The organism is Nocardioides sp. URHA0032, assembly GCF_000620645.1.
Taxonomy (GTDB): Bacteria; Actinomycetota; Actinomycetes; order Propionibacteriales; family Nocardioidaceae; genus Nocardioides.
Genome location: NZ_JIAV01000021.1, coordinates 1 through 56997 on the forward strand (window position 1 = coordinate 1; position 56997 = coordinate 56997).

Annotated in this window: 57 protein-coding genes and 1 tRNA gene (1 of these 58 only partly in view); 43 read left to right on the top strand and 15 right to left on the bottom strand. The window is 71.5% G+C overall.

Annotated features, from left to right (window positions below; all coding sequences use genetic code 11):
• On the top strand, positions 1–258 hold a 258-nt coding region (locus N538_RS25110), incomplete at its 5' end, for a tyrosine-type recombinase/integrase (RefSeq protein WP_036570366.1).
• Positions 259–287: 29 nt separating this feature from the next.
• On the opposite strand, the gene sodN is transcribed toward N538_RS25110, so the two are convergent.
• Entirely contained in the window at positions 288–689 is a 402-nt protein-coding gene (gene sodN, locus N538_RS0112115) for a superoxide dismutase, Ni (protein ID WP_028637527.1), read from the bottom strand.
• Positions 690–742: 53 nt separating this feature from the next.
• On the opposite strand from sodN, the gene N538_RS0112120 reads away from it, so the two are divergent.
• The 4 genes from N538_RS0112120 (at position 743) to N538_RS0112135 (ending at position 4009) form a co-directional block, all read left to right on the top strand.
• Positions 743–1057 (top strand): S24/S26 family peptidase, encoded by a 315-nt coding sequence (locus N538_RS0112120; protein WP_028637528.1) that lies wholly within the window; start codon positions 743–745, stop codon positions 1055–1057.
• A gap of 121 nt (positions 1058–1178) precedes the next feature.
• Entirely contained in the window at positions 1179–2354 is a 1176-nt protein-coding gene (locus N538_RS0112125; RefSeq protein ID WP_028637529.1) for an NAD(P)-dependent malic enzyme, read from the top strand.
• Positions 2355–2378: 24 nt separating this feature from the next.
• Positions 2379–3347: a zinc-binding dehydrogenase gene (locus N538_RS0112130; protein WP_028637530.1), complete on the top strand. Its 969-nt coding sequence runs from the start codon at positions 2379–2381 to the stop codon at positions 3345–3347.
• Complete coding sequence (locus tag N538_RS0112135; RefSeq protein WP_028637531.1) at positions 3344–4009, top strand: SDR family oxidoreductase; 666 nt, start codon at positions 3344–3346, stop codon at positions 4007–4009. Before N538_RS0112130 ends, N538_RS0112135 begins: the two co-directional genes overlap by 4 nt.
• Positions 4010–4073: 64 nt before the next feature.
• Here the strand turns inward: N538_RS0112135 and N538_RS0112140 are convergent, their stop codons facing one another.
• Positions 4074–4700, bottom strand: a complete 627-nt coding sequence (locus N538_RS0112140; protein ID WP_028637532.1) for a TetR family transcriptional regulator — start codon at positions 4698–4700, stop codon at positions 4074–4076.
• Between the two features lie 142 nt (positions 4701–4842).
• Between N538_RS0112140 and N538_RS0112145 the strand changes: the two genes are divergently transcribed.
• Genes N538_RS0112145 through N538_RS0112155 form a run of 3 tightly spaced genes read left to right on the top strand, consistent with a single transcriptional unit; the run spans position 4843 to position 7242 of the window.
• Positions 4843–5910: a ferredoxin reductase gene (locus N538_RS0112145; protein WP_051549229.1), complete on the top strand. Its 1068-nt coding sequence runs from the start codon at positions 4843–4845 to the stop codon at positions 5908–5910.
• Between the two features lie 11 nt (positions 5911–5921).
• On the top strand, positions 5922–7010 hold the full coding sequence (locus N538_RS25115) for a fatty acid desaturase family protein (RefSeq protein WP_036570370.1): 1089 nt from the start codon (positions 5922–5924) through the stop codon (positions 7008–7010).
• A gap of 10 nt (positions 7011–7020) precedes the next feature.
• The gene (locus N538_RS0112155; RefSeq protein WP_028637534.1) at positions 7021–7242 is read left to right on the top strand and encodes a hypothetical protein; all 222 of its coding nucleotides are present in this window, start codon (positions 7021–7023) and stop codon (positions 7240–7242) included.
• Positions 7243–7246: 4 nt separating this feature from the next.
• On the opposite strand, the gene N538_RS28430 is transcribed toward N538_RS0112155, so the two are convergent.
• The 4 genes from N538_RS28430 to N538_RS27420 are packed head-to-tail and all read right to left on the bottom strand — an operon-like array spanning position 7247 to position 8715.
• Positions 7247–7387: a hypothetical protein gene (locus N538_RS28430; RefSeq protein WP_155992077.1), complete on the bottom strand. Its 141-nt coding sequence runs from the start codon at positions 7385–7387 to the stop codon at positions 7247–7249.
• Positions 7388–7396: 9 nt separating this feature from the next.
• On the bottom strand, positions 7397–7570 hold the full coding sequence (locus N538_RS28435) for a hypothetical protein (RefSeq protein ID WP_155992078.1): 174 nt from the start codon (positions 7568–7570) through the stop codon (positions 7397–7399).
• A 25-nt stretch (positions 7571–7595) separates the two neighbouring features.
• On the bottom strand, positions 7596–8066 hold the full coding sequence (locus tag N538_RS25120; RefSeq protein ID WP_197025328.1) for an MmcQ/YjbR family DNA-binding protein: 471 nt from the start codon (positions 8064–8066) through the stop codon (positions 7596–7598).
• A gap of 1 nt (position 8067) precedes the next feature.
• Entirely contained in the window at positions 8068–8715 is a 648-nt protein-coding gene (locus N538_RS27420; RefSeq protein WP_051549230.1) for an acetoacetate decarboxylase family protein, read from the bottom strand.
• Positions 8716–8777: 62 nt separating this feature from the next.
• Here N538_RS27420 and N538_RS25130 point away from each other — a divergent pair, with 62 nt between their 5' ends.
• Entirely contained in the window at positions 8778–11051 is a 2274-nt protein-coding gene (locus N538_RS25130) for an arylsulfatase (RefSeq protein ID WP_051549231.1), read from the top strand.
• Complete coding sequence (locus N538_RS25135) at positions 11044–11598, top strand: TetR family transcriptional regulator (protein WP_051549232.1); 555 nt, start codon at positions 11044–11046, stop codon at positions 11596–11598. Before N538_RS25130 ends, N538_RS25135 begins: the two co-directional genes overlap by 8 nt.
• Positions 11599–11830: 232 nt before the next feature.
• Here N538_RS25135 and N538_RS29005 read toward each other — a convergent pair whose 3' ends face one another.
• Together N538_RS29005 and N538_RS0112195 are read right to left on the bottom strand one after the other, a co-directional pair.
• On the bottom strand, positions 11831–12007 hold the full coding sequence (locus N538_RS29005; RefSeq protein ID WP_180936248.1) for a DUF6104 family protein: 177 nt from the start codon (positions 12005–12007) through the stop codon (positions 11831–11833).
• Positions 12008–12116: 109 nt separating this feature from the next.
• Positions 12117–15899 carry a multifunctional oxoglutarate decarboxylase/oxoglutarate dehydrogenase thiamine pyrophosphate-binding subunit/dihydrolipoyllysine-residue succinyltransferase subunit gene (locus N538_RS0112195; RefSeq protein ID WP_028637535.1) on the bottom strand — a complete coding sequence of 1261 codons (3783 nt, stop codon included), beginning with the start codon at positions 15897–15899 and terminating at the stop codon, positions 12117–12119.
• A gap of 185 nt (positions 15900–16084) precedes the next feature.
• On the opposite strand from N538_RS0112195, the gene N538_RS0112200 reads away from it, so the two are divergent.
• Positions 16085–16678, top strand: a complete 594-nt coding sequence (locus N538_RS0112200) for a hypothetical protein (RefSeq protein ID WP_155992079.1) — start codon at positions 16085–16087, stop codon at positions 16676–16678.
• Complete coding sequence (locus tag N538_RS0112205) at positions 16678–17583, top strand: LCP family protein (RefSeq protein WP_036570373.1); 906 nt, start codon at positions 16678–16680, stop codon at positions 17581–17583. The genes N538_RS0112200 and N538_RS0112205 overlap by 1 nt, the downstream gene beginning before the upstream one ends.
• Before the next feature lie 61 nt (positions 17584–17644).
• Here the strand turns inward: N538_RS0112205 and N538_RS0112210 are convergent, their stop codons facing one another.
• Both N538_RS0112210 and N538_RS0112215 read right to left on the bottom strand, forming a co-directional pair.
• The gene (locus N538_RS0112210; RefSeq protein ID WP_028637538.1) at positions 17645–19048 is read right to left on the bottom strand and encodes a choice-of-anchor P family protein; all 1404 of its coding nucleotides are present in this window, start codon (positions 19046–19048) and stop codon (positions 17645–17647) included.
• 242 nt (positions 19049–19290) lie between these two features.
• A tRNA-Arg gene (locus N538_RS0112215) sits at positions 19291–19363 on the bottom strand.
• A gap of 162 nt (positions 19364–19525) precedes the next feature.
• Between N538_RS0112215 and argS the strand changes: the two genes are divergently transcribed.
• The 24 genes from argS to N538_RS0112335 all read left to right on the top strand — a co-directional run bounded on the left by argS (position 19526) and on the right by N538_RS0112335 (position 43040).
• The gene (gene argS / locus N538_RS0112220) at positions 19526–21190 is read left to right on the top strand and encodes an arginine--tRNA ligase (protein ID WP_028637539.1); all 1665 of its coding nucleotides are present in this window, start codon (positions 19526–19528) and stop codon (positions 21188–21190) included.
• Positions 21191–21197: 7 nt separating this feature from the next.
• The gene (gene lysA / locus N538_RS0112225; RefSeq protein WP_028637540.1) at positions 21198–22604 is read left to right on the top strand and encodes a diaminopimelate decarboxylase; all 1407 of its coding nucleotides are present in this window, start codon (positions 21198–21200) and stop codon (positions 22602–22604) included.
• Positions 22601–23914, top strand: a complete 1314-nt coding sequence (locus tag N538_RS0112230; protein WP_028637541.1) for a homoserine dehydrogenase — start codon at positions 22601–22603, stop codon at positions 23912–23914. Before lysA ends, N538_RS0112230 begins: the two co-directional genes overlap by 4 nt.
• A complete protein-coding gene (gene thrC, locus N538_RS0112235) occupies positions 23905–24993 on the top strand; it encodes a threonine synthase (protein ID WP_231496214.1) in 1089 nt (362 codons plus the stop codon). The genes N538_RS0112230 and thrC overlap by 10 nt, the downstream gene beginning before the upstream one ends.
• A gap of 2 nt (positions 24994–24995) precedes the next feature.
• A complete protein-coding gene (gene thrB / locus N538_RS0112240) occupies positions 24996–25904 on the top strand; it encodes a homoserine kinase (protein WP_028637543.1) in 909 nt (302 codons plus the stop codon).
• Positions 25905–26099: 195 nt separating this feature from the next.
• Complete coding sequence (gene rho / locus N538_RS0112245; RefSeq protein ID WP_028637544.1) at positions 26100–28025, top strand: transcription termination factor Rho; 1926 nt, start codon at positions 26100–26102, stop codon at positions 28023–28025.
• Between the two features lie 101 nt (positions 28026–28126).
• Positions 28127–28498, top strand: coding sequence for a response regulator transcription factor (locus tag N538_RS0112250; protein ID WP_028637545.1), 372 nt, complete (start codon positions 28127–28129; stop codon positions 28496–28498).
• A gap of 70 nt (positions 28499–28568) precedes the next feature.
• Positions 28569–30194 carry a sensor histidine kinase gene (locus tag N538_RS27425; RefSeq protein WP_051549233.1) on the top strand — a complete coding sequence of 542 codons (1626 nt, stop codon included), beginning with the start codon at positions 28569–28571 and terminating at the stop codon, positions 30192–30194.
• A 307-nt stretch (positions 30195–30501) separates the two neighbouring features.
• The gene (rpmE, locus tag N538_RS0112260) at positions 30502–30726 is read left to right on the top strand and encodes a 50S ribosomal protein L31 (protein WP_028637546.1); all 225 of its coding nucleotides are present in this window, start codon (positions 30502–30504) and stop codon (positions 30724–30726) included.
• An 81-nt stretch (positions 30727–30807) separates the two neighbouring features.
• Positions 30808–31881 carry a peptide chain release factor 1 gene (gene prfA, locus N538_RS0112265; protein WP_028637547.1) on the top strand — a complete coding sequence of 358 codons (1074 nt, stop codon included), beginning with the start codon at positions 30808–30810 and terminating at the stop codon, positions 31879–31881.
• Entirely contained in the window at positions 31878–32714 is an 837-nt protein-coding gene (gene prmC, locus N538_RS0112270; RefSeq protein WP_028637548.1) for a peptide chain release factor N(5)-glutamine methyltransferase, read from the top strand. The genes prfA and prmC overlap by 4 nt, the downstream gene beginning before the upstream one ends.
• Positions 32711–33379 (top strand): L-threonylcarbamoyladenylate synthase, encoded by a 669-nt coding sequence (locus tag N538_RS25145; RefSeq protein ID WP_197025329.1) that lies wholly within the window; start codon positions 32711–32713, stop codon positions 33377–33379. Before prmC ends, N538_RS25145 begins: the two co-directional genes overlap by 4 nt.
• Positions 33380–33383: 4 nt before the next feature.
• Entirely contained in the window at positions 33384–34523 is a 1140-nt protein-coding gene (locus tag N538_RS0112280) for a glycosyltransferase family 4 protein (protein ID WP_028637549.1), read from the top strand.
• A 266-nt stretch (positions 34524–34789) separates the two neighbouring features.
• A complete protein-coding gene (locus tag N538_RS25150) occupies positions 34790–35008 on the top strand; it encodes an AtpZ/AtpI family protein (RefSeq protein ID WP_036570380.1) in 219 nt (72 codons plus the stop codon).
• A 6-nt stretch (positions 35009–35014) separates the two neighbouring features.
• On the top strand, positions 35015–35479 hold the full coding sequence (locus N538_RS0112290) for an ATP synthase subunit I (protein ID WP_028637550.1): 465 nt from the start codon (positions 35015–35017) through the stop codon (positions 35477–35479).
• Positions 35476–36294 (top strand): F0F1 ATP synthase subunit A, encoded by an 819-nt coding sequence (gene atpB, locus N538_RS25155; RefSeq protein ID WP_036570382.1) that lies wholly within the window; start codon positions 35476–35478, stop codon positions 36292–36294. Before N538_RS0112290 ends, atpB begins: the two co-directional genes overlap by 4 nt.
• Before the next feature lie 72 nt (positions 36295–36366).
• Positions 36367–36621, top strand: coding sequence for a F0F1 ATP synthase subunit C (locus N538_RS0112300; protein WP_028637551.1), 255 nt, complete (start codon positions 36367–36369; stop codon positions 36619–36621).
• A 72-nt stretch (positions 36622–36693) separates the two neighbouring features.
• Positions 36694–37194: a F0F1 ATP synthase subunit B gene (locus N538_RS0112305; RefSeq protein WP_231496207.1), complete on the top strand. Its 501-nt coding sequence runs from the start codon at positions 36694–36696 to the stop codon at positions 37192–37194.
• Positions 37194–38003, top strand: coding sequence for a F0F1 ATP synthase subunit delta (locus tag N538_RS0112310; protein ID WP_051549234.1), 810 nt, complete (start codon positions 37194–37196; stop codon positions 38001–38003). Before N538_RS0112305 ends, N538_RS0112310 begins: the two co-directional genes overlap by 1 nt.
• A gap of 65 nt (positions 38004–38068) precedes the next feature.
• Entirely contained in the window at positions 38069–39712 is a 1644-nt protein-coding gene (gene atpA, locus N538_RS0112315; RefSeq protein WP_028637554.1) for a F0F1 ATP synthase subunit alpha, read from the top strand.
• Positions 39713–39715: 3 nt separating this feature from the next.
• Positions 39716–40627 carry a F0F1 ATP synthase subunit gamma gene (locus tag N538_RS0112320; RefSeq protein ID WP_028637555.1) on the top strand — a complete coding sequence of 304 codons (912 nt, stop codon included), beginning with the start codon at positions 39716–39718 and terminating at the stop codon, positions 40625–40627.
• Positions 40628–40632: 5 nt separating this feature from the next.
• On the top strand, positions 40633–42087 hold the full coding sequence (atpD, locus tag N538_RS0112325) for a F0F1 ATP synthase subunit beta (protein ID WP_028637556.1): 1455 nt from the start codon (positions 40633–40635) through the stop codon (positions 42085–42087).
• The gene (locus tag N538_RS0112330) at positions 42087–42482 is read left to right on the top strand and encodes a F0F1 ATP synthase subunit epsilon (RefSeq protein WP_028637557.1); all 396 of its coding nucleotides are present in this window, start codon (positions 42087–42089) and stop codon (positions 42480–42482) included. Before atpD ends, N538_RS0112330 begins: the two co-directional genes overlap by 1 nt.
• A 108-nt stretch (positions 42483–42590) precedes the next feature.
• Entirely contained in the window at positions 42591–43040 is a 450-nt protein-coding gene (locus N538_RS0112335; protein WP_028637558.1) for a DUF2550 domain-containing protein, read from the top strand.
• A gap of 56 nt (positions 43041–43096) precedes the next feature.
• Here N538_RS0112335 and N538_RS0112340 read toward each other — a convergent pair whose 3' ends face one another.
• On the bottom strand, positions 43097–44518 hold the full coding sequence (locus N538_RS0112340; RefSeq protein ID WP_028637559.1) for an FAD-binding oxidoreductase: 1422 nt from the start codon (positions 44516–44518) through the stop codon (positions 43097–43099).
• A gap of 138 nt (positions 44519–44656) precedes the next feature.
• Between N538_RS0112340 and N538_RS0112345 the strand changes: the two genes are divergently transcribed.
• Positions 44657–47980 carry a BTAD domain-containing putative transcriptional regulator gene (locus N538_RS0112345; protein WP_028637560.1) on the top strand — a complete coding sequence of 1108 codons (3324 nt, stop codon included), beginning with the start codon at positions 44657–44659 and terminating at the stop codon, positions 47978–47980.
• 71 nt (positions 47981–48051) lie between these two features.
• Entirely contained in the window at positions 48052–49212 is a 1161-nt protein-coding gene (locus N538_RS0112350; RefSeq protein ID WP_028637561.1) for an MFS transporter, read from the top strand.
• A gap of 16 nt (positions 49213–49228) precedes the next feature.
• Here N538_RS0112350 and N538_RS0112355 read toward each other — a convergent pair whose 3' ends face one another.
• Complete coding sequence (locus N538_RS0112355) at positions 49229–49801, bottom strand: cob(I)yrinic acid a,c-diamide adenosyltransferase (protein ID WP_028637562.1); 573 nt, start codon at positions 49799–49801, stop codon at positions 49229–49231.
• 188 nt (positions 49802–49989) lie between these two features.
• Between N538_RS0112355 and N538_RS0112360 the strand changes: the two genes are divergently transcribed.
• The 4 genes from N538_RS0112360 (at position 49990) to N538_RS0112375 (ending at position 53302) form a co-directional block, all read left to right on the top strand.
• Positions 49990–50298 carry an STAS domain-containing protein gene (locus N538_RS0112360; protein ID WP_028637563.1) on the top strand — a complete coding sequence of 103 codons (309 nt, stop codon included), beginning with the start codon at positions 49990–49992 and terminating at the stop codon, positions 50296–50298.
• 81 nt (positions 50299–50379) lie between these two features.
• Positions 50380–52398: a protein meaA gene (locus N538_RS0112365; RefSeq protein ID WP_028637564.1), complete on the top strand. Its 2019-nt coding sequence runs from the start codon at positions 50380–50382 to the stop codon at positions 52396–52398.
• A gap of 161 nt (positions 52399–52559) precedes the next feature.
• The gene (locus N538_RS0112370; protein WP_028637565.1) at positions 52560–52757 is read left to right on the top strand and encodes a hypothetical protein; all 198 of its coding nucleotides are present in this window, start codon (positions 52560–52562) and stop codon (positions 52755–52757) included.
• A 20-nt stretch (positions 52758–52777) separates the two neighbouring features.
• The gene (locus N538_RS0112375; RefSeq protein WP_028637566.1) at positions 52778–53302 is read left to right on the top strand and encodes a ferritin; all 525 of its coding nucleotides are present in this window, start codon (positions 52778–52780) and stop codon (positions 53300–53302) included.
• A 46-nt stretch (positions 53303–53348) separates the two neighbouring features.
• Here the strand turns inward: N538_RS0112375 and N538_RS0112380 are convergent, their stop codons facing one another.
• The 3 genes from N538_RS0112380 to N538_RS0112390 are packed head-to-tail and all read right to left on the bottom strand — an operon-like array spanning position 53349 to position 56759.
• A complete protein-coding gene (locus tag N538_RS0112380; RefSeq protein WP_028637567.1) occupies positions 53349–53885 on the bottom strand; it encodes a hypothetical protein in 537 nt (178 codons plus the stop codon).
• The gene (locus tag N538_RS25160; protein WP_051549235.1) at positions 53875–55692 is read right to left on the bottom strand and encodes a right-handed parallel beta-helix repeat-containing protein; all 1818 of its coding nucleotides are present in this window, start codon (positions 55690–55692) and stop codon (positions 53875–53877) included. The genes N538_RS0112380 and N538_RS25160 overlap by 11 nt, the downstream gene beginning before the upstream one ends.
• Positions 55693–55727: 35 nt before the next feature.
• Positions 55728–56759, bottom strand: a complete 1032-nt coding sequence (locus tag N538_RS0112390; RefSeq protein WP_028637568.1) for an alpha/beta hydrolase — start codon at positions 56757–56759, stop codon at positions 55728–55730.
• 66 nt (positions 56760–56825) lie between these two features.
• On the opposite strand from N538_RS0112390, the gene N538_RS0112395 reads away from it, so the two are divergent.
• On the top strand, positions 56826–56997 hold the beginning of the coding sequence (locus N538_RS0112395) for an FAD-dependent oxidoreductase (protein ID WP_028637569.1). Its footprint extends 764 nt past the window's final position; the window shows 172 of its 936 coding nt (coding positions 1–172); the start codon lies at positions 56826–56828; the stop codon falls past the right edge of the window.

The window sequence follows — 56997 nt, forward strand, 5'->3', positions numbered from 1 at the left end:
GCGGCAGTGTCGGCCGGTGTTGACCTGACGTCGCACTCCTTCCGCCACTTCGCGGCGTCCGCGTTGATCTCGGGCGGCGCCTCGGTGAAGCAGGTACAGGCATTCCTCGGCCACGCCTCGGCGGTCATCACGCTGCGGACCTACTCGCACCTGTGGCCGGGCGACGAGGACCGAACCCGGAACGTGCTGGACGCCGCGCTCGATCCGTTCAGTGCCCGTGCGGACTCTGTGCGGACTGAGGCGGCGTCCAGTGAGTGAAAGCGCAGGCCAGCGGCCTGTGCGCGAGCTCAAGCCTTCTTGGTCTCCCAGAAGATCTCCGCGATCTCGTCGATCTTCGCGAGCAGCTCGTCGGCCTTGCCGGCGTCCAGCTCACCCTTGGTGCCGGCGGCACCCGCGAGCTTGGTGGCCTCGTTCACGAGGGTGTGCAGCTGGGGGTACTTCTCGAAGTGCGGCGGCTTGAAGTAGTCGGTCCACAGCACCCAGAGGTGGTGCTTGACCAGCTCGGAGCGCTGCTCCTTGATCAGGATGGCGCGGGTGCGGAAGTCCGGGTCGTCGTTGTCCGCGACCTTGGCGATGATGGCCTTGATCGACTCCGCCTCGATGCGGGCCTGCGCGGGGTCGTAGACACCGCAGGGAAGGTCGCAGTGGGCGGAAACCTCGAGGGTGGGGGCGAACAGTCGCGCAAACATGCGGGTCCTCTCGTCTTCGGTTGTCCTGGTCTAACGCTGCGACACTACTCCGCGTGTGGACGTGGGGCTTCGCGGTGGTCAGGGGCCGGTCGATGCTGCCGGCGCTCCGGCCCGGGGACCGGCTGCTGGTGTCCTACCGGCGCCCCGTCCACGCGGGCGACCTCGTCGTGGCCCGCCTCGCCGACGGGACGATCGCGGTCAAGCGCGCGGTCGGACGACGGGTCACCGCGTCGGGCGAGCCGGCCTGGTGGCTGCTGTCGGACAACCCCGCCGAAGGCGTCGACTCGCGACACCGGGGGCCGGTGCCCGACCCGGACGTGATCGCTGTCACCGTCGCCAGGATCTGGCCCCGGCCACGGCGGCTCTGACGCTGTGCCAGACTGCTGAGCGGGAGAACCCCGAGGTCCGACGGTTCCGCGCACCACCCCTCGCGCGTCGAGCCGCCACCTCCTCAGAGAGCGTCCGCACGTCCCGACGGAAAGCATCCCCATGTCTGCTCCGCACCCGCACGCCGGCGACCCGGTCTTCGACCTGCACGTCGGCGGCAAGATGGCGGTCCGCGCCACGGTCCCGCTCGAGGGTCGCGACGACCTGTCGCTGGCCTACACGCCCGGCGTCGCCCGCGTCTGCGAGGCGATCGCGGGCGACCCGTCGCTGACCCAGCACTACACCTGGGTGCCCAACACCGTCGCGGTCGTCACCGACGGCACCGCCGTGCTCGGTCTCGGCGACATCGGACCGGCCGCGGCCATGCCGGTGATGGAGGGCAAGGCGGTGCTGTTCAAGCAGTTCGGGAACGTCGACGGCGTACCGATCTGCCTGGACACCACGGATGTCGAGGAGATCATCGAGACGGTCGCGCGGCTGGCGCCGAGCTTCGGGGGCATCAACCTCGAGGACATCTCGGCGCCGCGGTGCTTCGAGATCGAGACGCGGCTCAAGGCCATGCTGGACATCCCGGTCTTCCACGACGACCAGCACGGTACGGCGGTGGTCGCGCTGGCCGCCCTGTGGAACGCGCTGACGCTGACCGGTCGTGACGCGGCGACCACGCGGGTGGTGATCTCGGGCGCGGGCGCCGCGGGCGTCGCGATCGCGAAGATCCTGCTCGAGGCCGGCATCAAGGACCTCGCGGTCACCGACCGGAAGGGGGTCGTGCACTCCGGGCGCAGCGACCTGACGCCGGTCAAGCGGGAGCTCGCCGAGATGACCGCCGACAAGACCGGCCGCACCGGCACCCTCGCCGAGGCGCTGGACGGCGCCGACGTCTACCTCGGCGTCTCCGGCGGCACCGTGCCCGAGGAGGACGTCGCGCGGATGGCCGCGGACTCGATCATCTTCGCGATGGCGAACCCCAACCCCGAGGTCCACCCCGACGTCGCCCACCGGCACGCTCGCGTGGTCGCCACCGGTCGATCGGACTTCCCGAACCAGATCAACAACGTGCTGGCGTTCCCCGGCATCTTCCGGGGCGCCTTCGACGTGCACGCCACCGCGATCACCGAGGGCATGAAGCTCGCGGCCGCACAGGCGCTCGCCGACCTCGTCGGCGACGCGCGCGCCGAGGACTACGTGATCCCGTCGCCCTTCGACCCGCGGGTCGGGCCTGCGGTCGCGACGGCCGTGGCGGCCGCCGCACGGCGGGACGGCGTGGCGCGCCGGTAGGCGAGCCCTCGATAGGTTGGGAGCATGTTCGCCGTCTACACCGACACGTTCTCGAAGGACGACCCGCTCTCGGCACTGCAGGTGGGGGAGCGGCCGGACCCGGAGGTCCCCGACGGGTGGACCACGGTGACCGTCAAGGCCGCCTCGCTCAACCACCACGACCTGTTCTCGCTGCGCGGCGTCGGCCTCCGCGAGGAGGCGCTGCCGATGATCCTCGGCTGTGACGCCGCCGGATACGACGAGGAGGGCAACGAGGTCGTCGTGCACGCGGTCATCAGCGACCCGTCGTGGACCGGCGACGAGACCTTCGACCCGAAGCGGTCGCTGCTCTCCGAGCGCTACCAGGGCGCCCTCGCCGACAAGGTCGCGGTGCCGCGGCGCAACGTGGTGCCGAAGCCGGCGTCGCTGTCCTTCGAGGAGGCCGCCTGCCTCCCGACGGCGTGGCTCACGGCGTACCGGATGCTGTTCACGCGCGGTCAGCTGAGGGCCGGCGAGACCGTGCTGGTGCAGGGTGCCGGCGGCGGGGTCGCCACGGCCGTCATCACGCTCGCGCGCGCGGCCGGGCTGCGGGTCGTCGCGACCAGCCGCGACGAGGCGAAGCGGCAGCGGGCGGCGGACCTCGGCGCGCACGAGGTGTTCGAGTCCGGCGCGCGGCTGCCGATGAAGGTCGACGCGGTGATGGAGACCGTCGGCCGGGCGACCTGGTCGCACTCCATCCGCTCGCTGCGCCCCGGCGGCCGGATCGTCACCTCCGGCACGACGTCCGGGCCGGACCTCGACGACGCCGAGCTGACCCGCATCTTCTTCCTCCAGCTCAGCGTCATCGGCTCGACGATGGGGACCCGCGACGAGCTGGCATCCCTGGTCTCGATGCTCGACGCGACGGGCGCGCGGCCACTGATCGACCGGGTGCTGCCGATGGCCGAGGCGCGCGAGGGGTTCGCCGCCATGCTCGACGGGGAGCAGTTCGGCAAGATCGTGTTCACCCGATGACGCACCTCGTCACCGGAGCGGGCTCCGGTATCGGCGCGGTCCTCGCGCGCCGGCTGCTCGAGCGTGGCGACGCGCTCGTGCTGGTCGCCCGCTCGGAGGAGCGGGCCGAGGAGCTGCGCTCGTCGTACGACGGCGCCGACGTGCAGGTCGCCGACCTCGCCTGGCCGGAGACGGTCGAGTCGCTGCGGCTCCCGGACCGGCTCGACTCGGTGGTGCACGCCGCCGGGGTCGTCGAGCTCGGCCCGGTCGGCGAGCTCTCCGTCGACGACTGGGCCACGCAGCTGCGGGTCAACCTGGTCGCGCCGGCCGCGCTCACCCGGGTCGCGCTCCCGGCACTCCGCGCGGCCCGCGGCACCGTCGTCTTCGTGAACTCCGGCGCCGGCCTCGCCGCGCACCCCGGCTGGTCGGCGTACGCCGCCTCCAAGCACGGCCTCCGCGCGCTCGCCGACGCGCTCCGGGGCGAGGAGCCGGACCTGCGGGTGTCGACGGTCTACCCGGGCCGGACCGCGACGCCGATGCAGGAGGAGGTGCACCGCCAGGAGGGCAAGGAGTACGACGCGGGCGCCTGGATCCGGCCCGAGACCGTCGCCGACGCCATCCTGCACGTGCTCGACCTGCCCCGCGACGCGACCATCCCCGACCTCACCGTCCGTCCGGGGTAGTCCCTGACGAAAATGCTCTCGACACGCCGTCCGGAGAGCATTTTCGCCAGGGACTACGGCGCTGTCAGGGCTTCGAGCGCCAGTTCAGGGCGCCGACGAGCACCATCCGGAGCTGGGTGCGGGCCTGCTCGACCAGCTGCTTCTCGACGTCGGGACGGCCGGCAGCGCTGAGGATGGACTCGGCGGTGGACACCATCGCGGTGACGATCAGGTTCGACAGCACCCCGAGGTCCTCGGGGGACCAGGTGTCGGTGCCCGGCAACCTGGCCAGGTCGGTGGAGAGCTCGCGCTCGAAGAGCTCGATCTGGTGCCGGATCTCGTCGCGGACGCCGGGTGGCCCGGCTGCCCGCTCGCGGGCGATGAACAGGAAGTGCGCCCGGTGGCCGTGCACGTGGTCGACCAGCACCGACACCGAGCGGTCCACGATGTCCGCCAGCGCCGGGTCACCGCGACGGATGTCGCGCATCATCGTGCGCAGCGAGGCGAACGCCTCGTCGACGAGCGCCAGGCCGAGCGCGTCGATCGAGTCGAAGTGCCGGTAGAACGCGGTGGGCACGATGCCGACCTGCTTGGCCACCTGGCGCAGTGAGATGGCCGCGAGGGTGCTCTCGTCGGAGAGCTCCAGCGCCGCGTCGAGGATCGCGCGCCGCGTGCGCTCCTTGCGCTCCACCCGGGAGACCGGCTCGGTCATGCCCTCAGGCTAGACCCCGGTGCACGCCCGTGCTCCCGCTCGGGGCGGCGTGGCGGGGGTCACCGCCGCGGCCCTTGACCGTACTCGCGGTATGCGCCGACACTGTCAGTGTACGAGTGTTCACTGAGAGGAAGGAGCGGACGTGAACCGGATCCTCCGGTCCCGGGCGCTGGCGGCCCTCACGTCGCCGCACGGCGTGGACCGCTACCTCGAGCAGCTGAACCCGATGTGGGCCGCGCACGAGGTGCGTGCCCGGATCGTCTCCGTCCACCGCGAGGTCGACGTCCCCGGTCACCCGCCCGTCGCCACGGTCACCCTCCAGCCCACCTCGACCTGGGCGGGACACCGCGCCGGCCAGCACGTGCAGGTCGGCGTCGAGGTCGACGGCGCCCGCCGTACGACGCGGGTGTTCTCGATCTCCAGCCCCGAGTCCGGACCGGGCGACCGGTTCACGATCACCGTTCGCGCCAACCCCGGCGGGGTGGTGAGCCGCTACCTGGTCGAGCGCGCGGCGGCGGGCACGATGGTGCACCTCTCGCAGGCGCGGGGCGAGTTCGTGCTGCCGGCCCGGGTCCCCGAGCACGTGCTGATGATCAGCGGCGGCTCCGGCATCACCCCGCTGATGTCGATGTTGCGCACCCTGCAGCGCCGCACGCACCGGGGCCGGATCACGTTCCTGCACTACGCACAGAGCCCCGACCACCAGATCTTCGCGGCCGAGCTCGACGAGGTAGGGCGGTCCGGCCACGGCATCGACGTCCACCTCCTGCACCCCGAGCTCGGTGACCCGAACCTGTCGCCGGCCTACCTCGAGCGCCTCGTCCCGGGATACCGCGAGGTGCCTACCTGGGCCTGCGGTCCGGCGCCGATGATCGAGGCCGTCCGGGCGACGTACGACGGGTCGGACGCGCTCCGGGTCGAGTACTTCCGCCCGCCACGGGTGCGCGCCGGCGCCGAGGGCGGCGACGTCGTGTTCGAGCGGTCCGGGCGGACCGTCGCCGGATCGGGCGCACCGCTGCTCGAGCAGGCCGAGGCCGCGGGCCTCACGCCGGAGTCCGGCTGCCGGATGGGCATCTGCCTGTCGTGCACCACCCGCAAGACCGAGGGCACCGTGCGCAACGTGCTCACCGGTGTCGAGTCCTCGCTGCCCGACGAGGACATCCAGATCTGTGTGAACGCCCCCGTCGGCGACTGCGTCGTCGACCTCTGAGGAGGACAGCCATGACCGAGCCGAAGCTGACCAAGGACGAGCTCGACGCGTTCGGCGAGGAGCTCGATGCCGTACGCCGCCGCATCCTCGACGACCTCGGTGAGGAGGACGCGGCGTACATCTGCAACGTCGTCAAGACCCAGCGCGGCCTCGAGGTCGCCGGTCGCGCCCTGTTCTACCTGCCGCCGGCCTGGCCGCTCGCGGTCGCGGCCCTCTCGGTCTCCAAGATCCTCGACAACATGGAGATCGGCCACAACGTGATGCACGGCCAGTACGACTGGATGGGCGACCCCGCGCTGAGCTCGCGGATGTACGAGTGGGACAACGTCTGCCCGAGCGAGCAGTGGAAGTACAGCCACAACTACATCCACCACACCTACACCAACATCCTAGGGAAGGACCGCGACATCGGGTACGGCATCCTGCGGATGGACGAGGACCAGCCCTGGCACCCCTACTACCTGGGCAACCCGCTGTACGCGTTCCTGCTGATGGTCTTCTTCGAGTGGGGTGTCGCGATGCACGACCTCGAGGTCGAGAACATCGTCGCCGGGCGTCGGAAGATGTCGGAGAACAAGGCCCTGCACGCCGGGATCATGCGCAAGGTGAAGCGCCAGGCGCTCAAGGACTACGTGCTGTTCCCGGCCTTCACGGGGCCGCTGTTCCCGCTCACGCTGGCCGGCAACGCGACCGCCAACCTGGTGCGCAACATCTGGGCGTTCAACATCATCTTCTGCGGCCACTTCCCGGCCGGCGTCGCCACCTTCAGCCAGGAGGAGTGCGAGGACGAGACGCGGGGCCAGTGGTACTACCGGCAGCTGCTCGGCTCCGCGAACATCACCGGCGGCAAGCTCTTCCACGTGCTGACCGGCAACCTGTCGCACCAGATCGAGCACCACCTGTTCCCGGACCTGCCGGCCCGCCGGTACCCCGAGATCGCGGCCGAGATCCGCGACATCTGCGAGAGGTACGGCCTGCCCTACCACACCGGTCCGTTGCACCGGCAGCTCGGCAGCGTGGCGCGGAAGATCTGCCGGATGGCGCTGCCGGGCCGGCCGCGTGGGCAGGAGCACGTTGTGGCCGAGCCCGTCGCCGCCTGAGGATGGCCACATGAAGGACCACCTCAGTCGCAACGAGATCCGCAAGGACGCCGTTCAGGACTCGGTCGAGGCCGCCGCCGGGATGGTCGGCCAGGTGGCCACGATCCTCACCGGCGCCGTCCGCGACGTCGCCGGGGCGATCGGTGGCTTCGCGACCGAGATCTTCGAGATCCGCGACTCCACCCGCCGGGCGGCCGCGGAGCACGAGCTGCCCGGCAGCAACGACCGGTAGCCGGTCAGCGTCCGTCGTACAGGTCGGTGTCGCCCCTGCCCTTGGCGTCGCGGACGCTCTTGTCGGAGTAGCCGCGTGACGCGCGCGGCCAGAACGCGAACGCCGCGAGCGCGACCACGACGACGGCGACGACGATCCAGAGCATCCCGGGCTCCTAGAGCGGACCGTTGAACTGCGGGTTCGAGCGGTTGCTCCCGTTCTGCCCACCCGCGGCGGCGTCGCGCTTGAGGCGGCGGACGTCGTCGTCCACGATGCCGCGCTGCCGCGGCCAGAACGCGAACACGGCGAGCGCGACCACGACGGCGGCGATGACGATCCAGACGACCATGAGGGCCTCCCCCGCGGATGGTTGGTCAGTGGAGCGTACCCCCCGGGCGTCCGGCTGGACCGCGCCCGCCGTCCGTCCCCGCGGCGGGTCCGGGGGCGTCGAGGATCCGCACCAGCTTCTCCGGCGCGCAGCAGCGGTACGACTCGGTGACCAGCTCCGCGACCTCGGCCCAGTCGGTGTCGTCGTCGAGCACCATGCCCACGATCGTCGGCGACCAGGGCGGCTTGTAGAACGGCAGCCCGGCGTGGGTGAGGGCGAGCAGCTCGTCGCCGGTGGCCCGGAAGGTCAGGACGGTCCTGGTCGAGTCGTCGCCGGTGATCTCGCGGTACGCCGACTCGAACCCCGGCTGCGCGACCATCACGTGGGCGAACGTCGTCGTCCTGATGCGCCAGCGGACGCCGGTCCAGGCGTCCTCCTCGCGGGCCTCGGGCAGCGACATCGCAACCGTCCGGAGCCGGAGGACGACGTCCTCGGCGGGCTCGATCCTGGCGACCACCTCAGCCGAACGACATCCGGAACTCAGCCATCCGGAAGGACCCCAGCTGCCGCGCGGGCCGCAGCCAGCCCAGCGGCCCGTCCGCAGCGAAGTCCCAGTGGCCCCGGCAGGGCAGCGCCTTCGACGACCCCTGCAGGACCGCCGAGCGCTCCTCGCCGTCGGTGTCCTCGATGCCGGGCTGCCACGTGCTGCCCCTGAACGGCACTCGGACCATCGCCCGGGACACGTCGGAGAACGTCGCGGACGCGATCGGCCGGCGACCGAAGGAAGCCGACCAGTCCGTGGTCGAGAGCGGTCCGCGGTGCTCGGTGTCGAGCTCGAAGTCGCACAGCCCCTTGGGGATCGCCCACAGCTCGCGGCCGCCGGCGACCGAGGCGGGGGAGTCCACCCAGATGTCGGTGATCGACACCCGGCGGCCACGCTGGCCCTCGACCGGGACCGGCCGCGCGACCAGCAGCTCGGAGTAGGTCAGCGGCGACCCGGGCTCGTAGCTGACGAACGCCGCGCCGTACACGCCGGCGGGCCGGAGGGCGTCGACGTCCTCACCGAGCCTGAACAGCGAGAGCCAGAGCTGGCCGACCATCCGCCACGGCGCCGGCGGGTAGGCGGTCGGGGAGTCGGAGGTGTGCTCGCTCGTCTGCTCGGCCATGCCCGCATCCTGCCGCACCCGGACCCGCGACAAAAGTGTCAGTCGAGTGACAGAATTGCCCGGTGCAGACCCCACGCATCACCACCCGCGTCGACAGCTCCGAGCCACGCTTCGTCGGGTACCCGGCACCCGCGCCGGATGCCCCGAACGTGCTGATCGTCGTGCTCGACGACATCGGCTTCGCGCAGCTCGGCTGCTTCGGAGCCGGCTTCCGGACGCCGAACATCGACCGGGTGGCGGCGCAGGGTCTCCGGTACAACCGGTTCCACGTCACCGCGGTCTGCTCGGCGAGCCGGGCCGCGCTGCTCACCGGTCGCAACCACCACGCGGTCGGCATGGGCGTCACCCAGGAGGCCGCACTGGGCTTCCCCGGCTACCACGGACGGATCCCGCCGAGCGCCGCCACGATGGCGCGGGTGCTGCGCGACCACGGCTACAACACGATGGCGGTCGGCAAGTGGCACCTGACGCCGAAGGGCGAGTACTCCGCCGCCGGCCCGTTCGAGCGCTGGCCGCTGGGACTGGGCTTCGAGCGCTACTACGGGTTCCTGGGCGCGGAGACGAACCAGTGGGCGCCCGAGCTGGTCCGCGACAACACCCACATCGAGCCGCCCCGGACACCCGAGGAGGGCTACCACCTCACCGAGGACCTGGTCGACCAGACGATCCGGATGATCCGGGACCAGCAGCAGGCCGCCGCCCGCAAGCCGTTCCTCTGCTACCTCGCCACCGGCGCCGCGCACGCGCCGCACCAGGTGACCGAGGAGTGGGTGGCGCCGTACCGGGGCCAGTTCGACGACGGCTGGGAGGCCTGGCGGCAGCGGGCCTACGACCGGCAGGTCGCCGAGGGCGTCGTACCGCCGGACACCGTGCTGACCGAGCGCCCGCCGTGGGTGCCGGAGTGGGAGAGCCTCCCGGCCGAGGAGCGTCGGCTGTTCGCGCGCTACATGGAGGTGTTCGCCGGGTTCGTGACCCACACCGACCACCACCTCGGGCGGCTCTTCGACTTCCTCGACGAGCAGGGCATCGCGGACGAGACGCTGGTGATGGTGCTGTCGGACAACGGCGCGAGCGCCGAGGGCGGCCCCACCGGCACCTTGAACGAGGCGGCCGGCTGGCTCGGGCTCACCGAGGACGTCGGCACTGCGCTCGAGCACATCGACGAGATCGGCGGGCCCGACGCGAACAACCACTACCCGTGGGGCTGGGCGTGGGCGGGCAACGCGCCGCTGCGCCTCTGGAAGCGGTACGCCTGGCTCGGCGGCGTGCGGACGCCGCTCGTCGTGCGGTGGGGCGACCGGCTCGCCGAGCGCGGGGGAGTGCGGCCGCAGTTCTGCCACGCCGTCGACCTGTACGCCACCGTGCTCGACGCGGCCGGCGTCGAGATGCCCGAGACGGTCGACGGCGTCACCCAGCAGCCGATCGACGGCGCGTCGATGCTCGCGAGCTTCGCCGACCCGGACGCGGCCGAGCACCGTCGGCTCCAGTACTTCGAGATGATGGGCTCGCGCGGCATCTACCACGACGGCTGGAAGGCCGTGACCGACCACGTCGCGAACCAGTTCGGCGAGCGCGAGCACGTGATCGGCAGCCACGACTTCGACACCGACCGCTGGTCGCTGTACCGACTCTCCGAGGACTTCTCAGAGTCCACGGACGTCGCCGACGAGCACCCGGACGTCGTACGCCGCCTGGAGGGGCTGTGGTGGGCCGAGGCCGGCCGCAACCAGGTGCTCCCGCTGTTCGAGTTCCCGGCCTCGATGGCCCACCTGCACCCCGGCGAGTTCCCGCCGCCGGCGTCCGCGACGTACCGCCCGGGCGGCGGCCCGGTCCAGGAGAGCCAGCTCCCGGCCGCGATGGGCGGCTTCGTGCTGACGGCGTACCTCGAGGTCCCGGCCACCGGCGGAGAGGGGATCGTCGCCGCGCTCGGGGACCGGCACGGCGGCTGGGCGTGCTACCTCCTCGACGGCCGTCCGACCGCGACGTTCGCTCTCCTCGACGGGCCGGTGCGGCTCGCGGCGACCGACCCGCTCGCTCCGGGAGCGCACGTCCTGGAGCTGCGCTACGAGCCGGGCCGCTCGGCGCGGGTGGTGCTCGCCGTCGACGGCGCCGACGTCGCGGAGGCGCCGCTGCCCGGCCTGATGTTCTTCCCGAACCTCTCGACCGCCGGGGCCGGCCTGCTGGTCGGCCGCGATCGTGGCGTCGCGGTGAGCCGCGACTACCGGCCGCCGTTCACGTTCAGCGGCGTCCTCGACCGCGTGGAGCTCCGCAGCGGCCGGCCGGACGCCCGGCCCGAGCGCGGCACCGAGCTGAAGGCGGCCGTCGCGAGTGACTGAGCCGTCGGCGGGCCGCCGCGAGCAGCACAAGGCCGACACCCGGCGAGCACTCGAGGACGCCGCGCTCCGCCGCTTCGCGGCGGACGGGTACGACGCCACCTCGGTCGAGGCGATCGCGGCGGACGCCGGTGTCTCGGCGCGCACGTTCTTCCGCTACTTCGCCGGCAAGGACGAGGTCCTCGACATGGGCCGCATCGAGCGGCAGGCCGAGCTGCGCGAGCTGGTCGCCGGTGCCGAGGGTCGCGGCCTGGCGGTGGTCCGCGCGGCCGTCGTACGGGTCGCCGACGGCTTCGGCGACGACCGGGAGCGGGTCGCGCTGCGCCAGCGGGCGGCCGCGACGTCGCCGGTGCTACGGGGTCGGCTCTTCGACACCTTCGCCTCGTGGGAGCACGCCCTGGCCGCGGCGCTGGTCGCGCGTGGCGAGACGGACGCCGAGATCCTCGCGGGGGTGGGCATCGCCGTCTTCCGCGCGGCCACCGCGGCCTGGCTCCGCGACGGTGGTGACCTCGGCAGGCTCGTCGACCGGGGGTTCGACGCGCTCGTGTGAGAATCGGGGCTCGGCACGTCTCGGAGGATCCAAGGCAACATCGAGCGGGCCGGCTTCGAGGCGTTCGTCGAGCAGCTGACCGGGATGAACCCCACCCGGTTCTTCGACACCTGGCTGACCTCCCCGACCTGGCTCCCGAGCTAGGGGTTGTCGTGGGAAACCCGACGACACGCCGGTCGTCCTGCGGCGTGTCGGTCGGGTTTCTCCGGTCAGCCGGAGAAACCCGCCCTGTTCAGTCCTCCGGGTCGTCCAGCCGCGCGAGCCACGTCGCGAACCGCTCGACGGCGGTCTCGAACTCCGGGTGCGTGTCGGTGAACTCCTGGAGCCGCTCGGCGAGCCAGGCCAGGGTGACCTCCTCGTCCCCCCGGCGCTTCTCGAGCTCCTCGATGCCCCGGTCGGTGAAGTACATCAGGCCTCCCCGGCCGGGGCCGGGACCGTCGAGTGACGCGAAGTGGCTGCGAATCGGGCCGAAAGACAGCCAGTTCGCGTCACTCGACGACAAACCACGGTGACCCCCGTCAGCTGAACGCGCGGGCGACGAGGTCCTTCTGCTCCTCGGCGTGCCGCTTCACGGTGCCGACGGAGGGGGAGGAGGACTCGGTGCGCGAGACGAGCTCGACCTGGGCATCGACGTGCGCCCAGACGTTGAGCGCGTAGTGCGGCCACGCGCCCATGTTGGCGGGCTCGTCCTGCACCCAGCGCACGGCCTTGAGCTTCGGGAAGCGCGCGATCTCGTCGCGGATCTCGGCCTCGGGCCGCGGGTAGAGCTGCTCCACCCGGGCGATCGCGAACCGGCCGGCGTCCTCGCGCTTGGCGCGCTCGACCATCAGGTCCCAGGTGACCCGGCCCGAGCACAGCAGCAGCGTGTCGACCTGGTCGGGGTCGGCCTGCGCGTCGGTGATGAACGGCCGGAAGGTGCCGGTCGTGAACTCGTCCGGGGTGGAGGCCGCCTCCTTGCGCTTCAGCATCGACTTGGGCGTGAAGACGATCAGCGGCTGGTGGTCCTCACCGAGCGAGTGCTTGCGCAGCAGGTGGAAGTACGACGCGGGCGTCGACGGCTGGGCGATCACGAACGCGTCGTCGGCGGCCATGGTCATGAACCGCTCGATCCGCGCGGACGAGTGGTCCGGTCCCTGGCCCTCGTAGCCGTGCGGCAGCAGCAGCACGACGCCCGACTGCTGGCGCCACTTGGTCTCACCGGAGGTGATGAACTCGTCGATCACCGTCTGGGCGCCGTTGACGAAGTCGCCGAACTGGGCCTCCCAGAGCACGAGTGCCTCGGGACGGGCGACCGAGTAGCCGTACTCGAACCCGAGCGCGGCGTACTCCGAGAGCAGCGAGTCGTAGATGTAGAACTTGGCCTGGTCCTCGGTGAGGTTGGCCAGCGGCGTCCACTCGTCGGCGTTGTGGCGGTCGATGATCGTCGCGAACCGGGAGACGAAGGTGCCGCGGCGCGAGTCCTGGCCGGCCAGGCGGACCGGGCGGCCGTCCATCAGCAGCGAGCCGAGCGCCAGGATCTCGCCGGTGCCCCAGTCGATCGGGCCGGCCGCGATCGCGGCCGAGCGGCGTTGGAGCTGCGGCATCACCTTCGGGTGCACGGTGAAGCCGTCCGGCGGCGTCACGTAGGCGTCCGCGATCCGCTTCATCACCTCGGTGGAGACCGCGGTCCGGGTCTCGCCGCTCGGCTTGTCCGGGTAGTCCGGCACCGTCGTCCACTCCGCGGGCTGGCTGCTCGCCTCGCGCACCTCGGTGAAGACCCGCTCCAGCTGCTGCTGGTAGTCGCGCAGGACCTGCTCGGCCTCCTCGATCGTGATGTCGCCACGACCGATGAGGGACTCGGTGTAGAGCTTGCGGACCGAGCGCTTCTGCTCGATCAGGTCGTACATCAGCGGCTGGGTGTACGACGGGTCGTCGCCCTCGTTGTGACCCCGCCGCCGGTAGCAGACCAGGTCGATGACGACGTCCTTGTTGAACGCCTGGCGGTACTCGAACGCCAGCCGCGAGACCCGGATGCACGCCTCCGGGTCGTCGCCGTTCACGTGGAAGATCGGCGCCTGGACCATCCGCGCGACGTCGGTGCAGTACAGCGACGAGCGCGACGAGCCGGGGGAGGTGGTGAAGCCGACCTGGTTGTTGACGACCACGTGGATGGTGCCGCCGGTGCGGTAGCCGCGCAGCTGCGAGAGGTTCAGCGTCTCCGCGACCACGCCCTGGCCGGCGAACGCCGCGTCGCCGTGCACGAGCAGCGGCAGGACGGGGTACTCCCGGCCACGGTCGAGCACGTCCTGCTTGGCTCGGGCGATGCCCTCGAGCACCGGGTCGACGGCCTCGAGGTGCGAGGGGTTCGCGGCGACCGAGACCTTGATCTCGGCACCGGAGCCGGCGACGAACTCGCCCTCGGCGCCGAGGTGGTACTTCACGTCGCCGGAGCCCTGGACGGTGCGCGGGTCGATGTTGCCCTCGAACTCGCGGAAGATCTGGCTGTACTTCTTGCCGACGATGTTCGCGAGCACGTTCAGCCGGCCACGGTGCGCCATGCCCATCGTGACCTCGTCGAGCCCGGCCTCGGCCGCCGCCTCGCAGATCTCGTCGAGGACCGGGACCGTCGTCTCGCCGCCCTCGAGGGAGAACCGCTTCTGGCCGACGAACTTGGTCTGGAGGAAGGTCTCGAAGGCCTCGGCCTGGTTCAGCTTGAGCAGGATCCGCAGCTGCTCCTCGCGGGGCGGCTTGGTGTGCGGCTGCTCGACCCGCTCCTGGATCCAGCGACGCTGCTCGGGGTCCATGATGTGCATGTACTCGATGCCCGTGGTGCGGCAGTACGAGTCGCGCAGGATGCCCAGGATGTGGCGCAGCTTCATGAACCGCCGGCCCTCGCCGCCGAACGACCCGGTGGCGAACTCGCGGTCGAGGTCCCACAGGGTCAGGCCGTGCGACTCCACCTCGAGGTCGGGGTGGCTGCGCTGCCGGTACTCGAGGGGGTCGGTGTCGGCCATCATGTGGCCGCGCACCCGGTAGGCGTGGATCAGCTCGAGGATCCGGGCCTGCTTGCTGATCTCGTCGTCGTGGGACGTCGAGATGTCGTTGGCCCAGCGGATCGGCTCGTACGGGATCCGCAGCGAGCGGAAGATCTCGTCGTAGAACTCGTCCTGGCCCAGCAGCAGCTGGTGCATCCGCTTGAGGAACTCACCCGACTGCGCGCCCTGGATGACCCGGTGGTCGTACGTCGAGGTCAGCGTCATGACCTTGCTGATCGCGTTGCGGGCGATCGCGTCCTCGGACGCGCCCTGCCACTCGGGCGGGTACTCCATCGCGCCGACGCCGATGATCGCGCCCTGGCCCTTCATCAGGCGCGGCACCGAGTGCACCGTGCCGATGCCGCCCGGGTTGGTCAGCGAGATCGTCGTGCCCTGGAAGTCCTCGATCGTCAGCTTGCTGTCCCGGGTCTTGCGCACGATCTCCTCGTACGCCGTCCAGAACGCCGCGAAGTCCATCGACTCGGCGGCCTTGATGCTCGGGACGAGGAGCTGGCGCGTGCCGTCCGGCTTCTTCACGTCGATCGCGAGGCCGAGGTTGATGTGCGCGGGCGTGATCAGGTTCGGCTTGCCGTCGACGACGTCGAAGCCGACGTTCATCTCCGGCATCGACGTCAGCGCCTTGACCAGCGCGTAGCCGATCAGGTGCGTGAAGGACACCTTGCCGCCGCGGGCCCGGGCCAGGTGGTTGTTGATGACGGTGCGGTTGTCCCAGAGCAGCTTGACCGGCACCGAGCGGACCGAGGTCGCGGTCGGGACCGAGAGCGAGGCGTCCATGTTCTGCACCGTGCGGGCCGGGGCACCGCGGAGGACGGTGTACGTCGGCTCGTCGCTGGCCGCCGGCGGGGCCGGGGGACGGGACTCCTTCGGGACCGGGTTCGAGGTGCCCTTGGCCGGCTCGGCGGCCTTGGTCTGCGGGCGCGGCTTCGCGACCGGGGCGGGGGTCGGGGTCGGGTCCTTGTGCTCGACCTGCTTCGGCTCCGGAGCCTTGGTCGGGGTCGGCGCAGAGGACGATGTCGAGGTCGACGTCGAGGTCGAGGCCGAGGCCGGTGCCGGCTTCGCGGCCGGGGCCGCGTGCGACGTGCCGTTGGACGGCGCCGCGCCAGGCTTGCCGTTGCCCTGGAAGTACTTCACCCACGTCGGATCGACGCTGCCGGGGTCCCGCTGGTACTGGTCGTACATCTCCTCCACGAGCCACTCGTTGGCGCCGAAGTCGGCCCCCTCGAAATGGCTGGGGACGGCGGACTTGTTGCCTGGGGACTGCGGCACGGTTTGATTCGCCTCTTCCGGAACGTGCACGGGGGTAGTTCAGTCGTCAAGGCTAGACCCCCGCCCCAGCAAATGCAGACTGCCGGGGTGGCATTTCGGCGTGGTGTGCCCCGAGCCACATCCGCGTCGCTCACACTGCCGGGCAGACCCACCGGAAGAGCGCTCGAACAGGGGAGTCCCGGAGCATGACGAGACCAGTACGACGAGCCGGCCGCGCGACCGTGGCGGCGCTCATCCTCACCCTCGGGGCCACGGGCTGCAGCGCCGGCTCCGACGACGACGGCGGCTTCACCGGCGCTCCCGGGTCCCCGGGCGCGTCGGTCGACCACGCCGTCGAGTCCCAGGTGTCGTTCGGGACGATCACCGGGAGGCTCACGCCCGAGGTCCGGCAGCGCCTCGCGCAGCAGGTCGGCGACGTAGTCGACGGCTGGACCGAGGCGGCGTACCTCGGGGGCGGCTACCCCCGCCGGGACTTCGCCGACGCATGGCCGGGGTTCACGCCCGGCGCACAGGAGGAGGCGCACGGCGACCGGGCGCTGATGAGCAACGAGGACATCGGCGACCGGATCGACGGCGTCACGCCGCACCGGAGCGTGGTCCGCATCGACGTGCTCGCCGTGAAGCAGCACCCCGTCGGCGTGACCGCCCACGTGTTCCTCGGCTTCGGCACCACGGGTGACCTCGAGCGGGAGGTGCGGGTCAAGGGGCGACTGTTCCTCACGCACACCGACGACGGTTGGCGGGTCTTCGGCTACGACATGACGAAGGGGGCGGTGTGATGAGCCGCTGGCGGAGGACGCTCCGGCTGGTCACGGTCGGGCTGGTGCTGGCGATCGCGGCGCTCGTCGTGCCGGACTCCGCGGTGAAGACCACCGAGGTCGCCCTGGTGAAGGTCGACCAGGCGAACGGCGTCGACCTCAGCCCCGACGTCATCTGGATCCTGGCGGTCGGCTCGGACGCCCGCCCCGGCGAGGACATGACGCACACCCGCGGTGATGCGCTCCAGCTGGTCGGCATGGACACGAGGACCGGCGCGGCCACGGCCATCGGCGTCCCCCGCGACTCGTGGGTCGAGATCCCGGGCCACGGCTTCGACAAGATCAACGCGTCCCTCTACTACGGCGGTCCGCAGCTGCTCGGCCAGACGGTCGGCAACCTGGTCGGCATCCAGCCCGACTACGTCTTCATCACCCGGTTCAAGTTCTTCCAGGCGATGATCAAGGACATCGGCGGCATCGACGTCGACAATCCGATCGCCTTCGACGACACCTACCTCAAGCCGCAGGGCTTCCCGAAGGGCCGGATCCACCTCGGTGGGTACGACGCGATGGCGTTCTCCCGCATCCGGCACAACCTGCTCCGCGGCGACTTCGACCGGTCCGCCAACCAGCAGCGCGTGCTGCGCGGCATCCAGGCGAAGGTGCGCGCGAAGGCCGACGTCCCCGGCTTCATCGAGAAGGGCGTGCTGTCGGTGATGGCGCACCTCTACACGAACCTGCCGCCCGCCGAGCTGTTCAGGCTCGCCGAGGCGATGGCGCAGGTGGAGCCGCGGAAGATCACCAGCTGCGTGGTCCAGGGCGGCATCGGCGACATCGGCGGGGCCAGCGTCGTGCTGCCGTCCACCGACATGGCGCGCCGGCTCGGCGACGAGGCGCGCACCGACGCGACGATCGAGCACTGCTGACCCGGAGCTGTCCGGGGCGGCAGGGCCCGATCGTCGCGGTTGCTGCTGGTGGTGACCGGGGTCAGTTCGGGCTGATGTGACCGCCCGCCCAGGCGAGGTCGAGGATCGCCCCGTCGGGGATCAGGTCGGGCAGGGTCAGCGTGAGCGCCCGCGTCTCGACGCCGGTCCAGCTGTTGCGGCTGATCACGCGGTACTTCAGGAAGTTCCCGCTGCCGAGGTCGACGATCTGCCCGGCCCGGGTCGGGACCGCGATCTCCTCGCCGTTCAGCGTGATCTTCGCGATCGAGGTCTGGACGGTGCGCTGGACCTTGGTGGTGTCCGCGGCCTTGCGGAGGTTGACCTTCGAGGTGATGCCGTCGATGACCAGGCCGATGCTCGGCACGTTCAGCGAGCCGATCGTGGTCCGCACGAAGCCGCGGGCGGCGCCGTTCGGGCTCTGGTCGCCCATCAGGTCGTACTGGACGCCGGTCATGCCGACCAGGCCGCCGAGCACGCGGACGTCGGCGATGCTGTGCTTCTGCACCTTGCCGTTGCTGCCCGAGCAGGGGAGCGACTGCTCCTCGAGCCCGCCGAGGCTGACCAGGTCGTTGCTGCCCAGCAGGGCGAGGCCCATCGCACGGGACTGGAAGACACCCGCCGGCACCGGCTCGTAGATCGCGGTGCGCGCGCGGCCGAGGGTGATCTCGGTCGGGTGGCCGGTGGCGGTCACGGTGAGCCGCAGCGCGTAGCTCTGCGAGGACGCGGAGTGGTCGGTGGTCTTGCCGGACTTCACGCCGGCCAGGCCGATGCTGCCCAGGCCGGGGATGTCGATGGTGTCGCCGGCCTGGTGGAGCACGTCGATCACCTGGCCGACGATGTCGCCGGTGGTCTGGCCGAGGACGTCGAGGAGGTCCTGGAGCTCCTGCGGGACCTGGTCGGGCAGGTTGCCGATGGAGAGCCCGCCGAACGAGAAGCCCTCGGTGTGCCCGAAGGTGCCGTCGGCCTTCTGGAACGCGTCCGCGGTCGAGACGAGGCCCGTGAGGTCGAGCGTCGGGGTCTGCTGGCCCTGGAACTCTCCGCCGAGCGAGAGGTCGCCGATGGTGCTGACACCGCGGACGCCGTGCACCCCGTCCTTGCGGTAGGTCTGGGTGTACGACGTCGACAGGCCGCCCGCGACCAGCGGGATCCCCAGGTCGCTGATCTCGGCGCCCTTGGTGACCTCGCGGCCGGCGTACCGGGTGCAGCGCTGCTGGGCGAACGCGGTCTTGGCGTTGCGGACCTCGACACCGTCGAGCAGCAGCTTGGTGCCGTAGACGGTGCCCTTGTAGCCGAGGTCGGTCTTCACCGGGGTGCCGGCACCACGCTCCGCGTGGCGGCCGGTGTGGTGCGCCGCGTCGGCGGCCGGAGTGGTGGCAAGGGCACCGGCGAAGCCGGCGGCGCAGACCGAGACGGTCGCGACAGCCCTGCGGAGGGGCGAGGTGTTCAAGGCGGTTTCCTGCTCTCTCAGATGCCGGAGCCGCTGCGTCCCTCCCCGTCAGCTGCGGCTGCTGCTGGATCCCATGCTGGCGTCGATTGTGGGCATCGAACCGGCGGTTTGGGGAGAGGTGGGCCCGAGAAAACCCGAGCCGGTCTTGACCTCTGATGCCCATTTCCCGGACCGGCGTAACTTCCGGTCTGAACAGGCGTTTTCCCTGAATTCTGGAACGTGTTCCAGGTGGAGATGAAGGGCGCCCCCGGCAGGATTCGAACCTGCGGCACCTGGTACCGGAAACCAGTGCTCTATCCCCTGAGCTACGGAGGCATCGCCCCGCGGTGCGGGACTGGCAGAACCCTACAGCCGACCCGCGGCCACGCTGCAATCGGATCTGCCATCGGGTCTGCATCGGACCGAGAGCCCGTTGCCGCTCGTCCCACCGCCGATATCGGTGCGGGTCCGCGGCCGGTGCGCCGATACCCTTGGCCGGTGACTCCCGAGCAGCTCTCCACCGCGATCGCCGACGTGCTGACGACGCTGTCCGACGAGGGTGCCATCACCCTGCCGGACGGCGCCCTGACGAGCGTGACGGTGGAGCGCCCGCGACAGAAGGGACACGGCGACTACGCCACCAACGTCGCCCTCCAGCTCGGCAAGCGGGCGGGCATGAACCCGCGCGATCTCGCGGCCCTGGTCCGGGAGCGCCTCGAGCGGACCGACGGGATCGCCGGGGTCGACATCGCCGGCCCGGGCTTCCTCAACATCACCGTCGCGGCCGGCGCCCAGGGCATCGTGGCGGCGCAGATCGTCGACGCCGGCGCGTCGTACGGCGCGAGCGACCTCCTCGCGGGGGAGAAGATCAACCTCGAGTTCGTGTCCGCGAACCCCACCGGTCCACTGCACCTCGGCGGGGTGCGGTGGGCCGCGGTGGGCGACGCCCTCGGCCGGGTCTTCGAGATGGCCGGGGCGGAGGTGACCCGGGAGTACTACTTCAACGACCACGGCGCGCAGATCGACCGGTTCAGCCGATCGCTGCTGGCCAGCGCCAAGGGGGAGCCGGCACCCGAGGACGGGTACGGCGGCGACTACATCCACGAGATCGCGAACGCCGTGGTCGCCAAGCGCCCCGAGGTCAAGGACCTGCCGGACGACCAGGCCCAGGAGGTGTTCCGGGCCGAGGGCGTCGAGATGATGTTCGCCGAGGTGAAGCAGAGCCTCCACGACTTCGGTGTGGACTTCGACGTCTACTTCCACGAGGACGACCTGCACCGGAGCGGGGCCGTGCAGCGGGCCGTGGACCGGCTGACCGAGCTCGGCAACACCTACGAGAAGGACGGCGCCCTCTGGCTCGCGACCGAGAAGTTCGGTGACGACAAGGACCGGGTGATCATCAAGTCCGACGGGCAGGGCGCCTACCTGTCCGGCGACCTGGCGTACTACCTGGACAAGCGGGAGCGCGGCTTCGACCGCTGCTTCATCATGCTGGGCGCGGACCACCACGGCTACGTCGGCCGGATGATGGCGATGTGCGCCGCGTTCGGCGACACCCCCCACGTGAACCTCGAGATCCTGATCGGCCAGCTGGTCAACCTGGTCCGCGACGGTGAGCCGCTGCGGATGTCGAAGCGCGCCGGCAACGTGATCAGCATCGACGACATCGTCGGCGCGATCGGCGTCGATGCGACCCGGTACGCGATGGCGCGTTACAGCAGCGACTCCAACATCGACATCGACCTCGACCTCTGGGCGAAGGCGTCGAACGACAACCCGGTGTTCTACGTGCAGTACGCCCACGCCCGGGTGTCGGGGATCCTGCGCAACGCCGGCGACCTCGGCATCGCCTGGTCCACGGCCGACTTCGACCCGAGTCTCCTCTCGCACGAGCGCGAGGGCGACCTGCTGCGGTCGCTGGCCGAGTTCCCGCGGGTCGTCTCGGCTGCCGCGGAGCTGCGCGAGCCGCATCGGGTCGCGCGGTACCTCGAGGACATGGCGGGGGTCTACCACCGGTTCTACGACAACTGCCGGGTGCTGCCGATGGGCGACGAGGAGACGAGCGACCTGCACCGGGCCCGCCTGGTCCTGGTCGCCGCCACCCGGACGGTGCTGGCCAACGGGCTGGGCCTGCTCGGGGTCTCCGCGCCCGAGCGGATGTGAGAACCGCATGAGCACGACCCACGAGGCCGGTTGGGCGCACGCGTCCGGAGCCCTGCGCGGCCCGGCCTGGCTGCGCCAGCCCGTCGACCCCAACGCGCTGGTCCCGCAGCTCTGGTCGATGACCGCGCACAAGGCCGGCGGCGAGCTGCACGTCGGTGGGCTGTCGGTCCCCGAGCTCGTCGCGAACGTCAACACCCCGGCGTACGTCCTCGACGAGGCTGACTTCCGCGCCAGGGCGCGGGCCTTCCGCGACGCGTTCGCGGCGTACGACGTCTTCTACGCTGGCAAGGCGTTCCTCTGCACCGCGGTCGCGCAGTGGGTGCACGAGGAGGGACTCAGCCTGGACGTCTGCTCGGACGGCGAGCTCACGGTGGCGCTGCGGGCGGGCTTCGACCCGGCGCGGATCGGCTACCACGGCAACAACAAGTCGCTGGTGGAGCTGCGCCGCGCGGTCGCCGCCGGCGTCGGCCGGATCGTCGTCGACTCGTTCGACGAGATCTCCCGGCTCGAGACGATCACCGCCGAGGCTGGGATGACCGCTCGCGTCATGGTCCGCGTGACGGCCGGCGTCGAGGCGCACACCCACGAGTACATCGCGACCGCGCACGAGGACCAGAAGTTCGGCTTCTCGATCACCTCGGGAGATGCCCTCGAGGCGGTACGACGGGTCGAGGCCGCGCCGGGCATCGAGCTGCTCGGCCTTCACTCGCACATCGGCAGCCAGATCTTCGACTCCTCCGGCTTCGAGGTCGCCGCCCGGCGCGTGCTCGCGCTCCAGGCGCGCATCTCCGACGAGCTCGGGGTCACGCTGCCCGAGCTGGACCTCGGCGGCGGCTTCGGCATCGCGTACACCACCCAGGACGACCCCTCCGACCCGGCGCAGCTCGCGACCGAGATGACCAAGATCGTCGAGCACGAATGCCGGGCGCTGGGCATCCCCGAGCCGCGGCTCTCCGTCGAGCCCGGCCGGGCGATCGTCGGCCCGGCGATGTGCACCGTCTACACGATCGGCACGGTCAAGGCGGTGCAGCTCGACGGCGGCGCCGTCCGCAGCTATGTCTCCGTCGACGGCGGGATGAGCGACAACATCCGCACCGCCCTGTACGACGCCGACTACTCCTGCACGCTCGTCAACCGAGTGTCGGACGCGCCGCCGGTGCTGTCGAGGGTGGTCGGCAAGCACTGCGAGGCGGGTGACGTCGTGGTGAAGGACGAGTTCCTCCCCGGCGACCTCGCGCCGGGCGACCTGCTGGCGGTGCCGGGCACCGGGGCGTACTGCCGCTCGATGGCCTCCAACTACAACCACGCCCTGCGGCCGCCGGTGGTCGCGGTGCGGGACGGGGTCGCGCGCGTCGTGGTCCGCCGCGAGACTGAGGACGACCTGTTGGCAACGGACATGGGTGATGCGTCGTGAAGGAGAGTGCCAAGCCGCTCAAGGTGGCCGTGCTGGGCTGTGGCTCGGTCGGCTCCCAGGTGGTGCGGCTGCTCGGCGAGCAGGCGGGCGACCTCGCCGCGCGCGTCGGCGCCCCGGTCGAGCTGGTCGGCGTCGCCGTACGGCGGCTGGACGCCGCCCGCGACGTCGAGGTCCCCGAGGGCCTGCTGACCACGGACGCGATCGGCCTCGTCACGCGCGAGGACGTCGACCTGGTCGTCGAGGTGATCGGCGGCATCGAGCCGGCCCGGTCCCTGATCCTCGCCGCGCTGGAGAGCGGGGCCTCGGTCGTCACGGCCAACAAGGCGCTGCTCGCCGAGGACGGCCCGACGCTGTTCGAGGCCGCGGAGAAGGCCGGCCGCGACCTCTACTACGAGGCCGCCGTCGCCGGCGCGATCCCGATCCTGCGTCCGTTGCGGGAGTCCCTGGCCGGTGACCGCGTGACCCGCGTGCTCGGCATCGTCAACGGCACCACCAACTTCATCCTCGACAAGATGGACTCCTCGGGGGCCGGCTTCGCGGAGGCGCTCGAGGAGGCCCAGGACCTCGGCTACGCCGAGGCCGACCCGACCGCCGACGTCGAGGGGTTCGACGCCGCCGCCAAGGCCGCGATCCTCGCGTCGCTGGCGTTCCACTCGCGCGTCACCGCCGCGGACGTCTACCGCGAGGGCATCACGGAGGTCACGGCCGCCGACGTGCAGTCGGCCGTGGAGATGAACAGCGTGGTCAAGCTGCTCGCGATCGCGGAGCTCCGGGCCGGGCCCGGGGGAGAGGACGCGGTCGCCGTCCGCGTGCACCCGGCGATGATCCCGAGGTCGCACCCGCTCGCGTCGGTGCGCGAGGCGTACAACGCGGTCTTCGTGGAGTCCGAGGCGGCCGGCCAGCTGATGTTCTACGGCCCGGGCGCCGGTGGCGCGCCGACCGCCTCGGCGGTCCTCGGCGACCTCGTCACGATCGCCCGCAACCGCCTCGCGGGCACTCGCGGCGCCGGCGAGTCGGCGTACGCCGACCGGGCGGTGCTGCCGATGGGGAAGACGATCACCCGCTACCACGTCGCGATCGACGTCGACGACCGCGCGGGCGTGCTGGCCGCGGTCGCGACCGCCTTCGCCGAGAACGGCGTCTCGATCCAGACGGTGCGCCAGGAGGGCCGCGGCCTGGACGCCCAGCTCGTCGTGGTCTCGCACGAGTCGACCGACGCGCAGCTCGGCGCGACCGTCGAGCACCTGCGCAGCATGGACATCGTCCGGGAGGTCACCTCGGTGATGCGGGTCGAAGGAGCATCGGAATGAGTCGGACCCACCAGTGGCGCGGGGTCATCGAGGAGTACCGCGACCTCCTCCAGATCCCCGAGGGCACCACGGCGGTCACGCTCCGCGAGGGCGGCACGCCGCTGGTGTTCTCGGAGTGGCTGTCCGGCCTGACCGGCGCCGAGGTCTGGCTCAAGGTCGAGGGCGACAACCCGACCGGCTCGTTCAAGGACCGCGGCATGACCGCGGCGATCTCGGTCGCCAGGCACGACGGCGCCGCCGCGGTCGTGTGCGCTTCGACGGGCAACACCTCGGCCTCGATGGCGGCGTACGCCGCGAAGGCCGGGCTCAAGCCGCTCGTGCTGGTGCCCGAGGGCAAGATCGCCGCCGGCAAGATGGCGCAGGCGATCCTGCACGGCGCCCAGGTGATCATGGTCCGCGGCAACTTCGACGACTGCCTGGCGATGGCCAAGGGGCTGGCGTGGGACTACCCGGTCGCGCTCGTGAACTCGGTCAACCCGATCCGGCTCGAGGGCCAGAAGACGGCTGCCTTCGAGATCGTCGACTTCCTCGGTGACGCACCCGACTACCACCTGCTCCCGGTCGGGAACGCCGGCAACATCTCGGCGTACTGGCTCGGCTACACGCAGTACGCCGGCGCCGGCCTGGCCACCAGGACCCCCGTGATGCGCGGCTTCCAGGCCGAGGGCGCGGCCCCGCTGGTGACCGGCGAGCCGTTCCCGGACCCGGAGACCCGGGCGACCGCGATCCGGATCGGCAACCCGGCGTCCTGGAAGCTCGCCGAGGCCGCCCGGGACGAGTCCGGCGGCCGGTTCGCGGCCGTCAGCGACGGGCAGATCCTCGCGGCGCAGCGCGAGCTCGCCGCGCACGACGGCGTCTTCGTCGAGCCGGCGTCCGCGGCCGGCGTCGCGGGCCTGCTCCAGGAGCTGGCCGGTGGCGAGTCCTATCGGGGCGCGACGGTCGCGATCACCGTCACCGGGCACGGCCTCAAGGACACCGCCACGGCCCTGGAGGGCTTCACCGAGAGCGGCGGCACCATCGTCGACACGGTCGTCGACGTCGACGTGGCCGCCGCGGCCGAGGCCGCCGGGCTGGCGTGAGGATGACCAGGTTCGTCGAGGGCCCGGTCCGCGTCTCGGTCCCGGCGACGTCCGCCAACCTCGGTCCCGGCTTCGACTCCCTCGGCCTCGCGCTCGACCTGCGCGACGACCTCGAGGCCGAGGTGACGGGCTCCGGGCTCGAGGTCACCGTGTCCGGCACGGGAGCGGGCGACGTCCCGTTGGACGAGTCGCACCTCGTGGTGCGGTCGATGCGGGCGGCGTTCGACCTGGCCGGCGTGCAGCCGCCGGGGCTGCGGCTGTCCTGCACGAACGTGATCCCCCACGCGCGCGGCCTGGGATCCTCGTCGGCCGCGATCGTCGCGGGCGTCGTGCTCGCGCGCGGGCTCGTCGCGGGCGGGTCGCTGCTCGTGGACGACGACGCGCTGTTCCGGCTCGCCGCCACCCTCGAGGGTCATCCCGACAACGTGGCACCGGCGCTGTACGGCGGCTTCGTCATCTCCGGCCGGGACGGGCTGGCCGACGGAGACTTCTACGCGGTCCGCTCATCCGTCGACCCGCGGATCGAGGCAGTCGTCCTGGTCCCCCCGACCCCGGTCTCGACCGAGGTCGCCCGCGGCCTGCTGCCCGCCGGGGTGCCGCACGCGGATGCCGCGGCCGACGCGGGCCGCGCGGCGCTGCTCGTCGCGGCGCTCGCCGGCCAGCCGGAGCACCTGTTGCGCGGGACCCGCGACTACCTGCACCAGGACCACCGCCGCCCCGCGATGCCGGAGTCGCTGGCCCTGGTCGACGCGCTCCGGGCGGACGGCGTACCGGCCATCGTGTCGGGGGCCGGACCCACGGTGCTGGCGTTCACCGACGCGGGCGGCGCCCCGAGGCTGCTGGCGCGCTGTCCGGACGGCTGGGCGGCGCACCACCTGCGGATCGACCGGGACGGCGCGCGGCTGGGTTGATACCGGCGTCGCGGCCGGCCCGGTGTATCTTGGTGGAGCGCCCGAGCTCTCGGTGCGACCTCCTCCTCATCCACGTGCGACCTCGCTGTCGCGCACCCGCGACTGCCTTCTGATCGCAGCCCGGCGGATGTGGAGGCAGCGACCGATGCCGCCGCCCCGGAGCCGGGACGGCGAGATACGTGGGAAGGACCTCACGTGACGGAGACCGTCGAATCCACCACCGCCCCCGGCGACGAGAAGCCGGCGAAGAAGCGCGGTGGGGGGCTCAACTCCATGCTGCTGGCCGACCTCAAGTCGATGGCCGGAGGCATGGGGATCCCCGGTGCGGGATCGATGAAGAAGGCCCAGCTGGTCGAGGCGATCAAGGCCCACCAGTCGGGGGGCGGCCGGCCCTCCGAGCAGGAGCGCGAGCCGAAGTCCGAGCAGCGCCCGGAGGCGAAGCAGGACCGGCAGCGCCAGCCGAGGTCCGAGCCGAAGTCCGAGCCGACGTCCGAGCCCCGGCAGGACCAACGGCAGGACCAGCGCGACCGCCAGAAGCAGGAGGCGCCCCAGCAGGACCGGTCCCAGCAGGACCGGCGGCCGGACAAGCAGGACCAGCAGGAGAGGAACCAGGGCGGCCAGCAGGACCGCAGCCAGGACCGCGGCCAGGACCGCAGCCAGGACCGCGGCGGTCAGCAGGGCCGGAACCAGGACCGCAGCCAGGACCGCGGGGGCCAGGACCGCGGGGGCCAGGACCGCGGCGGCCAGGACCGTAGCGGCCAGGACCGGAACCAGGACCGGAGCAGCCAGGACCGCAACCAGGACCGCAACCAGGACCGGAACCAGGACCGGAACCAGGACCAGGGCGGCCAGGGCCAGGCCGACCTCGGCGAGGACGGCCAGGGCAGCCGCCGGAACCGGCGGCGCCGGGGCCGCGACCGGGAGCGGCCGGCGGGGAGCGGGCGCAACGAGCCCGACACCACGATCCTCGACGACGACGTCCTGGTGCCGGCCGCGGGCATTCTCGACGTGCTCGACAACTACGCGTTCGTTCGCACCAGCGGCTACCTGCCCGGCAGCGATGACGTCTACGTCTCGCTCTCGATGGTTCGCAAGTACGGCCTGCGCCGCGGTGACGCGCTGGTCGGCCAGGTGCGTCAGCCCCGCGAGGGCGAGCGCAAGGAGAAGTTCAACCCGATGGTCCGCATCGACAGCGTCAACGGCGCGGACCCGGAGGCGGCGAAGAACCGCGTGGACTTCGCCAAGCTGGTCCCGCTGTACCCCTCGGACCGGCTGCGCCTCGAGACGACGCCGGACAACCTGATCGGGCGGGTCATCGACATCGCCGCCCCCATCGGCAAGGGCCAGCGCGGCCTGATCGTGTCGCCCGCCAAGGCCGGCAAGACGATCATCATGCAGTCGATCGCGAACTCGATCACGACGAACAACCCCGAGGTCCACCTGATGGTGGTGCTCGTCGACGAGCGCCCCGAGGAGGTCACCGACTTCGAGCGCTCGGTCAAGGGAGAGGTCATCTCCTCGACCTTCGACCGCCCGGCGAGCGACCACACGATGGTCGCCGAGCTCGCCATCGAGCGCGCAAAGCGGCTGGTGGAGCTCGGCCACGACGTGGTCGTGCTGCTCGACGGCATCACCCGCCTCGGTCGGGCCTACAACCTGGCGGCGCCCGCGAGCGGGCGGATCCTCTCGGGCGGCGTCGACTCCGCGGCGCTCTACCCACCGAAGAAGTTCTTCGGTGCGGCCCGCAACATCGAGAACGGCGGCTCCCTGACCATCCTCGCGACCGCGCTGATCGAGAGCGGCTCGAAGATGGACGAGGTGATCTTCGAGGAGTTCAAGGGCACCGGGAACATGGAGATCCGGCTGCGGCGCGACTTCGCCGACAAGCGGCTGTTCCCGGCGATCGACGCCGTCCAGTCCGGTACCCGGCGCGAGGAGCTCTTGATGAGCAAGGAGGAGCTCCAGATCGTCTGGAAGCTGCGCCGGGTGCTCTCCGGGCTCGACGGGCAGCAGGCGCTCGAGCTGCTGCTCGAGCGCCTGAAGAAGTCGCAGACCAACATCGAGTTCCTCATGCAGGTGCAGAAGACCACGCCGACCCCGAGCGGCGGGCGCGAGGACTGACAGATACGCCGGAAGGGCCGTTCCCCGGGGGAGCGGCCCTTCTGCTTCGCGGGGAGCCGATCGGGGCTAGGCTGCGACGCACACCGATCGAAGGGGGACGAGTGGCCCGGATCCTGGTCGCGGACGACGACGTCGACATCCGCGAGCTCGTGGAGTTCAAGCTGTCCACGCTCGGGCACGACGTCGTGGCGGTGTCCGACGGGGCGGCGGCGATCGACGCCTGCCAGGCCGAGCGGCCCGACCTCGCGGTGCTGGACGTCATGATGCCGGGTGTGTCCGGGCTCGATGCGATCCGCGCGATCCGGGCGGACCCGGCGCTGGCCGATCTCCCCGTCATCCTGCTCACCGCCCGGGCCCAGGAGTCCGACGTGGAGACGGGCTTCGACTCCGGTGCGGACGACTACATCACCAAGCCGTTCAGCCCCCGCGAGCTCGCCTCGCGGGTGCAGGCACTGCTCACCCGGTCCGGCTGAGCGACTGGCGCATTCCCGAGATCCCGGGAGTCCTCCGGCGGTACCCTGCCGCTGAGGGGGGTATGGCGTCATGGGTGGAGGGCGTCCGGTCGCGCGGCTGGTCTCGCCCGTCATCGTCCGTCTGGGGGCGATGGCGGCGGTGATGGCCCTCATCGCCGTGCTCGGAGTCGTGCTGTCGACGACCGCGGTCGACGACCTGACCCGGGAGCTCCAGCCGGCCGCCGCGGCGAACCAGAGCGTCTACCAGGACCTCACCGACATGTCGGCCGCCGTCGAGTCGTGGGGCGGCACCGGCACCAGGGCCGCCGCCGACGACTACGAGCAGGCGCTGGTCCGGCTGCCGGCGGACGAGCAGGCGGCGCGGCGGTTCGCCCAGGGCGACAGCGAGCTGGAGCTGCTGATGGTGCGCCAGGAGCGGGCCGCGGAGGAGTGGATCTCGACGTACGCCGCCCCGCGGATGAAGACCGACGGAGGGGAGCCCGCCCCGCCCCAGCAGGTGAAGACCGGGAGCCAGCTGTTCGACTCGATCCGGAGCGCGCACCAGGCCACGACCGAGGCCTTCGACAGCCGGGTCCGGGCGTCGAGCACCGCGGCGTCGTACCGCCTGAAGGGCACGATCCTGGCGGTGGTGCTGCTGGCGGCTGTCGCCTGGTGGCTGCTCTCGCGGTCGCGACGGAAGCTGATGTCCGAGCTGTCGCAGCCGCTGCTGGACCTCGAGAAGGTCGTGCAGCAGATGGCGAAGCACGACCACGAGGTGCGGGCCCGGCTGGCCGGGCCGAAGGAGGTGCAGGCGGTCGCGTCCGCGCTCAACGAGTTCGCCGACGCGCAGGGTCGGGCTCGAGCCGTCGAGGGACGGATCCAGAGCGAGCTGCGCAGCCTGGACACCGCGCGGGACGACTTCGTCTCGAACGTGTCGCACGAGCTGCGCACGCCGCTCACCACCATCGCCGGCTACCTGGAGCTGGTCGCCGAGGAGTTCGAGGACGACCTGCAGCCGCGTCACGAGCGGATGCTCGAGGCCACCCGCCGCAACGTCACCCGCCTCAAGACCCTCATCGACGACCTGCTCGCGCTCTCTCGCGCCGAGGGTCGAGCCTCCGAGATGGAGCCCGTCGACCTGGCGCTGCTGGTGCGCGAGGTCGTCACCGACATCCGGATCACCGCGGCCCGGCGCAACATCCACGTCGGCGTGGACACCCCCGAGGACGTCGTACCGGTGCTGGCCGACCGCGCGATGCTGCACCGGGCGTTCCTCAACCTGCTCACCAACGCGGTGAAGTTCAGCCACGACGGCGGCACCGTCGAGGTGGGGCTGCAGCGCTCCGGCGCGACCGTCGAGGTGACCATCGCCGACCACGGGATCGGCATCCCGGCCGCCGAGATCGACCGGCTGGGCACCCGCTTCTTCCGCGCCTCGAACGCCGTCTTCAACGAGATCGCCGGCACCGGCCTGGGCCTGCGCATCATGCAGACGATCATCGACAAGCACGACGGGGACGTCGTCATCGACTCCGTGGAGGGCCAGGGGACCACCGTCGCGGTACGCCTCACCCTGCACCCCGACCGGATGCCCGCCCCGCTGCCGCACGAGCTGCTCGCCGCCGAGGAGGCCGCGGCCGCCGCTGCGCACGCTCCCGAGCCCGAGATCGACCCCTCCGTGCCGCGGATCGTGCCGGCGTTCACGCGCCGGGTCTGACCCGCCTCCGGGCGTGACCGTCGTTGTCGGGTGCCGCTGGTCCACCAGGCGATGCAGGGAAGCCGTCACTTCCCCGGGCGTGCACACCGTGGGGAGTGCGGGCTCGCCCACGGACCATGGTGAACCGGTGGCAAGAGTGGCTGAAGTGGCTGCGCGGAGCCACCGACCCCGGAGCGCACCCCACCGTCCGGGCCCGAGGAACAACGCCGATTACCCCGGCGTTCTGACCCATGACACAATCGTGTGCTGGCTCCGGTTCACGCCACCTCGTAGGGAGGGGCGACCCGGCGGCCGAGGAGAGGACAGCATGAAGAAGGACATCCACCCGGAGTACGTCGAGACCCAGGTGACCTGCACCTGCGGCGCTCAGTTCACCACCCGCAGCACGGCCACGTCGGGCTCGATCCACGCCGACGTCTGCTCGCAGTGCCACCCGTTCTACACCGGCAAGCAGAAGATCCTCGACACCGGCGGCCGCGTCGCCCGCTTCGAGGCCCGCTACGCCAAGAAGGCTGCTGACGCCAAGAAGTAGCTGTCTCCGAGCGCCGGTTCCTGCCCACGGGGCAGGGCCGGCGCTCGTCTTCTGTCCGCAGTCGCCAGCAGGAGGGTCTCGATGTTCGAAGCCGTCGAGGGCATGCTCGCCGAGCACGCCGAGCTCGAGCAGCGCCTCGGCGCTCCCGAGACGCACGCGGACGCCCGGCTGGCCAAGCAGCTGAACCAGCGGTACGCCGCGCTCTCGTCGATCATCGGCGCCTGGCGCGAGCTGACCGGGCTGGTCGACGACGCCGAGGCGGCCCGCGAGCTCGCCGCCGAGGACCCGTCGTTCGCCGACGAGGCCGAGGCGCTGGAGCGGCGCCGTCACGGCGCCGAGGAGCGCCTGCGCCGGCTGCTGGTCCCGCGCGACCCGACCGACGACAAGGACGCGATCCTCGAGGTGAAGTCCGGGGAGGGCGGGGAGGAGTCCGCGCTGTTCGCGGGCGACCTGCTGCGCATGTACACCCGGTACGCCGAGGCGCGCGGCTGGAAGGTGGAGATCCTGGACGCCGCGGAGTCCGACCTGGGCGGCTACAAGTCGGTCACCGTCGCGGTGAAGGCCAAGGGCACCCCGCCGCCCGGCGAGGCGCCGTACGCACTGCTCAAGTTCGAGGGCGGCGTGCACCGCGTGCAGCGGGTGCCGGTCACCGAGTCGCAGGGCCGGGTGCACACCAGCGCCGCCGGCGTGCTCGTGCTGCCCGAGGCCGAGCAGGTCGACGTCCAGCTCGACGAGAACGACCTCCGGATCGACGTCTTCCGCTCCAGCGGCCCCGGCGGTCAGAGCGTCAACACGACGGACTCCGCGGTTCGGATCACGCACCTGCCGACCGGCATCGTCGTGAGCTGCCAGAACGAGAAGTCGCAGCTGCAGAACAAGGAGCAGGCACTCCGGATCCTGCGCTCACGGCTGCTCCAGGCAGCCCAGGAGACCGCCGACGCCGAGGCCGGCGAAGCCCGCCGCAGCCAGGTTCGCACCGTCGACCGGTCCGAGCGGATCCGCACCTACAACTTCCCCGAGAACCGGATCTCCGACCACCGGACCGGCTACAAGGCCTACAACCTCGACCAGGTCCTGGACGGCGACCTCCAGCCGGTGCTCGACTCGTGCGTCGAGGCCGACCTGGCTGCCCGGCTCGGCGCCCTCGAGCAGTGACCGAGCGCCGCGAGCTGCTCGCCGCCGCCACTGCGCAGCTGCGAGCGGCCGGGGTCGCGAGCCCCGAGCACGACGCGGCGGAGCTGCTCGCGCACGTGCTCGGCACCAGCCGCAGCCACCTGGCGCTGGTCGACGTCGTCACGCCCTCGACCGCGGAGGAGTACGCCGGCCTGGTGGACCGCCGCGCGCGCCGGGAGCCGCTCCAGCACCTGACCGGGGTCGCCTGGTTCCGCCACGTCGAGCTCGCGGTCGGTCCCGGTGTGTTCGTGCCCCGGCCGGAGACCGAGCTGCTGGCAGGGTGGGCGATCGAGCGGGCGGCCGAGGGGTCGGTCGTCGTGGACCTCTGCACCGGCTCCGGTGCGATCGCGAAGGCGGTGAAGGACGAGGTGCCGGGCGCCGAGGTCCACGCGGTCGAGCTGGACGAGTCGGCGTACGCCTGGGCCGAGCGCAACCTGGCCGGCACCGGCGTCGACCTGCGCCAGGGCGACTTCGCGACCGCGTTCGACGACCTGGCCGGCACGGTGGACGTGATCACCTGCAACCCGCCGTACGTCCCCCTCGAGGCGTGGGAGTCGGTGGCGCCCGAGGCGCGCGACCACGACCCGCACCTCGCCCTGTTCTCCGGCGCCGACGGCCTCGACGCGATCCGGGTCCTCGAGCACCGGGCCGGGGTGCTGCTGAGGCCCGGGGGAGTGGTCGGCTTCGAGCACGCCGACGTGCAGGGCGAGTCCGCCCCGGCGGTGTTCGCCGGGAGCGGCCGGTGGGTCGACGTACGCGACCACCGCGACCTGGCAGGTCGGCCACGCCACACGACCGCGCGACTGGCACGATGACCTCTGTGAGTGACCGATACCCCACCGGCACCGCGGAGGAGCGCGAGGAGGCCGTCGAGGCCGCCAGCCTCGCCGTGCAGCGCGGCGATCTCGTGGTGCTCCCGACCGACACCGTGTACGGCATCGGTGCCGACGCCTTCGACCCGGCCGCCGTTCGCGGCCTGCTGGCGGCCAAGGGGCGCGGCCGCGAGATGCCGCCGCCGGTGCTGGTCAGCGCGGTCACCACGCTCGACGCCCTCGCCACCCGGGTGCCGGGCTACGCCCGCGCCCTGGTCGAGGCGTTCTGGCCCGGTCCGCTCACCGTCGTGTGCCACCAGCAGACCTCGCTGCAGTGGGACCTCGGGGACACCCGCGGCACCGTCGCCGTCCGGATGCCCGACCACGAGGTCGCCCGCGAGATCCTCGAGCGCACCGGCCCGCTGGCGGTGAGCTCCGCGAACCGGACCGGCATGCCGGCCGCCACCGACGCCGACCAGGCCGAGGAGATGCTCGGTGACTCGGTCGCGGTCATCGTCGACGCCGGGGAGTCCCCGGGCGGCCAGGCCTCCACCATCATCGACTGCACCGGCACCGAGGGCCGGGTCCTCCGCCGCGGTGCGCTGTCCCTCGAGCAGCTGAACGTGGTGCTCGAGCCGCTGGGCGCCGCCCTCACGGACGAAGGCTGAGGCGTTGCGGGAGTACCTCCTCGTCTTCCTCGTCGCCGCAGCGGCGACCTACCTGCTCACGGTGATCGCGCGGGAGATCGCGCTGCGCACCGGCGCGGTGGCGAAGGTGCGCGACCGCGACGTCCACGCGGTGCCGATCCCCTACCTCGGCGGACTGGCCATGCTCGGCGGCCTGGTCGCGGCGTACGTCGTCGCCCGGCAGCTGCCGTTCCTGTCCCAGAGCGGCCCCCTGGTCTTCCGCGACGCCGGGATCGTGCTCGTGGCCGGTGCGCTGATCTGTGCGGTCGGGGTGCTCGACGACCTCTTCGAGCTGGACGCGTTCACCAAGCTCGGGGGCCAGGTGCTGGCCGCGGGCTTCCTCATCGCCTTCGGCATCCAGTACTACTTCTTTCCCGGCCCCGGCGACGTGCAGTACACGATCGACCCGGCGCAGCGCGCGCTGCTCACCGGCTTCATCGTCGTGGCGACCGTGAACGCCGTGAACTTCGTCGACGGGCTCGACGGCCTGGCGGCCGGCGTGGTCGGCATCGGCGCCGCGGCGTTCTTCGTCTACTGCTACCAGCTCTCCAGCTTCAACAACCTCTCCCTGGCGACCACCGGAGCCCTGCTGAGCGCAGCGCTCGCCGGCGCGTGCGCGGGCTTCCTGCCCCACAACTTCCATCAAGCGCGGTTGTTCATGGGGGACAGCGGGTCGATGCTGATCGGCCTGGTGCTCTCGGCCAGCTCGGTCACGCTCACCGGCCAGTTCTCGCCGAGCCAGATCACCGAGGGCGCGGCAGGCTCCCAGGCGAGCCTGCTGCCCACGCTGCTGCCCCTGCTGCTGCCGATCTCGATCCTCGTCGTCCCGATCCTCGACCTGATGCTCGCGGTCGTGCGCCGCACCCGGGCCGGCCGCTCGCCGTTCGCCCCGGACAAGCAGCACCTGCACCACCGGCTCCTCGAGATCGGCCACTCCCATCGCCGCGCCGTGCTGATCATGTGGATGTGGGCCGCCCTGGTCGCCTTCGGCACGGTGCTGATCAGTCTCTACAGCGACGAGGCGTCGATGTGGCTCGCGCTGGCGGTGCTCGCCGCGCTCACCATCGGCGCGACGTTCCTGCTGCCCAAGCTGCACCGTCCGAGGGCGGCGCTCGCGGAGGAGTGAGCACACCCCGGTTTCGAGGGTCCCGAACGCTTGTGCTAACTTTCACAAGCACCGCCCGACACGACGACAGAACGGCCGCCGACCATGACGACCGCGACGATCCGGACCCCGGTCCCGCCCCTGGTCAGGGGCGCGTCGGGCTGTGGTAGTTTCGCGCAGTCGCCGGTTGACGACAGGTGGGCCACTTCCCGTGCCCGCCTCCCCGGCGTGTTCTTCCCTGCCAACAAATGTGCCGATGACGCTTCCGAAGAATGGGACCTGGGTGGATGGCCGATGAGCGCTCCGATGCCGGTCTGCGAGGCCGTGACCTCGTCGGCCTCGGGGGCCTGCTCGCCGGTGCCGTCATCGCCGGTCTCGTCATCGGCTACCTCGTCGACCAGGCGGCCGGCACCTCGCCCGTCTTCGTCCTGGTCGGCATCGGCCTGGGCATCCTCGCCGGCTGCGCCGGCTTCGTCGTCAAGGTCCGTGCCGCCCTTCGGGGGTGAGCCCCGGTGAGCACGATCGAGACGAGCACGGAGACGAGCACCGAGATGAGCACCGAGATGAGCGAGCCCACCCAGCCGGGCACGGCGTCGGTCTGGCGCGTGGTCAGGGACCAGCGCAAGATCGGTGGCGTCGCAGTCGGCCTGATGGTCGCCAGCTTCTGGATCGTCGGCCAGCTCGGCGAGTGGCGGCTGGCCGGCTGCATCGCCGGCGGCGTCCTCTTCGGCCTGGTCAACCACCTGGCCACCGAGTACTGGCTGCTGAAGACGATCACGTCCGGTGAGCAGCCCACCCGCAACCAGATGGTGATGTCCACGGTGGTCCGGCTGACGGTCCTCACGGTGGTCGCCGTCGGCGTCGCCGTGGTGTTCTGGCCCGACGGCATCGGCCTGCTGCTCGGCCTCGCCATCTTCCGGCTCATCGCCCTGGTGATGACCACGATCCCGCTGCTGAAGGAGCTGAAGAATCCATGACCGGCCTGCTGCCGCTGTCGTCGTCGGACATCACGATCGGCGAGCACAAGACCGTCGTGTGGCTCGGGATGACGTTCAACATCGACACGATCATCTCGACGCTCGTGGCGGGCGGCCTCGTGCTGCTGCTCGGCTTCTGGGTGGTCCGGCAGATGAAGAGGACCACCGAGGACCACGTCCCCACCAAGACCCAGATGCTGTGGGAGGCGGTCGTCGGCGAGGTGAACAAGCAGGTCGAGGACAACCTCGGCAAGGTGCACCCGTTCGTCGCACCGCTCGCGATCTCGCTGTTCTTCTTCATCCTGTTCGCGAACTGGCTCGAGCTGCTCCCGACCGAGCTCAACCACGACACGCACCTGCTCCCGGCACCGACCGCGGACACGAACCTGACCTACGCCCTCGCCGCGGTCACGATGCTCAGCGTGTGGACCTACGGCATCCGCCAGAAGGGCTGGAAGGGCTACTTCCGGCACTTCGCCGAGCCGTTCCCCGTGCTGCTGCCGCTCAACATCCTCGAAGAGCTGATCAAGCCGATCACCCTCGCGCTCCGGCTCTTCGGCAACATCTTCGCCGGCGGCATCATGCTCGCGCTGATCGGCCTGATCCCGATCTACGCGCTCTGGGCGCCGAACCTGCTCTGGAAGGCGTTCGACGGCGTCATCGGCGTCATCCAGGCCTTCATCTTCGCGCTCCTGACCGTGCTCTACTTCGCGATGGCCGGTGCCGGCCACGAGGAGCACGAGATCCACGAGAAGTACGAGGACGAGCAGCGCGAGAAGCAGGCCCGCGAGGCCGCCCCCGCACCAGCGCACTGACCCAGGTGGTCGGGCGTTCACAGAGGTAACCGATGCGCCACTCCCCGGCGCGAAATCAAGGAGAGAAGTTCAATGGCAGCAGTTCAGGGATCCGACATCACCCTCGCCGGTGCCTTCATCGGTGGTGGCATCGCCCTCGCCGGTGGCGCGATCGGTGCCGGTATCGGTGACGGCCTGGCCGGTTCGTCGTACATCGAGGGTGTCGCCCGTCAGCCGGAGGCCCAGGGCCGCCTGCAGACGATCTTCTTCCTGACGGTGGGTCTGGTCGAGGCGATGTTCTTCATCAACCTCGCGTTCATGGCGCTCTTCGTCTTCGTCCTCGGCTGACCTGGGGCCCCCGCCCCGTCCGTTACGAAGAAACAAAGGAACCCAACGATGGCAAGCGTTGCGATCACTCCCATGGAGAGCAACTTCCTCGTACCGAACGCCACGTTCTTCGTGGAGCTGGCGGCGTTCTTGCTGCTGCTGTTCCTGCTGGCCAAGTACGTCATCCCGCCGATCAACCGCGCGATGACGGCTCGCCAGGAGGCGATCCGCGCAGAGTTCGCCGAGCTCGACGAGGCCAAGTCCGAGGCCCACGCGGCCGAGGAGGAGTTCAAGTCGCAGATCGCCGACGCGCGCCACGAGGCCGCGCGGATCCGCGAGGAGGCGCGCGAGCAGGGCGCCCAGATCATCGCGGAGATGCGGGAGCAGGCGAACACCGAGGCCGCTCGGATCGTCGAGCACGCCCACGCGCAGATCGAGGCGGACCGCAAGGCCGCGATGGCGCAGCTGCGCAGCGAGGTCGGCATGCTCGCGACCACGCTCGCCGGCCGGATCGTCGGGGAGTCCCTCGACGACGACGTCCGCCAGACCCGGGTGGTCGACCGGTTCCTGACGGAGCTGGAAGGCGCCAGCTGATGGATCTGCGAGGAGCATCGGCCGACTCCCTCCGGGAGCTCAGCACCGAGCTCGACAGCGCCCTCCGGGCGGGTTCGCACGCGGACCAGGTGGCCGGTGAGCTGTTCACCGTCGCCCAGCTGCTGCGCGACGAGCCGGCGCTGCGCCGCGTCGCCAGCGACGCCTCGCTGCCGGCGGAGCCCAAGCAGGGCCTGGTCACCCAGGTCCTCGACGGCAAGGTCGACGCTCTCACCCTGGGAGTGGTCGTGAAGGCGGCCGGCCTGCGGTGGACCTCGAGCCGGGACCTCGCGGACGCCCTGGAGCGCCTCGGCGAGCTGACGGTCGTCATGTCGGTCGGCAGCGACGCCGACAAGCTCGCCGACGAGATCTTCGCCCTCAGCGGCATGGTCACGGGCCACCCCGAGCTGCGCGACGCGCTCTCGAACCCGGCCCGCGACCGAGCGGACAAGGAGGCGCTGCTCGACGACGTGCTCGGCGGCAAGGTCCTCCCGGCGACGCTCGCGCTGGCGAAGCAGTCGCTGGCCGGCACCTACCGGACCGTGACCGCGGCGCTCGAGAACTACCGCAAGGTGGCGGCGGACGCCAAGGGCGAGTACGTCGCCACGGTGCGCGTCGTCGCCCCGCTCAGCGACGACGACCGCAAGCGCCTGACCCGGGCGCTCGGCCAGCAGTACGGCCGCGAGATCCACGTCAACGAGATCGTCGACCCGACGGTCCTCGGCGGCATCCGCGTCGAGATCGGTGACGACGTGATCGACGGCACCGTGTCCAGCCGCCTCGACGACGCCCGGCGCAAGCTGGTCGGCTGACCGCGGTCCCGACGAGCTCGACCACCGATTCAGACTTCAGAAGAGACAAGAGAGTAGGGACAACGATGACGGAGCTTTCGATCCGTCCGGAGGAGATCCGCGACGCACTCCAGAAGTACGTCGCGGACTACCAGCCCGAGGCGGCCAGCAAGGAAGAGGTCGGCACCGTCGCCCAGACGGCGGACGGCATCGCGCGCGTCAGTGGCCTGCCGTCGGCGATGGCCAACGAGCTCCTGGAGTTCGAGGACGGCACGCTCGGCATCGCCCTGAACCTCGACACCCGCGAGATCGGTGTCGTCGTCCTCGGCGACTTCGACAAGATCGAGGAGGGCCAGGCGGTCCGCCGTACCGGCGAGATCCTCTCGGTCCCCGTGGGTGACAACTTCATGGGTCGCGTCATCGACCCGCTCGGGACCCCGATCGACGGCCTCGGCGAGATCCAGTCCGACACCCGTCGTGCCCTGGAGATCCAGGCTCCGACGGTGATGCAGCGCAAGTCGGTGCACGAGCCGCTCGCGACCGGCATCAAGGCGATCGACTCGATGACCCCGATCGGCCGCGGCCAGCGCCAGCTGATCATCGGTGACCGTGCGACCGGCAAGACCACGATCGCCATCGACACGATCATCAACCAGAAGCAGAACTGGGAGTCGGGCGACCCGACCAAGCAGGTCCGCTGCATCTACGTCGCGATCGGTCAGAAGGGCTCGACCATCGCCTCGGTGCGTGGCGCCCTCGAGGAGGCCGGCGCGCTCGAGTACACCACCATCGTCGCCTCGCCGGCGTCGGACAGCGCGGGCTTCAAGTACCTCGCGCCGTACACCGGCTCGGCCATCGGCCAGCAGTGGATGTACGACGGCAAGCACGTCCTGATCATCTTCGACGACCTGACCAAGCAGGCCGAGGCCTACCGCGCCGTGTCGCTGCTGCTGCGCCGCCCGCCGGGCCGCGAGGCCTACCCGGGCGACGTCTTCTACCTGCACAGCCGGCTGCTCGAGCGCTGCGCGAAGCTCTCCGACGACCTCGGTGCGGGTTCGATGACCGGCCTGCCGATCATCGAGACCAAGGCGAACGACGTGTCGGCGTACATCCCGACCAACGTCATCTCGATCACCGACGGCCAGATCTTCCTGCAGTCGGACCTGTTCGCGGCCAACCAGCGCCCGGCGATCGACGTCGGTGTGTCGGTGTCCCGCGTGGGTGGTGCGGCGATGACCAAGGCGATGAAGGCCGTGACCGGCTCGCTCAAGGTCGACCTCGCGCAGTACCGCGCGATGGAGGCCTTCGCGATGTTCGCGTCCGACCTCGACGCCGCCTCGCGCCAGCAGCTGGACCGCGGCCAGCGCCTGATGGCGCTGCTCAAGCAGCCGGCGTACTCGCCGTACCCGCTCGAGGAGATGACCGTCTCGCTCTGGATCGGCACCAGCGGCCGGCTCGACCGCGTGCCGACCGAGGACGTGCTGCGGTTCGAGCGCGAGTTCCTCGACTACCTGCGCCGCTCGCACGACGGCATCCTCTCGACGATCCGCGAGTCCCAGAAGTTCGAGGACGACACGGAGCAGTCGCTCGCGGGCGCCTACGACTCCTTCCTCGACCAGTTCGAGACCTCCGAGGGCGGCTCGATCAAGGTCGGCAACGAGCCCCAGGCCGAGGCGCTGGAGGACGAGGACGTCGAGCAGGAGCAGATCGTCAAGCAGAAGAGGTCCTGAACCATGGCTCTCTCGGTGCGCGAGTACCGGGCGCGGATCAGGTCGACGGAGTCGATGAAGAAGATCACCCGTGCCATGGAGCTCATCGCCGCGTCCCGGATCATCAAGGCGCAGCAGCGGGCGCAGTCGGCAGCGCCGTACGCCCGCGAGCTGACCCGTGCGGTCTCGGCCGTGGCGACGTACTCCAACGTCGACCACCCGCTGACGCGGGAGCCGGAGGACCCCAAGCGGGCTGCCGTGCTCATCGTGACCAGCGACCGCGGCCTGGCCGGCGCCTACTCCTCGAGCGTGCTCAAGGAGGCGGAGCGGCTCGCGGAGAAGCTCCGGAGCGAGGGCAAGGAGATCGACACCTACATCTGCGGCCGCAAGGGCGAGGCGTACTACAAGTTCCGTGGTCGCCCCGTCGTGCAGACGTGGACCGGGTTCTCCGACCAGCCGTCGTACGACGCGGCCCACGAGATCGGCAAGGCCCTGATCGAGGCGTTCCTCGCCGAGGACGGCGAGCACGCGGTGGACGAGGTCCACGTCGTCTTCACGCGCTTCCGCTCCATGCTGGTGCAGGAGCCGACCGACGTGCGGCTGCTGCCGCTGGAGGTCGTGGAGGGTGAGGAGCGACCCGACTCGGCCGAGGTGCTGCCGCTCTACGAGTTCGAGCCGTCGCCGGAGGCGGTCCTGGACGGGCTGCTCCCGCAGTACGTCCAGAGCCGGATCTTCTTCGCGCTGCTGCAGGCCGCGGCCTCCGAGCTCGCCGCCCGTCAGAAGGCGATGAAGTCCGCCACGGACAACGCCGACGAGCTCATCAAGAAGTACACCCGTATTGCCAACCAGGCCCGCCAGGCCGGCATTACCCAGGAAATCAGCGAGATCGTCGGTGGCGTCAACGCGCTGGCCGACGCCAACGCCGGGAATGAGTGAGAGACATGACTGCCACTGTTGAAGAGACCACGGAGACCGGCGCGGCTGGAGTCGGCCGGATCGCCCGGGTCATCGGCCCGGTCGTCGACATCGAGTTCCCCCTGGACTCGATGCCGGAGATGTACAACAAGCTCGAGACCGAGCTGGAGCTGGGCGGCGAGAAGTCCGTCCTGGCCCTCGAGGTCGCGCAGCACATCGGCGACGGCATGGTCCGCGCCATCTCGCTGCGCCCGACCGACGGCCTGGTCCGCGGCGCGCAGGTGACCGACACCGGTGGCCCGATCACCGTGCCGGTCGGCGACGCGACGCTCGGCCACGTGTTCAACACCCTCGGCGACTGCCTCAACCTCGAGGAGGGCGAGACGCTCGACGTCAAGGAGCGGTGGGGCATCCACCGCAAGGCGCCGGCGTTCGACCAGCTCGAGTCCAAGACGCAGATGTTCGAGACCGGCATCAAGGTCATCGACCTGCTGACGCCGTACGTGCAGGGCGGCAAGATCGGCCTCTTCGGTGGTGCCGGCGTCGGCAAGACCGTGCTCATCCAGGAGATGATCGCGCGCGTCGCGAAGGACCACGGTGGTGTGTCGGTGTTCGCCGGTGTCGGCGAGCGCACCCGTGAGGGCAACGACCTGATCGTCGAGATGGAGGAGGCCGGCGTCATCGGCCAGACCGCCCTCGTCTTCGGCCAGATGGACGAGCCGCCGGGCACCCGCCTGCGGGTCGCGCTGTCCGCCCTGACGATGGCGGAGTACTTCCGTGACGTGCAGAGCCAGGACGTGCTGCTGTTCATCGACAACATCTTCCGGTTCACCCAGGCCGGCTCCGAGGTCTCCACGCTGCTCGGCCGGATGCCGTCCGCGGTGGGCTACCAGCCCAACCTCGCCGACGAGATGGGCACGCTCCAGGAGCGGATCACGTCGACGCGCGGCCACTCGATCACCTCGATGCAGGCGATCTACGTGCCCGCCGACGACTACACCGACCCGGCGCCGGCGACCACGTTCGCGCACCTGGACGCGACCACCGAGCTCTCGCGCGAGATCGCGTCGCTCGGCATCTACCCGGCCGTGGACCCGCTGACCTCGACGTCGCGGATCCTGTCGGCCGAGTACATCGGCCAAGCGCACTACGACTGCGCGATCCGGATCAAGCAGATCCTGCAGCGCAACAAGGAGCTCCAGGACATCATCGCGATCCTCGGTGTCGACGAGCTCTCCGAAGAGGACAAGATCATCGTGTCCCGCGCTCGTCGCATCCAGCGGTTCCTGTCGCAGAACACCTACGTCGCCAAGCAGTTCACCGGCATCGAGGGCTCGACGGTCCCCGTCGGCGACACGATCGAGGCGTTCAACAAGATCGCGGACGGCGACTACGACCACGTGGCCGAGCAGGCCTTCTTCATGTGCGGCGGTCTGGACGACGTCGAGAAGAAGTGGGCCGAGATCCAGAAGACCCTCTGATGGCTGACAACGACCAGCTGCAGGTCGAGCTCGTCGCGGCCGACCGGACCGTGTGGTCCGGTCAGGCCACGATGGTCGTCGCCAAGACGGCGGACGGTGACATCGGCGTACTGCGCAACCACATGCCGGTGCTCTCCCTGCTCGTCGACGGGGTCGTCGAGATCACGCCGGTCGACGGCGACAAGCTGTTCGCCGCCGTCGACGGCGGCTTCCTGTCGGTCGCGCACAACCGCGTCTCGGTGCTGTCGCAGCACGCGGTCCTCTCCGCGGAGATCGACGTCGACGCAGCGCGCTCGGAGCTGGAGTCGGCCGGGTCCGACTCCGACGACGAGGACGCCGCGGTCCGCGCCCGGCGCGCCGACGCCCGGATCCGGGCGGTCGAGCGCGCGTCCTGATCCACCGCTGATCCGCCGCTGATCCACCGCTGATCCACCGCTGACCCGTCGTCCGTCCGGCGCCGGGGTGCCGCTAAGGTGTGCACCCCGGGCTGGATGGAGGCATGGATGCCGGTGTGGCAGTGGCTGCTCGACGCGGCCGGCGTGCTGCTCGGTGTCGTCCTGCTCTTCGGCCTGGGCCTGATCGTCCGCCGCCGCCTGCTGTCCCGCCACGGCGGCACCTTCGAGCTCAGCTACCGCGTCCGGTCTGTCAAGACCGGGCGCGGTTGGCTTCTCGGCCTCGGCCGCTACTCCGGGGAGTCCCTGGAGTGGTTCCGCTACTTCTCGCTCTGGCCGCGGCCGAAGCGGGTGCTCCAGCGCTCGCGGCTGACGTTCGCCGGACGCCGGGACCCCGAGGGGCCCGAGCAGATGTCGCTCTACCCCGACCACGTCGTCATCTCGTGCACGACGCCAGCCGGTCCCGTGGAGCTGGCCATGTCCGAGGGGTCGCTGATGGGCTTCCAGTCGTGGCTCGAGGCCGGGCCGCCCGGGACCGATTGGACCCGCGGCCCCCGCTGACGCCGAGTCGGCGCAGTCTCAGCTGAGACTGCGCCGACTCGGCGTCGGGGCACGCGTCAGGCAGTGGTCGCGCCGTCCTCGTGGAGCCGGGGGACCCGGTGGTTCGCCGCGAAGAGGCCGTGCGGGTCGACGGCGCTGCGGATCCCGGTCAGCTGGGTCCACACGTCCGCGCCGTAGATCGACCGGGCGTCGACCGGGTTCTCGGCGAAGTTGGCGTACTGGCGGCCGTTGTCGAACGGCGCGAGCGCCTCGCTCAGCCGCACCGCGTCGGCGTGCGCCTGGGCGCCCATCTCCGGGGTGGCCGCAATGCCGCCGCCGAAGCTGAGGAACTGCGCGTCGAGCCGGTTCAGCACGCCGCCACCCTCGTGGGGACGGCCGAGCGCCCCACCGAGCTGCCGCAGCTCGGCCATCAGCAGCGAGGTGGTCGCGTCCGGGCCGACGGCGCCGATGAACGCGTCCACGGCGGCGTCCGGGAAGGACCCGAGCATGACCGAGTCCGAGGCGAACGGCGCCCCGCCCTCCGGGTCCATGTGCAGCCGGACCAGCGACTTGGCGGGCACCCGGGCGAAGGTGTCCATGAACGGGTGCAGTGCACGCAGGCCGGCGAGCAGCTCCTCGCCGCGCTCGTCCGAGCCGAGCACCGCGCCGTCGATGACGACCAGCTCCTGGCCGCGCAGGAACTCCGGCAGGTCCGGCATCTCCGGGAGCCGCATCGCGCGGAAGGAGGTGGTGACCTCGTCCGGCGCGCCTGGCGCCCAGGCGGCCCAGTCGCGCAGCACCGGCTCGATGTCCTTCAGGTTCCACATCAGCATGCCGGCGTACGCCGTCTGGATGTCGAACATCTTGAACTCGAGAGCCGTGACGACCCCGAAGTTGCCGCCGCCGCCACGGACCGCCCAGAACAGCTCGCGGTTGTTCTCGGCGTCCGCGCGGACCAGGGTGCCGTCGGCGATCACGATCTCGACCGCGGTCAGGCTGTTGGTGGCCAGGCCGAGCCGGCGGGCGTACCAGCCGATGCCGCCGCCGAGCGAGTAGCCGGCGATGCCGACGTCGGGGGAGGAGCCGTGCAGGACGGCGCGTCCGTGGGCGGCGGCCGCGTCGACTGCGGGCTCCCAGATGGTGCCGCCCTCGACCCGCACGATGCCGCGGACCGGGTCGGCGATGGCGGAGGACATCTCGCTCGTGCGCACGATGACCACGTCGGCGAGGCCCTGGGCGGCCAGCGGGCCGGCGTTGTGGCCGGTGCTCTGCGGGGCGACCCGGAGGCCGCACTCGGCGGCGAGGCGGACGACGGTGGCGACCTCCGCGGCGGTGCGCGGAACCGCGACGGCGGCCGGGCGCTGGTCGACCGCGAAGTTCCACGCGACGCGAGCGGCGTCGTAGCCGGGGTCGCCGGGGACGTGCACGCGGCCGTCGAGGAGGCCGCGGAAGGTGTCGGCGGCGGTGGCGGTCCTCTGGGTGTCGAGGTCGATGGTCATGTGGTGACTCCTGGTTCGGTGTGACTCGTTGGGTCTGGTCGGTGGGATGACCATGCAGGTCACGACTTGGAGTCGGCTTCGAGCCGACTTGGAGCCGGTTCGGGAGCGGAGGCGGCCGCGGCTCCCTACGCTGTGCCCGTGGAGGTGTCCGTCCTCGGTCCGATCGAGGTCAGCCTGGCGGGAGCGCCCGTCGATCTCGGTACGCCGAAGCAGCGGGCGCTGGTCGCCGCGCTCGCGCTGTCGCGGGGGTGGCCGGTGTCGGTCGACGCGATCGTGGACCTGCTGTGGGACGACTCGCCGCCACCGGGGGTGACGGCGACGCTGCAGGCCTACGTGTCCCAGCTGCGCCGCGTGCTCGAGCCGGACCGGCAGCGGCGGGCGCCCGCGACCGTGCTGGTCACCGTCGCTCCCGGGTATGCGCTGCGGGTGCCCGACGAGAGCGTCGACGCCCACCGCTTCGAGCAGGCCGTGACCACCGCGCACCGCACCCTCCAGCCGCTCGGGTGGGGCCGCTCGCCGCTCGACGAGGGACGGCTGACCGCGGTGGTCGCTGCCCTCGACGAGGCGCTGGCGAGCTGGCGGGGCACGCCGTACGGCGAGCTCGGGGACGCCGACAGCGCGGTGGCCGAGCGGGCGCGGCTCGAGGAGCTGCGGCTGATCGGCCTGGAGGACCGGGCCGTGGGCGGGCTTGCCCTCGGCCGCCACGCCACCGTCGCCGCGGAGCTCGAGGCGCTGACCGCCGCGCATCCGCTGCGGGAGCGGATGTGGGCGCTCCGGGCCCTCGCCCTGACCCGCTCGGGCAGGCAGGCCGACGCGCTGGACGTGCTGCGCCGGGTGCGCGAGGTGCTCGACGAGGAGCTCGGCCTGGAGCTGTCGGCCGAGCTGCGCGATCTCCAGACAGCGGTGCTGCGCCAGGACCCCGGTCTCGACTGGGTGGCGCCCGACGCCGGCAGCACGCCGGCGGTGGCCGTTCCCCCGGCGCCCGCCCCGGCCGTCCACCCCGCGGCCGAGCAGGTCGCGCCGTGGCCGATGGTCGGCCGGGACGCCGAGCTGGCGTCCCTCCTCGAGCTGGTCGGGGCGGCCGAGCGGGGCGCGCCGGCGTACGCCGTCATCACCGGCGACCCGGGCATCGGCAAGTCACGGCTGGCGGCCGAGCTGGTGGTCCGCGCCCGGCACCGGGGACTCCGCGTGCTGGTCGGACGCTGCTCCCAGGACGACGGCGCCCCGCCGCTGTGGCCCTGGAAGACGGTGCTCGACGGGCTCGGCGCGAGCCTGCTCGACGAGGCGCCGGCCGACGAGGGCGAGGGTGGCCAGTTCCGCGCCTGGGAGCGGATCGCGGACACGATCCGTGCCGCCGCGCAGGAGCAGCCCACGGTGGTCGTCCTCGACGACCTGCACTGGGCCGACACCTCGTCGCTGCGCGTCCTCCGGCTGCTCGTGGAGACCACCGACCAGGCCCGCCTGATGCTGGTGACCACGTGGCGCGCGCACCCCGAGCCGTCGGGCGCGCTCGCGGACGTGGCCGAGACGCTGGCCCGGATGCACGCGCTCCGGCTCCAGCTCTCGGGCCTGCCGCCGACCGACGCGGCGTCGGTCTTCGAGAGTGTCACGAGCCGTGGGCTCGACGCCGCCGAGGCTGCCGCGCTGCGCGACCGCACCGACGGCAACCCGTTCTTCCTGGTCGAGCTGGCCCGGCTGGCGGGGGAGCGGGGAGCACCGGGCGACGAGCTGCCGACCGCGGTCGCCGACGTGATCAACCGCCGGTTGCTCCGGCTGCCGGAGCAGACCGTGGCCGCGCTCCGGGCTGCGGCGGTCATCGGCCGGCAGTTCGACACCCCGACCCTGGCGACCGTCACCGGCATCGACGAGGACGACCTGCTCGACGTGGTCGAGCCCGCCCAGGCCGCGGGGCTGGTGCGGGAGGACGGCATCGACCGGTACCTGTTCGCGCACGCCCTGGTCCGCGACACCCTCCGCTCCGGGATGAGCGCGAGTCGTCGCGCCCGGGCGCACGCCCGGGTCGCCGACGCGCTCACCGGCGTGCCGGGTCGCGAGACCGAGGTGGCGCGGCACTGGCACGAGGCCGGCCCGTCGTACGGCGACCGGGCCTGGCGCTCCGCCGTGGAGGCCGCAGCGGTGGCGCGCCGGTTCTACGCCTACGACCAGGCGGCCGAGCTGCTGGAGGGCGCGCTCGTGTCGCTGGACACCGACGGGCAGGCGACCCTGCGCGACCGGTACGACGTGCTGATGGCGCTGATCGAGGCGTACCGCTGGGCGGCACAGCTGCCCGACCTGGTCGCGACGGTGGAGCAGGCGATCGAGGTCGGCAAGCAGCTGCGCGACCCCGAGGCCGTCGCCCGCGCCGCGATCGCGACGACCGAGGGCGTGCTGTGGCGCTCCGGTCCGCCGGGCGACGTCAACGAGGAGGTCGTCGGCGCCCTGCGCGGCAGCCTGGACCGGCTGCCCGCGGACGACAGCGACCTGCGCTGTCGCACCATGCTGGCGCTGGCCAACGAGCTCTACGACACGGTCTCCTGGGAGGAGCGCCGCGCGCTCTGCGACGAGGGCCTGGCGATGGCCCGGCGCCTCGACGACCCGCTGCTCCTGATGTTCGCCTGCCAGGTCGTGTTCGTCGCGCTGTGGACGGCCGACACCGCGGTCGAGCGCGTCGCGCTGGTCCGGGAGGCCCGGGACCTGGCCCGGTCGACGCGGAACGAGCGCGCGTACGTCGTCTGTGCGACCCTGCACGCCGCCGTGCTCAGCGAGGTCGGGCGGACCGAGGAGATGTGGCGGGCGATCGAGGAGGCCCGGTCGGCGGCGCAGCAGCAGCGGATCGCGTTCGGCGAGCTGGTCCTCGGTGGGCTGGAGATCCCGTGGCACGCGATGGCCGGCCGGTTCGAGGAGTGCGAGCGGTTGCTCGGTGAGCTGCAGGAGCTGGGCAGCCGGCTCTCGCACCACAACGTCGACGAGAGCATGGCCGCCGCCCTGCTCGCGATCCGGCTGTGGCAGGGCCGACCCAGCGAGATGGTGCCGGTGCTGGACGGGTTCGACGCCACGCCGTACCCCTTCGGCGCGAGCGTCGCGGTGTACCTGTGGCGGGCCGGTGAGCACGACAACGCACGCCAGGTGTATGCCGAGCGCGGTGCGCCCCTCGACCACGACAACGACATCTCGCTGCTCGCGTGGGCGCACGCGGCGGAGCTGTCGCTCTACCTCGGCGAGCCCGCCCTCGCCGCGGGGGCGTACGCGAAGCTCGCGCCCCTCGCGGGACTCAACACCTGCGCCGGCTCCTCGCTCGCCCTCGGTCCGGTGGACTCCTACCTGGCCCTGGCCGCGGCCGCGACGGGGGAGCGCGAGCTCGCGGCGAAGCACGCCGAGGACGCGCTCGCGCTTGCCGACGCCTGGGACGTCCCGCTCGTGGCGGCGTGGCTCCGGGGCCTGCGCGAGGAGCACGGCTTCTAGGTCCGGGCCCACCATCTGGACCGGTCAAGAGCGGGTTTGGAGGGAGGCCCGTGATCGGCGAGGCTGGGGCGGTGCCGTCCCTGCTCCACACCCGCAACGCCGTTGCCGCGAGCTTCGCGCTGAACGGGTTCTGCTTCGCCACCCTGGTCTCCCGGCTGCCCGACATTCGCAGCGGCCTGGACCTCGACAACGGCGCCCTCGGCCTGCTGCTGCTCTCGATCTCCCTCGGCTCCGTCGTCGCGCTGCCCCTGAGCGGGCGGCTCATCGACCGGCTCGGTGCGACCGCGGTGACCCGCCTCGGCGCGATCCTGGTCGCGGGCGGGCTGACGGTCGCGGCCGTCGGCGTCGTCAGCGACCTCGTGCTGCTCACCGCGCTCGGCCTGCTCGTCGACGGTGTGGGCACGGCCGTCTGGGATGTGTCGATGAACGTCGAGGCCGCGGAGGTCGAGCGGCAGCTGGGGCGCACGATCATGCCGCGGTTCCACGCGGGCTGGAGCCTCGGCACGTTCACCGGCGCGGCGATCGGCGTGCCGATGGCTGCCGTGCACGCCCCGCTGCTCCTCCACATCCCGGCGTTCGCGGTGCTCGCCGCGGCCGCGACCTGGCGGGCTGCCGGCACCTACCTCCCGCCGGTCGCCACCCACGAGGAGCGGCAGGCCGTCGCGTGCTCCCCGTGGCGGGAGCCCCGCACGCTGGCCATCGGCGTCATGGTGCTTGCGTTCGCGCTCTCGGAGGGAGCCGCCAACGACTGGCTCTCGCTCGCGCTCATCGACGGCTACGACGTACGCCACTGGGTCGGCGTCGCCGGCTTCGCGCTGTTCGTCAGCTCGATGATGGCCGGCCGGCTCTACGGGCCGGTCGTGCTCGACCGGTTCGGCCGGGCACCGGTGCTGTGGGGCTGCTCGGCCGCGGCCTTCGCGGGCATCCTGCTCGTCGTCTTCGGCGGCGCCGTGGTCCCGGTCGCGATCGGCATCGTCGTGTGGGGCCTGGGGGCGTCCCTGGGCTTCCCGGTCGGCATGAGCGCCGCCGCCGACGACCCGCTCCGCGCGGCCCGACGGGTCAGCGTGGTGTCGACGATCGGCTACTCGGCGTTCCTCGCCGGCCCGCCCTTCCTCGGCCTGCTCGCCGACCACGTCGGGACGCTGCGGACCCTGCTGGTCATCGCCGCCCTGATGGTCCCCGCCGCGGTCACCGTCTTCGCGGCGCGGGAGCGGCAGCGAGTGTCCCGCTGAGGGCCGTGGTCCGCTCCTAGCGTTCGCCTCCCGGCACCCACAGCACGTCGCCGTTCTCGCGATTCGCGTGCCGGGCCAGGATGAAGAGCAGGTCGGAGAGCCGGTTCAGGTAGGTGATCGCCAGGGGGTTCATCGAGGACCCGTGCACCTCGAAGGCCGCCCAGGCCGAGCGCTCGGCCCGCCGGACGACCGTGCGCGCGACGTGCAGCAGGGCGGCGCCCGGCGTACCCCCGTTGAGGATGAAGGAGCGCAGCGTCGGCAGGTGCTCGTTGTACTCGTCGCACCAGCCCTCGAGCCGGTCGACGTACGCCTGCTCGATCCGCAGGGGCGGGTACTCCGGGTCGGGGACGACCGGGGTGCAGAAGTCGGCGCCGACGTCGAACAGGTCGTTCTGCACGGTGGTGAGCACCCGCACCACGTCCTCGGCCAGCCCGCCGCTCGCCAGCGCCAGCCCGATCTGCGCGTTCGCCTCGTCGACGTCGGCGTACGCCGCGAGCCGCAGGTCGGTCTTGCGGGTCACGCTCATGTCGCCCAGCCGGGTCTCCCCGCCGTCGCCGGTGCGCGTGTAGATCCGGGTGAGGTTGACCATGACGGGAGCGTAGCCGGGACCGGACCGCCCGGCGGGTACGCCGGCGCCACCGGACGCGACACGGCGGATTTCCCGATCGGGCGACGCAACCGATCGGAGGTCCACGGCGTCATAGTGGTTGACAGGCAACCATCGGCAGATGGAGCGACCGGGGCGTCTCATGGCCCCGGAGGACGGGGGCAGCAGCCATGGAGATCATCACCGACGGACCGATCCTCCTGCTCGACGGCGACTTCGACGTGCGCAGCACGTGGGAGGTCCGCACCGCGATCTACGACCTTCTCGAGGGCCACGACCAGGACGTCGTCGTCGACCTCACCGGCGTGACCACCATCGACATGACCGCGCTCAAGGTGCTCGCGGTCGCCACCCGCCAGGCCACCCGCAGCGGCCACCACCTCACGCTTAGAGGCTGCAACTCCGCGGTCCGCAGGATGCTGCACCTGTCCCGGCTCAGCCGCTTCGTGGCAGTGGAGCGGGCCGCCGCGACCGCGTGAGCCACGCCACGGTCGCCACCGTCGTGTCGGATACCCCACACGCGGTTACCAATCGGTAGCCGCCGTCCTACCCTCGGTGCCATGACCGAGAAGGACAGGCCCGAGAAGGACCGGCCGTGGGTGATGCGGACCTACGCCGGGCACTCGACGGCCGCCGCGTCCAACGCGCTGTACCGGACCAACCTCGCCAAGGGCCAGACCGGCCTGTCGGTCGCCTTCGACCTCCCGACCCAGACCGGGTACGACCCCGACTCGCCGCTCGCGCGCGGCGAGGTCGGCAAGGTCGGCGTACCGGTCCCGCACCTCGGTGAGATGCGCCGGCTGTTCGCGGACATCCCGCTCACGGGGATGAACACGTCGATGACCATCAACGCGGTCGCGATGTGGATGCTCGCGATGTACCAGGTGGTCGCCGAGGAGCAGAACCCCGAGCTGTCGCCCGAGGACGTCGCCGCCCAGCTGGCCGGCACCACGCAGAACGACATCATCAAGGAGTACCTCTCCCGCGGGACCTACGCGTTCCCGCCCGAGGCCTCGATGCGGCTCATCGCCGACATGATCGCTTACACCGTCCACCAGATCCCGAAGTGGAACCCGATCAACATCTGCAGCTACCACCTGCAGGAGGCCGGGGCCACGCCGACGCAGGAGCTGGCGTACGCGCTGTGCACGGCGATCGCGGTCCTCGACACGGTGAAGGACGCCGGCCAGGTCGACGCCGACGACTTCGAGAAGGTCGTCGGCCGGATCTCGTTCTTCGTCAACGCCGGCGTCCGGTTCATCGAGGAGACCTGCAAGATGCGGGCCTTCGGACGGCTCTGGGACGACATCACGCGTGAGCGGTACGGCGTGCAGGACCCCAAGATGCGCCGGTTCCGGTACGGCGTGCAGGTCAACTCGCTCGGCCTCACCGAGGCCCAGCCCGAGAACAACGTCCAGCGGATCGTGCTGGAGATGCTCGGTGTGACGCTCTCCAAGGCCGCGCGCGCCCGGGCGCTCCAGCTGCCGGCGTGGAACGAGGCGCTCGGCCTGCCGCGACCCTGGGACCAGCAGTGGTCGTTGCGGTTGCAGCAGGTGCTCGCCTTCGAGTCCGACCTGCTCGAGTACGACGACATCTTCGAGGGCTCGCACGTCATCGAGGCCAAGGTCGCGGAGCTGGTCGAGGGCGCGCGCGCCGAGATCGACCGCGTCCAGGCGATGGGCGGCGCGATCGCCGCGGTCGAGTACATGAAGCAGGAGCTGGTCTCCTCGCACGCGGCCCGGCGAGCCCGGATCGAGTCCGGTGAGGAGGTCATCGTCGGCGTCAACAGGTTCGAGACGACCGAGCCCTCGCCGCTGACCGCCGACCTCGACGCCGCGATCATGGCCGCGGACCCGGATGCCGAGAAGGCCGCGCTGGCCAGTGTCGAGGAGTGGAAGGCGCAGCGCGACGAGGCCGCGGTCGCCGCCGCGCTCGCCGCGCTCGCCGGGGCCGCCAAGACCGAGACGAACCTGATGGGGCCGACCCTGGTGGCGGCACGCGCGGGCGCGACCACGGGGGAGTGGGCCGGGACGCTGCGCGAGGTGTTCGGCGAGTACCGCGGGCCGACCGGCGTCAGCGGCGCGATCGGCGTCTCCGACGGGGGTGACGAGCTCGCCGCCGTACGCGCCCGGGTGAAGGAGACCGGCGACGAGCTGAGCGGCGGCAGGGGCGGCCGGCTCCGGCTGCTGGTCGGCAAGCCCGGGCTCGACGGTCACTCGAACGGAGCCGAGCAGGTCGCCGTACGCGCCCGCGACGCGGGCTTCGAGGTCGTCTACCAGGGCATCCGGCTCACCCCCGAGCAGATCGTCGCCGGCGCGGTCGCCGAGGACGTGCACTGCGTCGGCCTGTCGATCCTCTCGGGCTCGCACATGGAGCTGGTGCCCGCCGTGCTCGACGGCCTCGAGGCGGCCGGCCTCCGCGACGTGCCGGTGATCGTCGGCGGGATCATCCCCGACTCCGACGGTCGCCGGCTGCTCGAGCTGGGCGTCGCCGCCGTCTACACCCCCAAGGACTTCGGCCTGACCGAGATCATGGACGGCATCGTCGACGTGATCCGCCGGGCGCACGGGCTGGACTGAGGGTGCGGCGGCGGGGGCCGGGTTTCTCCGGCTGACCGGAGAAACCCGCGGACACGCCGACGCAGGCCCGGCGTGTCGTCGGGTTTCCCCCGACAACCCCCGGGTTTCAGCCGTCCGTGCGAGGTTAGCCTCGCCTAAGTTCGCGTGTTACGATCTCGTCCGTGGCGAAGAAGTCCCGGGCGAAGAAGGCGAAGCTGCCCAAGACGAAGTGCTGCGTCTCCGCGTCGAAGTGCGGACGCTGCCCGCTGCGCATGCTCAAGAACGGCACGCTGCCCGAGGGGTATACGGTCAGGAAGCGCGAGCTGGTCCGTCTGGACGGCAAGAAGGTCTCCAAGAAGAAGCTCGCCAAGGCCGCCTGACCCCCACCCGAGGAGCCCCCGTGGTCGCTGCCCGCTTCGCGGACCAGCTGAACGTCCAGATCGGCAACGAGCTGGCTGCGCACAACCAGTACCTCGCCTGCGCCGTCTACTTCGACGCCCTGACGATGCCGCGGATGGCGGCGTTCTTCTACGGCCAGGCTCTCGAGGAGCGGGCGCACGCCGCGATGATGATCCAGTACCTCCTCGACACCGACAGCGAGGTCGTGATCCCGGCCGTCCCGGCGCCGGTGAGCGCGTTCGACGACGTCGTCGCACCCGTGAACCTGGCGCTCGACCAGGAGAAGCGGGTCACCGAGCAGGTCAACGGGCTGCTGCGGGTCGCCCGCGAGGAGGGCGACTTCGCCTCCGAGCAGTTCATGCAGTGGTTCATCAAGGAGCAGGTCGAGGAGGTCGCGACGATGAGCGACCTGCTCGCGGTCACCACCCGCAACCGCGACGACATCGAGGACATCGAGGAGTACGTCGCGCGCGAGCAGGGCGTGGAGGGCACCGACCCGACCGCGCCGCGCCAGGCCGGCGCCTGACCGTACGTCGGCACGCGGCTCGCCCGCCCACCACCAGCGGATCCGCTCAGCCCGGCGGCCGCGAGGTCGCCGTGGAGTTCGGGCAGAACGCCTCGCGCGGCGAGCCGGTGTGCAGCTCCTCGGGGAGCGAGACCGTCACGTCGTCGGTCAGCACGCCGCCGCGCTCGACGCGCAGCACCACCTCGGTCACGAACGCGCCCGCCCGCGCGGACAGCGTCTCGCAGCCGCTCATGTGCAGCGCGAGCGTGACGTCCGCGGACTCGCCCGGGCCGAGCTGGACCGGCGTGAGGCCGGTCGGGTGGAACAGGCGGGACGGCGGCTGCTGGTCGGACAGCCCGCGCACCTCGACCGGCACCCGCTCGTCGTTCGTGAGCCGGAACGTGTAGCGAAGCGTCCCGCCGTCGGCGTACCGGACCTGACGGACGGTGCGGTCGGCGATGGTGAACACGGCGGACGCCTCGGTGCCGGACACCGACGTCGGCCCGGACGCCGTCAGCGACGGTGACGTGCGCGCCAGCGCGACACCGCCGCCGGCGAGCACCAGCAGCAGCAGGACGCCGACCAGGGCGAACCTACGCAGCACGGGTCCACCGCCGGCGTACGACGCCGATCCCCAGCGCCAGCGCCGCGCCGGTCAGCGCCAGAGGTGCGACCAGGACCGCCGATGAGTCGGGCCGGTCGGCCGGGCGGGCGCCGGGCCTGGCCGGGTCGTCGAACCACGTGCAGCCCGCGGGGTGGTTCCAGGTGGGGTCGTTGCGGTCGTACTGGCTGCAGCTGAGGAACCCCGCGTCCTTGACCGCCGCACCGGGCAGGAACACCGAGCCCCCGTCGGCACACGAGGCCGGGTCGACGGTGAAGTTGTCGGTCTGGCCGGCCGAGCCGTAGTGGTTGTCCTCCCAGCAGTTGCCGGTGCCCTGGTCGTCCCACCAGTGGTCCATGCCGTTGGGCCGCTCCGCGCCGTGGGGGTCGATGCCCATCTGGTTCTCGAAGGTGTGGTTGTCGTTCGAGGTGTCGTAGAGGTGTGACGGGTCGTAGTCGTCCCGCAGCACGGCAGGGACCCAGAACTGCATGGTGCCGTACCGCCAGTTGTCGTAGATCCAGTTGTGGTCGGTGGAGTCGAAGTTGCCGCCGGCGATCAGGACACCGGTGCCGACGGGGGTCGGGACGACCGGGCACACCGTGCCGTGGAGGTAGTCGCGGTCCTCCATCGGCTCCGCGCAGACGCCGGTGTCGACGAACCTGGCGTACCAGTTCGAGTTGTTGGAGTGGATGTCGTTGTGGCTCCAGCGGGCGTGGTCCTGCGGCAGGCCGGGGTGGCCGGGGAACAGCGAGTCGGTGGCGATGCCGGTGGCGTTGTCGAAGAACTGGTTGTCGTGCGCCCAGATCGAGTTGCCGGCCGTCCCCGAGTAGCCGAGCGTGTTGTGGTGGCTGGAGTTGCCACGGATCTCGATGGCGTAGCGGGTGGCCTTGAAGTCGGGGTTGTCGGCGTTGAGGTCCGAGCCGGAGCCGGGGTAGAAGCCGGAGTCGCCGTTGTAGTAGGCCTCCGAGTCCTGGATCAGGCCATGGTCGCTGGCGAAGGCGAGGACGCCGTACTCGTCGTTGCCCCGCGCGACGACCCGGTCGAGCACGAACCCGTCGGTCTCCATCACGTAGATCGAGTTGAACTCCGACTGCTGGAAGGTCATGTTGCTCAGGTAGAAGCCCCCCATCCGGTCGGCGCGGATCGCGTTCAGCTTCGTGAACCGGTTGTCGACGATGACGTCGGTCGGCTTCGCGCCGGTGCCGATCAGCTGGGTGCCGCAGAACCTGCTGTTGCAGCGGATGCTGTCGTCGTTCGGCGTCCGGTCGCCGAACAGGGCGATCAGGTTGAGGTTGTGGGCGCACGTGCGCTGGTCGGCGTACGACAGGGCGATCGGGTTGGTCTCCCCGGAGGCCGCGGCCTCCTTCTCGGCGCCGGGGTCGGGGGAGGAGATGCTGCCGATGTACTCCGAGGACAGCAGCGGCGAGGTGGACTCCGTCTTGAGGTGCGAGCAGTAGTAGCTGCGCTTCGCGTCGGCGTACTTCGACTCGTGGTAGACGCCCGGCAACACGTAGATCGACGTCCTGCGGTGCCTGATCGAGGTCACGGCGTCCTGGATGGAGTGGAACCGGCAGGCCCGGAGCAGCCGCTCGCTGCGCTGCTTCGCGGCGCCTGCGGGTAGCGCAGCGACCGCAGCGGCGCTGTCGCCGTGGCAGACCACGCGCTGCCGGGTGTTGTCCCAGCCGAGGAAGTGGGGCCGGTGCCCGGTGCCGTCGGGGAACTGGGCGGGCCGCTCCTCGTGGGCGGCGGCCGGAGCGGCCCAGGCCACCGAGAGCATCAGGACCACGAGGGCGAGGGCGCGTCGGGACATGCCGCCCCAACGAGGCCGGTGTGACCCGGGTTACGTCAACCCAGCCAGCGCAGCACGGCGGCCCGCACCCGGTCGGCGGACCTCTCCAGCGGCAGCGCGCTGCCGGCGCCGCGGAAGATCTTCGTCGTCACCTTCGTCGGGTACGACGACGCCTGGGCGTCGCGTGCCGACGCGCGGTTGAGCTTGTCCTGGCCGCCGTACAGCAGGAGGACCGGTGCGTCGACCTTGCCCGCCGCGAGGTTCGACGCGAGCAGGAACGGGCTGAGGCTGCCGACGTCGCCGCACGGGTCCTCGCTCCGGCGACTGGCGGCGGCACGCTGCACCGCGGCCGGGGCGGTCGCGAACATCAGGCTCCGGAAGTCCGCCCTGGTGGCCGCGAACGGCGCGTAGTCGGTGCCGGCGCAGTCCCGGCTCTGCCGGGCCGCGGTCCGGGTGGCGAGCGCGGTCGCACCACGGTCGGTCCACGACATCAGCACCAGCCCGTCCACGTCATCGAACGTCCCGGCCTCGACCTGGGCGATCGCCGCGCCGACGCCGTGGCCCTGGGTGACGACGTGCGCGGCGGCGGGCGTCGTACCGAGGTCGGGGTTGGTGAACCGGTACTGGCCGGAGGCCAGGTGCTGGACGACCTGGTGCAGCATGTCGGCCTGGGCGCCGAGGCAGGTCGCGTCGCCATCGGGGAGCCGGCTGGTGCCGTACCCGAGCCGGTCGAGGACCAGCGACGTCTCGCCGTGCTCGGCGAGACGGGTCGCGTAGTCGTACGCCGGGTGGCCGGCCAGGTTCCAGAACCAGCCGCCGGTGCCGAAGTCGTGCACCAGCACGTTGACCCGCAGCGCACCGCCGATGCCGTCGAGGTCCTGCGCGGGACCGACGAGTCGGCCGCGCAGGTGGTACGACCGGTTGTCCGGTGCACAGAGGACCGAGGTGGCGTTGGTGTTCTCGACGTCGAAGACCACTCCCCGCGACCCCACGCGCGACTCCACCCGCGGGGAGGCGGCGGTCGCGGCCGGGGCCGCGAGCAGCGTGGCGACGAGGGCGGTCAGGACTCCGAGAAGGGTCGGCCTCACGCTGTTGAACCTACGTCAATAGGCGGCCGGGGCGAAATGTGATGTTGTTCGCGCCAGACTGCATCCATGGCGGGACGAGTCCTCGTGGTCGGTGCGGGCGTGGTGGGGCTGACCTGCGCGGTGCGCCTGCTCGAGGCCGGTCACCGCGTCGACGTCGTGGCCCGGGACCTGCCGCGGGAGACTTCCTCCGCCGTGGGAGCGGCCTTCTGGTACCCGTACCGCGCACTCCCGCAGGACC

Coding starts and splice junctions, on each gene's coding strand:
- sodN (WP_028637527.1), bottom strand. CDS start 689: ATGTTTGCGCGACTGTTCGCCCCCACCCTCGAGGTTTCCGCCCACTGC.
- N538_RS0112125 (WP_028637529.1), top strand. CDS start 1,179: ATGTCTGCTCCGCACCCGCACGCCGGCGACCCGGTCTTCGACCTGCAC.
- N538_RS0112130 (WP_028637530.1), top strand. CDS start 2,379: ATGTTCGCCGTCTACACCGACACGTTCTCGAAGGACGACCCGCTCTCG.
- N538_RS0112135 (WP_028637531.1), top strand. CDS start 3,344: ATGACGCACCTCGTCACCGGAGCGGGCTCCGGTATCGGCGCGGTCCTC.
- N538_RS0112140 (WP_028637532.1), bottom strand. CDS start 4,700: ATGACCGAGCCGGTCTCCCGGGTGGAGCGCAAGGAGCGCACGCGGCGC.
- N538_RS25115 (WP_036570370.1), top strand. CDS start 5,922: ATGACCGAGCCGAAGCTGACCAAGGACGAGCTCGACGCGTTCGGCGAG.
- N538_RS0112155 (WP_028637534.1), top strand. CDS start 7,021: ATGAAGGACCACCTCAGTCGCAACGAGATCCGCAAGGACGCCGTTCAG.
- N538_RS28430 (WP_155992077.1), bottom strand. CDS start 7,387: ATGCTCTGGATCGTCGTCGCCGTCGTCGTGGTCGCGCTCGCGGCGTTC.
- N538_RS28435 (WP_155992078.1), bottom strand. CDS start 7,570: ATGGTCGTCTGGATCGTCATCGCCGCCGTCGTGGTCGCGCTCGCCGTG.
- N538_RS27420 (WP_051549230.1), bottom strand. CDS start 8,715: ATGGCCGAGCAGACGAGCGAGCACACCTCCGACTCCCCGACCGCCTAC.
- N538_RS29005 (WP_180936248.1), bottom strand. CDS start 12,007: ATGTACTTCACCGACCGGGGCATCGAGGAGCTCGAGAAGCGCCGGGGG.
- N538_RS0112200 (WP_155992079.1), top strand. CDS start 16,085: ATGACGAGACCAGTACGACGAGCCGGCCGCGCGACCGTGGCGGCGCTC.
- N538_RS0112205 (WP_036570373.1), top strand. CDS start 16,678: ATGAGCCGCTGGCGGAGGACGCTCCGGCTGGTCACGGTCGGGCTGGTG.
- lysA (WP_028637540.1), top strand. CDS start 21,198: ATGAGCACGACCCACGAGGCCGGTTGGGCGCACGCGTCCGGAGCCCTG.
- thrB (WP_028637543.1), top strand. CDS start 24,996: ATGACCAGGTTCGTCGAGGGCCCGGTCCGCGTCTCGGTCCCGGCGACG.
- N538_RS27425 (WP_051549233.1), top strand. CDS start 28,569: ATGGGTGGAGGGCGTCCGGTCGCGCGGCTGGTCTCGCCCGTCATCGTC.
- rpmE (WP_028637546.1), top strand. CDS start 30,502: ATGAAGAAGGACATCCACCCGGAGTACGTCGAGACCCAGGTGACCTGC.
- prfA (WP_028637547.1), top strand. CDS start 30,808: ATGTTCGAAGCCGTCGAGGGCATGCTCGCCGAGCACGCCGAGCTCGAG.
- N538_RS25145 (WP_197025329.1), top strand. CDS start 32,711: ATGACCTCTGTGAGTGACCGATACCCCACCGGCACCGCGGAGGAGCGC.
- N538_RS25150 (WP_036570380.1), top strand. CDS start 34,790: ATGGCCGATGAGCGCTCCGATGCCGGTCTGCGAGGCCGTGACCTCGTC.
- atpB (WP_036570382.1), top strand. CDS start 35,476: ATGACCGGCCTGCTGCCGCTGTCGTCGTCGGACATCACGATCGGCGAG.
- N538_RS0112300 (WP_028637551.1), top strand. CDS start 36,367: ATGGCAGCAGTTCAGGGATCCGACATCACCCTCGCCGGTGCCTTCATC.
- N538_RS0112305 (WP_231496207.1), top strand. CDS start 36,694: ATGGAGAGCAACTTCCTCGTACCGAACGCCACGTTCTTCGTGGAGCTG.
- N538_RS0112310 (WP_051549234.1), top strand. CDS start 37,194: ATGGATCTGCGAGGAGCATCGGCCGACTCCCTCCGGGAGCTCAGCACC.
- atpA (WP_028637554.1), top strand. CDS start 38,069: ATGACGGAGCTTTCGATCCGTCCGGAGGAGATCCGCGACGCACTCCAG.
- N538_RS0112320 (WP_028637555.1), top strand. CDS start 39,716: ATGGCTCTCTCGGTGCGCGAGTACCGGGCGCGGATCAGGTCGACGGAG.
- atpD (WP_028637556.1), top strand. CDS start 40,633: ATGACTGCCACTGTTGAAGAGACCACGGAGACCGGCGCGGCTGGAGTC.
- N538_RS0112330 (WP_028637557.1), top strand. CDS start 42,087: ATGGCTGACAACGACCAGCTGCAGGTCGAGCTCGTCGCGGCCGACCGG.
- N538_RS0112335 (WP_028637558.1), top strand. CDS start 42,591: ATGCCGGTGTGGCAGTGGCTGCTCGACGCGGCCGGCGTGCTGCTCGGT.
- N538_RS0112340 (WP_028637559.1), bottom strand. CDS start 44,518: ATGACCATCGACCTCGACACCCAGAGGACCGCCACCGCCGCCGACACC.
- N538_RS0112355 (WP_028637562.1), bottom strand. CDS start 49,801: ATGGTCAACCTCACCCGGATCTACACGCGCACCGGCGACGGCGGGGAG.
- N538_RS0112360 (WP_028637563.1), top strand. CDS start 49,990: ATGGAGATCATCACCGACGGACCGATCCTCCTGCTCGACGGCGACTTC.
- N538_RS0112365 (WP_028637564.1), top strand. CDS start 50,380: ATGACCGAGAAGGACAGGCCCGAGAAGGACCGGCCGTGGGTGATGCGG.
- N538_RS25160 (WP_051549235.1), bottom strand. CDS start 55,692: ATGTCCCGACGCGCCCTCGCCCTCGTGGTCCTGATGCTCTCGGTGGCC.